This is a genomic window from Novosphingobium sp. MBES04, assembly GCF_000813185.1.
Taxonomy (GTDB): Bacteria; Pseudomonadota; Alphaproteobacteria; order Sphingomonadales; family Sphingomonadaceae; genus Novosphingobium; species Novosphingobium decolorationis.
Genome location: NZ_DF850489.1, coordinates 1,745,167 through 1,800,702 on the forward strand (window position 1 = coordinate 1,745,167; position 55,536 = coordinate 1,800,702).

Genomic DNA, 55,536 nt, shown 5'->3' on the forward strand with positions numbered 1-55,536 from the left:
AAATGTATCCATTTCAAGTTCTTAATTTCAATTTAAGATTTTCCAATCATCTGCGTCCGATGTTTTGGAGACAAGGCCTTGGCCACATTCTCGGACTAGCATCCTGGTCGGGCTTTGGCGCAAGCCTGACACTTGGAGCCGCGCTCCCGTGGCTATACGGCGAGCCGTGTTCGAGTGCGTCCACCTCCTATGCACAAGCCAAGCTGAAGATGTGCACTAGCCAGGAACTCGCCAGCGTCTTCGACGCCATCATGCTGGCCGGATCTGCCTTTCTCATCCTTGCCCTGCTCTGCAGGCTTGCGCGCAGCGCGGAACGTCGCCGCGAGGAAGCCATTCGCTTGCGTAAAATTCGTGTCCGAGAAAACCATACCGAGCGCCTGCGGGTGCATACCAATCGACGCTGGCCCGACGACACCTGAATCTTTGGACTGGAAGCCTGCGGCCACGCGCTTTAACGCTGGGCAGATCGGATCCCCGGCAACGACCGGCAAAGAGGTGACAGGCGCGCAATGTGTGGAATTATCGGCATCGTCGGCAAGGAAGAGGTGGCGGACCGTCTGGTCGATGGCCTGCGCCGGATGGAATACCGCGGCTATGACAGCGCCGGGATCTGCACGGTGGACGCTGGCCAGCTGGTAAGGCGCCGCGCGGAAGGCAAGCTGGCCAACCTCGTGCACGAACTCGCCGGTAATCCGGCCCCGGGCCTCATCGGCATCGCCCACACCCGCTGGGCCACTCATGGCGCCCCCACCGCGGCCAACGCCCACCCCCACGCAACCGATACGCTGGCACTGGTCCACAACGGGATCATCGAGAACTTCCGTCCTTTGCGCGAATCACTCGAATCGCGCGGACGCACGTTCGAAAGCCAGACCGACACCGAAGTCGTCGCCCATCTGGTATCCGAACAGGTCGAGGCCGGCCTCTCGCCGCAGGACGCGGTCAAGGCGGCCCTGCCCCAGCTGCGCGGTGCCTTCGCGCTGGCCATCGCCTTTCGCGAACATCCCGACATGCTGATCGGTGCGCGGCTCGGCTCTCCGCTTGTCGTGGGATACGGCGAGGGCGAAACCTACCTCGGCTCCGACGCGCTCGCCCTTGCTCCGCTGACCCAGCGCATCACCTACCTCGAAGAAGGCGACTGGGTCGTCATCACCCGCGACGGCGCGCAGATCTTCGATGCACAGAACCATCCTGTCGAGCGCGCGGTGGTCACCTCGGGCGCCTCGGCCGTGGCGATCGAGAAGGGCAACTACCGCCACTTCATGCAAAAGGAAATCTTCGAGCAGCCCACCGTCGTCGCCCAGACACTGTCGAGCTACATCCGCCAGGTCTCCCAGTCGGTCACCCTGCCGCAGATGGACTTTGACCTCGGCGGCATCAACCGCATCACCATCGTCGCCTGCGGCACGAGCTACTACGCAGGCATGGTCGCCAAGTACTGGATCGAGACCTTCGCGCGCATTCCCGTCGACATCGATGTCGCCTCCGAATTCCGCTACCGCGACCCGGTGCTCGAACCCGGCGGCCTTTCGCTGTTCATCTCGCAATCGGGCGAGACGGCCGACACGCTGGCCGCGCTACGCCATTGCAAGGCCGAAGGGCAGACCATCGCAGTCGTCGTCAACGTGCCCACCAGCACCATGGCGCGCGAGGCGGACCTGCTCCTGCCGACCTATGCCGGGCCCGAGATCGGCGTGGCCTCGACCAAGGCCTTCACCTGCCAGCTCTCCGTCCTCGCCGCGCTGGCTGCACGTCTCGCGGTCCTGCGCGGACGCATGGACAGGGACGAGGAAGCGCAGGTCGTCACCCACCTCGTGGAAGCGCCTGCCCGCCTCAACGCCGCGCTCGACCACGACGACGAGATCGCGCAGATGGCGCATCTCATCGCCCCTGCCCGCGATGTCCTCTACCTCGGCCGTGGTCCGGATTTTCCCCTGGCGCTCGAAGGCGCCCTGAAATTGAAGGAAATCAGCTACATTCACGCCGAAGGTTATGCATCGGGTGAAATGAAGCACGGCCCCATCGCGCTGATCGACGAGGCCGTTCCGGTCATTGTCCTTGCCCCGTCCGGACCGCTCTTCGAAAAGACGGTCAGCAACATGCAGGAAGTGCGCGCGCGCGGCGGCAAGGTCGTCCTGATCTCGGATGCCGAGGGCATTGCCGAGGCTGGCGAAGGCTGCATCGCCACGATCGAGATGCCCCGCGTTCACCCCCTGATTGCGCCGATCGTCTATGCGGTGCCGGTGCAGCTGCTCGCCTACCACGTGGCCTGCGCAAAGGGCACCGATGTCGACCAGCCCCGCAACCTCGCCAAGAGCGTCACGGTCGAATAACCAGGTCCCGCAAGCACCTCGGACAATCTGCCCAAGGCAATGGTTTGCAATCTTTTACCGCCTGCTAACCGGTTGTCCCTAGGGACACCTTCGTGACGAAGAAAAATTCCCATCAGACCCGCGCCCTTCCCAGCCGTCTGCCCACCCTCGCCATCCTTGGTCTGAGCGACCCCAAGGACGACGAGGGCGACTGGGAGCGGCTGCGCGGCCTCCAGTTCCAGGGGCTGCAGCAGGCCTCGACGATCCGGCGCGTCACCCAGATCACCGCAATGCTGGCCATCGTTGTGATCTGCTTCGGCAAGGTCCCACTCCTCCCCCTCGCAGGATGGTTCGCCGTCTCCGGATTCTCGCTGTGGCATAGCTACACCATGTTCAAGCGCCTCATCGGATCGGATCGGCGCGGCATTTCGCGCAGTGAGATCAACCGCCTGCTTCATGGCGTGGGCCTCAACGCGCTTGCCTGGACCGTGCCGCTGACCACTTTCGGAGGCCTTGGCGACCTCTCCCTGCGCTTCCAGATATGGGCGATCCTCGCCGTCATGCTCACCGCTTCGGCCCTGCTCATGCCGGCCGTGCCGATGGCGGCCCTCTTCTTCGGCGTTCTGATCGGCGGCTCCTCGGCGGTGTTCTTTCTCATCACCGGCTCCTTCGAGATGGCGCTCATCAGCCTTGCCATGGCCGCGATCACGATCTGGGGCGCTATCGAGAGCGCGACCCGCTACCTCAATGCCAAGGTGGCCGAGGCTGGCATCTCCGAGAAGGACGAAGTGGTCTCGATGCTCCTGCGCGAATACGAGGAGAACGAGGCCGACTGGCTGTGGCAGACCGACACCAAGCGCCGGGTCCGGGCGGTCTCGCCGCGCTTCGCCTTCGCGCTCGGCCGCGAGGCCAGCGAGATCGAGGGCATGCCCTTCGTCGAACTGATCGCAGGTGCCAGCTGGCAGGACGATGAGGTTCACCCCAGCCTTCGCGAACTGGCCGAGCGGATCAAGCGCCGGGAAAGCTTCTCCAACCTGCTTGTCCGCGTGACCGTCCAGGGCCGCCCGCGCTGGTGGGAACTGTCCGGCACGCCCAAGCTCGATTCGAACGGAATCTTCACCGGATTTCGCGGCGTCGGCTCGGACGAGACCGAAGCGCGCGAAAGTTCGGACAAGATCGCCTACCTCGCCCGCTACGACGCCCTCACCGGCCTCCCCAACCGGATGATGCTGACCGAAGCGCTGGACGAGGCCCTCACCTACTCGTCCACGTGGCGTACACGCTGTGCCTTCCTGATGATCGACCTCGATCGCTTCAAGGCGGTCAACGATACGCTGGGGCATCTCGTGGGCGACCAGCTCCTGGCCCGGGTCTCGGATCGCATCCGCGAGCAGATGGGTGAGAGCGAGATGTGCGGACGCCTGGGCGGTGACGAATTCGCCATCGTGATGCGCGATGTGTCCGATGCCGGCCGGGTCTCCATCCTCGCGCGCCGCGTGATCGACCGGCTTGCCCAGCCCTACGAGATCGACAACCACACCCTCTACGTCGGTGCCTCGATCGGATCGGCCTGTGGCCCCCAGGACGGCGCGGATGTCGAGACGCTGATGCGCAACGCCGACCTTGCACTTTACCGCGCCAAGGACCTGGGCGGCAACGTGCACCACCGCTACGAACCCGCGCTCCACGCCCATGCCGAGGAACGCCGCAAGCTCGAATCCGCCTTGCGTCATGCGCTTGAACGCAACGAATTCGTGCTGAACTTCCAGCCCGTCGTCGACGCCACCGACGAAAGCGTCGTGAGCTTCGAGGCCCTCGTGCGCTGGCACAGCCGCGAACACGGTTTCGTCAGCCCGGCCAAGTTCATTCCGCTTGCCGAAGACACCTGCCTCATCGTCCCCATCGGCGAATGGGTGCTGCGCGAGGCCTGTCGCCAGGCCGTGAACTGGCCCGAGAACGTACGCGTCGCCGTCAATGTCTCGGGCGAACAGCTGCTCGATTCGAACTTCGCGACAAGCGTGGTCAACGCGCTGGCCGAAAGCGGCCTCGCCCCGAACCGGCTCGAGATCGAGGTCACCGAAAGCATCTTCCTGCGCGACGGCACGACCGCAAACCACGTCCTCGAACGCATCATGGCGCTGGGCTGCGGGGTCGCGCTTGACGACTTCGGGACCGGCTATTCCTCGCTCGGATACCTTCGCAAGCTGCGCTTCTCGACGATCAAGGTCGACCGCTCCTTCGTGCAGAGCGCGGCCACCGGCAACGCCGAGAGCATCGCCATCATCCGCGCCGTGGTTGCCATGGCCGAGAGCCTCGACATGTCGACGACCGCCGAAGGTGCCGAGACCGAGCACGAAGTGCAGCTGATCCGCGAGCTGGGCTGCCGCAAGATCCAGGGCTACTTCTTCGGCCGCCCGATGAGCGCCGAGGATGCGCGCGCGCTCTTCCAGAACCCCCACTACCTTGAACGCCAGAGCGTCGCCTGACCAGGGGCGGCCCTGACCACAACGAAAAACCGCCCGGAAAGCAGAGCTTTCCGGGCGGTTTTTCGTGTCGTTCAGGAAGTCGCGGTCAGGCGCCGATGAGGCTCTTGATCGCGCTTTCGAACAGCGCGCGGCCATCGCTGCCGCCGTGGGTATCCTCGATCGCGCGCTCGGGGTGCGGCATCATGCCAAGGACGTTGCCCTTGGCGTTCAGGACACCCGCAATCGCGCGGGCCGAGCCGTTGATGTCCTCGGCGTAGCGGAAGGCCACCTGGCCTTCGCCCTCAAGACGGTCGAGGGTTGCATCGTCGGCGAAGTAGTTGCCGTCATGGTGCGCGACAGGGATCGAGATCTCCTGGCCTGCGCTGTAGCCCGAGGTGAACAGCGAGGTCGCGTTCTCGACCTTGAGCGTAACGTCACGGCACACGAAGCGGATCACCGAGTTGCGCAGCAGTGCGCCGGGCAGGAGGCCGCTTTCGGTCAGCACCTGGAAGCCGTTGCACACGCCCAGCACCGGCACGCCCTTGTCGGCAGCCGCAATGACCGCCTGCATGATCGGTGAACGCGAGGCGATCGCGCCGCAGCGCAGGTAATCACCGTAAGAGAAGCCACCGGGAAGCGCGATGAAATCGAGCCCTTCCGGCAGATCGGAATCCCCGTGCCACACGCGGGTGCACGCTTCTCCCGAGACCTTCTCCAGAGCCACCGCCATGTCGCGGTCGCAGTTGGAGCCCGGGAACGTGATGACGGCCGAGCGGAACGCCATCAGGCGGCCACCTTCTCGATGCGGTAGTTCTCGATCACCATGTTGGCGAGGAGCTTCTTGCACATGTCGTCGAGCGCTTCGTCGGAGACGCCCTCCTCGACATCGAGCTCGATCAGGCGACCGGCCCGCACGTCGTTGACGCCCGAGAAGCCGAGCCCTTCGAGCGAGTGGTGGATCGCGCGGCCCTGCGGATCGAGGACACCGGGCTTGAGGCTGACGTGGACGCGGACTTTCATCACGGGGGCCTTTCGCTGAATGCGGCAGATTCGGTAAAATGGGCCTATGGCCTCGCTTGCCCCCCGGGGCAAGGGCGCTTGCGCGCTTTTGATCGTTGAATGCGCGCGCGGTTGGTGCCATCCGGACCGGGCCCGTGCCATGCGGGTCCCTTGTGGAGGCCTTCGCGATGCCCATTTCCTTTGCCGACCAGGTTGCCATCGTCACCGGCGCCGGAACCGGCCTTGGTCGCGCCTACGCGCTGGAACTGGCGCGGCGCGGCGCGAAGGTGCTCGTGAACGACCTCGGCTCCTCGCCCGATGGGCGCGGCGGCTCGGACAGTGCGGCTCGCGTGGTCGAGGAGATCCGTGCGATGGGCGGCGAGGCGCTGGCCGATTCGGGCGATGTCTCCGACTTTGCCCAGATGGAAGCCATGGCTGCACGCGCGCAGGCAGCCTGGGGCGCGATCCATATCCTCATCAACAATGCGGGCACCTTGCGCGACCGCACCTTCCACAAGATGGACATGGCCGACTTCGAGGCGGTGGTGCGCGTGAACCTGCTGGGCAGCGCCTATGCCACCAAGGCGGTCTGGGCGACCATGCGCGAGCAGGCCTATGGCCGGGTGCTGATGACAACCTCCTCGACTGGGCTCGGCGGCAATTTCGGCCAGGCCAACTACGGCGCGGCCAAGGCCGGTGTGCTGGGCCTTGCCCGCACCTTGCGCCTTGAGGGTGCCAAGTACGACATCCGCGTCAATTCGATTGCGCCCACGGCCGGAACCCGCCTGACCGCCGATATCTTCCCGGATGAGGCTTATGACGCCTTCAGCCCCGAGACCGTGGTTCCGGCGGCCCTTTTCCTCGTCTCGCGCGATGCCCCGAGCGACGCGGTCATCGGCGCGAGCGGCGGCGTGTTCCAGAGCGCCTACGTCACCATGAACGAAGGCGTGCTGCTGTCACCCGAGGACTGCACGCCCGAAGCCATCACCGCGGCCTGGGACGAGATCGACACGCACCGGGGCCTGCGGGTGCTGGAAAACGGCATGGAGCAATCGCACCGCGCGCTCTCACGCCTCAGCCGTAAAGGTTAGTCGACGACCTTGAGCAGCTTGCGTTCCAGTGGGCTGAGGACGCCGGACAGTTCGTGCCCGCGCTTCAGTACCTGGCCCGATTCGCCAAAAAGCGTCCACATGCCCTGCTTGCCTCGCAGCGCAGGCCGCTTCTCGATCCGCGCCTGGGGCCGTTCGGCCGCGCGGCGAAACGCGGAGAAGTGCGCCGCATCCTTCTCGAAGTTCATCGCGTAGTCACGCCAGAACCCGGCCGCGACCATGCGGCCATAGAGGTTCAGGATCTTCTGCAGTTCGCAGCGGTCGAACGCGATCTGGAGAGGCCTGCGCCCGGGGAACGCGACGATACTGGCATCTGGAGTGTTCGAATTTCCAACAGGTCCCGACACGCGCGCGCTCAAACTCCCTTGCAGGCCGGTTCACTGGGCGTCTGGGCCGCACGCTCGAGCGCTTCGTGCGCCGCGCCCAGGGCCTGGGTCATCATCGCCACTTCCTTGCGCAGCGCCTCGATCTGCTCTTCCAGTTCATCCACGCGCTGGTTGGGCGCCGGCTCGCACGGTTCGCGGCAGGGCGTGCCATAAGGCATGAACTTCTTGGAGTAGGTTTCGGCCGTCACCAGTGTGGAGCGGGCCTTGACGCCGATCATGGTCGCGCCTTCGGGCACGCTCTCGGTCACCACCGCGCTCGCACCGATGCGCGCTCGCTTACCGATGGTAACAGGCCCGATGATCTGCGCGCCCGAACCGACGATGACATTGTCTTCCAGGGTCGGGTGGCGCTTGCCCCCCACACCGTTGGTCGGGTTCGAGCCGCCCAGCGTCACGCACTGGTAGATCGTGACGTTGTCGCCGATATGCGCGGTCTCCCCGATCACGGTAAAGCCGTGGTCGATGAAGAAGTTCTTGCCGATGGTCGCACCCGGATGGATGTCGATTGCGGTCATGAAGCGCGAAAAGTGGTTCACCGCGCGCGCGAGGAAGAAGAGCCGCGCGTTGAAAAGCCGGTGCGAGATCTTGTGGAAGAACAACGCCCAGACGCCCGGATAGAGCAGGACTTCCCAACGCGACCGCGGCGCAGGATCGCGCGCGACTACGGAATCGAGGTAACGGACGAGTTTTCCCAACATGGCCCGAATCTCCCATCAATCGGTGTGCGATGCAAGTTCCGGCCACGAAAGCCCCTGCACGCGGGTCTCAGGATCAGGTCTGGGCGCTCTTGCCGAACTCGGCCAGTGCCTCGCGCCAGATCGCCAGAGTGGGCGGTTGCTTACGCTCGAGACTGAGCCGGTCGATGGCCGCGACCAGACGTTCGGCACCCAGATGGCTACGCACGGCCCTGGGTACAAGATAGGCACTTGCCGAAGGGTCGAGAACGAGGTGGCGCATCTGCGCGTGAACGTCGATCAGCTCGGCGAGCATCTCGTCGTCCGGCTCCTCGATTTCCAGCTGGAGCGCCGCGCCCAGGCGCGAAGCGAGATCGGGCAGGCCGACGTGCCACAGCCCGTCGTTCTTCTTTGCCCGGGACCTTGCAGGCGCCTTGGGCTTGGCCGCAGCCTTGGCTTTCCCCTTCTTCTGGGGCGCACGCTTGCGGTTGGTGATGAGGAGCAGCGCCTGGCCGGTTTCCTGCGCGCGGTTCCAGGCGTGGAACAGCACATCCTCGTCCACCGTCTCGGCGTTGTCGATCACAACGCCGCCCCCGCCATCGGCAAACCAGTTGCCCAGCAGCGACTTGCCCGAACGTGGCGGGCCATAGAGAATCGCAGTGTGGAAGGGCCAGCGGCCCGGATCGGTCAGCGCGTCGATGGCGGCCGCGTTGGCCTCGCCCACCACGATACGCGGCGGGCTGTCGCTCGAGGCGGACAGCGGAAGGGCAATCTGCTTGGGCATATGGTGGACCTACCGCGAAATCCGGATGGTCGCGCCCGAACCGGACACCTGCCAACCCTGCGCCCGCAAGGCGCTGGCGAGGCGTTCCGAACCGCCCCGCACCGAGACCCGCATGACCGAGGTCCCCCCCGATCGCGAGGCTGACCGTGGCCGCGCCCTCGACGCCGGGCACACCGCGCACGGCGGCAAGGCCTGCATCGACCGCGGCGGCATCGGGCGTCACGAACTGGACATTGACCGTTTCCACCGGCGCTCCTGCAGGCTCCTCGGTCACGAGAGTCGGGGCCTGCGGCACGGCGGGCTCGGCGACGGGCATTTCAGGGACAGCACCGCCGGGCAGAAGCTTCTCGCGAAGCTGTGCGAACGCACGCTCCAGCGGCGCGTTGCCGCCCGTCAGGGTCGAATCGGGCTTGAGCTCGCCGCGGGCCAGCGCCTCGCGGTAGAGACCGTCCATACGCTCGACCGCCTGGTCCATCATGTCGGGCAGAGCCTGCTCGGACGGCGCTTCAAGGCTGAAACTGCAAGATAGGTGTTATCCGGGCCATAGCGCGCGGTGAAGGTGCCCTTGACCGGGCCACCCGGCCACTGCCGTTCCAGGCGCGCCATGGGCATCAGTACGTCCGAGGCGTCGAACTGCCCCAGAATCGTGCGCCACCACAGGCGACTGCGCCGACCAGGCTGCCCGGCCGTCAGGATGAGCGATTCGCCGCCGGCGCCCGAAGGACGGACATAGTCGACCGGAGTCGCGGCGGCCTGGAACTCGGCCCAGGCGCGCTGCCAGGGGCCGCGCACCTCGAAGACCTGCTGTACGCCGCCCGAATAGAGCACGGGAATCACCAGCAAGGGCGCCGAACGCGCGACGCTGCCCGCACCGCCGACGTACTGGCTCGATTTCGCCTTGTCGAAGATCACGCCCAGCGTCGCAATGTAGCGGTGCGGGCCGACCTGCTCCTTCTCGATCACGACCGAAGAGACCATCGCGTCAATCGATTCGGTGGGCATGTCGGGGCCGCCCAGCTTCTTCCAGGCGAGATTTTGCGCTTCCTTCCAGCCCTTCAGGCGCGCTTCCGCGCCGGTCTTGCCGGTGACGTCCACGGTGATTCCATCGACCTGGATATCCGCGGAGTTGGCGAGAGGCGGGATACCGCGATCGCCTTCGACCTGCGCGACAAGGCTGGAAACGCCCAGTCCGCCAAGGCCCAGCACGGCCGTGCCAGCCAGCACATAACCTAGCGTTTTGCGCGAGATAAAGCCCGCGCCCGTGCGGTCGGGCCGCGGTGAGAAGGAGGAAATCGATCGTGTCATTTTCAAAACCGTGGGCCTTTTGCCCAAACGGGAATGGAAATCCAAGTCACAAAGCATTATGCGGCCGCAATGTCCGACGATAACTCTCAGAAGAGCTACTCCTACGAGCAGGCCGGTGTGTCGATCGCCGCCGGCAATGCGCTCGTCAAAGCCATCGCACCGATGGCGCGTGCCACCGCCCGTCCGGGCGCCGATGCCGACCTGGGCGGCTTCGGAGGCTTCTTCGACCCCAAGGCAGCCGGGTACAAGGACCCGCTGCTGGTCGCCGCGAACGACGGCGTGGGTACGAAGGTCAAGCTGGCCATCGACCATGACCGCCACGACCACATCGGCATCGACCTTGTCGCCATGTGCGTGAACGACCTTATCGTCCAGGGCGCCGAGCCCCTCTTCTTCCTTGATTACTTCGCCACCGGAAAACTCGAGAACGGCGTTGCCGAGCGCGTCGTCGCGGGCATTGCCGAGGGCTGCAAGATTTCGGGTTGCGCGCTCATCGGCGGCGAAACCGCCGAGATGCCGGGCATGTACGCGGCCGGTGACTACGACCTCGCCGGCTTCTGCGTCGGTGCCGTGGAACGCGGCGAACAGCTGACCGGCGAGAAGGTCCAGGAAGGCGACGTCCTCCTCGGCCTGGCGTCCTCGGGCGTCCATTCGAACGGCTACTCGCTGGTGCGCCGCCTCGCCGAAGACAAGGGCTGGAAGCTCGACCGCCCGGCCCTGTTCGACCAGGAAACCCTGCTGATCGACGCGCTGATCGCGCCCACGCGCATCTACGTGAAGAGCCTGCTGCCGTTCATCCGTTCGGGCCGCATCCACGCGCTGGCGCACATCACCGGCGGTGGCCTCCTTGAAAACATCCCGCGCGTCCTGCCCAAGGGCCTTCATGCCCGCATCGATGCCGACGCCTGGACGCAGCCGCGCCTGATGGCCTTCCTCCAGGCCCAGGGTAACATCGAGCCCGCCGAGATGGCCCGCACCTTCAACTGCGGCATCGGCATGGTCCTGGCCGTCAGCGCCGACGAGGCTGCCTCGCTCAAGAGCGACCTCGAAGCCGCGGGCGAGACCGTCCACGTCATCGGCGCCATCGAGGCCGGCGAAAAGGGCTGCACCGTGCAAGGGTCGGCCGAAGCCTGGTCCGCGCGCGAGCCCTGGCAGGCCGTACACCTTGGCTGACACCCCCGGCGTTTCCGGCGCGCAGGCAGGCATCGAGAAGGCAAAGGTCGCCGTGCTCATATCGGGCAGCGGCACCAACATGGCCGCCCTTCTCTATGCCAGCCGCGCGGCGGACTGCCCTTACGAGATCGTGCTGGTCGCCTCGAACGATCCGGAGGCCAAGGGACTTGCCCTGGCCGCCGCCGAGGGCGTGGCGACCTTTGCCCATTCGCACAAGGGCATGAAGCGCGCCGAGCACGATGCCGTCATGGACAAGGCCATCCGCGACAGCGGGGCCGAATGGGTCGCGCTCGCGGGCTACATGCGTATCCTGACACCCGGCTTCGTGTCGGGCTGGGCGGACCGGATGGTCAACATCCACCCCTCGCTCCTGCCCAAGTACACGGGCCTTCACACCCATGAACGCGCGATCGAGGCGGGCGACAGCCATGGCGGCGTTACCGTCCACCTCGTCACCGCCGAACTCGACGACGGTCCGATCCTGGGCCAGACGCCGGTGGCCATCGTGCCCGGCGACACACCCGACACACTGGGCGCTCGCGTCCTCATCGCCGAGCACCAGCTCTATTCACGCTGCCTGGCGAAGCTCGTCAGCCGCGAGCGCGATCCTGCCTGGCTGCTCGAACGGGTCCGCGAACTGGCGCTCACGCTGCCCGAGGCGGAAGAACGCGAATCGCACGGCAGCCCGGGATGGCGCGTGGGCGGCAAGTACTTCGCCCACTTCAACGACCAACACCACGGCACTCCGCACATCGCCCTCCTCGCGCGCACCAGCGGCGTGGACGAGATCGAGACACTGACAGAGCGCAACCCCGAAGCCTATTTCAAGCCCGCCTATTACGGCGCGTCGGGCTGGGTCGGGGTCATCCTCAATCGTCCGGGCGTGGACTGGGACAGCGTGCGCGAATGGCTCGAACGCAGCTGGCGCAGCGCCGCTCCCAAGCGGCTGACGCGCCTGCAGGAAGCCGCCGAGGAATTCTAGGCACGGGGTTTTGCGGGGAGCGCTGCACGCGTCGCCCCGTGCCCACTTACGGCAGGATCGCGTGGTCCTGGTGGCTCCTTGCGGCCAGTTGCCGCTCTTGTACGGCCGCCCTCTGGCGGGCCTCTTCGTCGCCCTTGGCGTCAGCCTGCGCCAGGTGCGAAAAGGCGAACGAGGCCAGGAACGACAGCAAACCTACACTCACGAACGTCTTTACGTGCATCGATGCCCCATCCGGCCCGCACTCACAGGCCACCTGCTTGTCTCCCCCTTTTGCATCTCAGCCCGCGCGCACGACGCGAAGTGAAAACTTGTTCACCCGCCCGCGCGACCCACGCCCACGAAAAAGGGGCCACCCTTGCGGGCAGCCCCCTTTGCAGCCGTCATCAGACGGGTCGGAACGCTGGCTGAAAACCTGCGTCCCTGACCAATCAGCCGACGATTTCTTCGGGCTTGAAGAAGTAGGCGATCTCGATCGCCGCGTTCTCGTCCGAGTCCGAACCGTGGGCCGAGTTGGCTTCGATCGATTCGGCGAAGGTCTTGCGGATGGTGCCTTCGGCAGCGTCGGCCGGGTTCGTGGCGCCCATCACGTCGCGGTTGGCCTTGACGGCGTCTTCGCCCTCGAGAACTTGCACGACCACGGGACCCGAGATCATGAACGAGACGAGGTCGTTGAAGAACGGACGCTCAGCGTGGACCGCGTAGAAGCCCTCGGCCTGTTCCTTGGTCATCTGGATGCGCTTCGAAGCAACGACGCGCAGGCCGGCATCTTCGAGCATCTTGGTGATCGCGCCGGTGAGGTTGCGGCGGGTAGCGTCGGGCTTGATGATCGAGAACGTGCGGGTAACCGCCATGGGATCTGTCCTTGAAAAGTGAACGGGGGAACTGTTGCGCGCGCCACTAGCCCGCTTCGCGGCGCTTCGCAAGAACAGGTTCACGCACGCGCCCTATTCACGAGCGGTCTACTTGGGCAGCACAGCTGCGATCGCAGAGCTCAGTCGGCGTCCAGCCACCGTCCTCGCGCCGCCCGGATCCCGCTGCCCGCGCCTGCCCGGAGAGGAGATTGGAGGGAAAATCGGGCGAGAGGCTGCGCTCCAGCTTGCGGCACAGCACCGCATGTTCCAGCAGCGCGCTGGATACCCCGCGCAACCAGCCTTCGTGCAGCGCCATCTCTCCGGTGAGCAGACGGCCCACGCTGCGTTCCGAGCACCCCAGGATCTGCGCCACGGCACGCACGCCGCCAAGCGCCTCGACCGCGCGGGTAAAGAGGGTAAGCTGTTCCTGGGAAGTCATGAAATTCAGGCCCTTGTCGCCGCGCCGGGATATCCGCCGCGCTGGCATGTTCGCCGCGCGGGGAGTTGGACCCGAAGGCCAGCCAAGCGCAGGGCAGCCTGTGGGCACCGGCTGCGCCAATGTCAATCGGCGGGCGTGCCGCTATCCTGATCGGCGTCGCCTTCCCCCGCCTTGCCAAGCTTTGCACCGCCCGCACCGAGCATCAGCCCGAGAAGAAGGCCCAGCGCGATATTGTCGAAGATCACGCCGACGACGAGACCGCCCACGACGCCCAGCGAGAAACGGGTCGATGCTTTCCTGATCATGGCGATTGCCCCCTGCCCATCCAGTTGGGGGCAACAGAGCGGACACGTGCGCCTGCGTCAAGACAGGCGCGCGCCCGGCCAGCCTATTCGGACGCCTTCTTCGCCCAGCGTCCGTCTTCCTGTGCCCAGTATTCCTTCGTCACGCCGTCGCGGCCCCGCAGGTCCTTCCAGACCTGCCGGGCCTCCTGAAGCGTGTCATTGTCGAACAGATAGAAGACACGCTCGAAAGGAGCCTCCCCTTCGCCTTCGCGCCAGTGCCCGTCGGCCAGGAACAGGAAGCGTGCGCCGTTGGCAGGGGCAACCTCGCCCGACAGGAGAATGGGCTGGCGCTCGGCGTGCGGATCACTCGCCTCTCCGTTGGCGAGGAAGCTTTGCGGGGAGAGCGTCCACAGGCCGCGCGAGATTTCCGCGCGCTGGCGTTCCTCCCCCGAGACGACGAGAACGCGCGCCCCCGCCTCCAGCGACTTCTTCGCCAGAAGCGGGACCACGGCGTGGGCGGGGTCACGGCTGAGCTGGTAGAACATCACGCGCATCGGCCGTGCCCTTCGCCCTTCGCTCAGCCTTCCGCGGTATCGCGGATGAGGCGGTCGAGCAGGCGCACGCCGTAGCCGGTCGCGCCCTTGCCCCAGGTGGCGCCGGGCTTGTCGGCCCAGGCCATCCCTGCGATGTCGAGGTGCGCCCAGGGACGACCCTTGTCGATGAAGCGCAGCAGGTACTGCGCGGCGGTGATCGAACCGCCAAAGCGCGTGCCCACGTTCTTCATGTCGGCAATCGCGCTGTCGAGCTGCTTGTCGTAAGCCGCGCCCATCGGCATGCGCCACACCTTGTCGCCCGATGCGTTGCCCGCCGCATCAAGATCGGCGGCGAGATCATCGTCATTGGTGAACAGGCCCGCGTATTCGTGCGCCAGCGAGATCAGGATCGCGCCGGTCAGAGTCGCCACGTCGAGAATGCGGACCGGGTCGTAGGTCTGCTGCGCGTAGGTCAGGACATCGCACATGACCAGGCGGCCCTCGGCGTCGGTGTTGATGACCTCGACGGTCTGCCCCGACATCGTGGTGACCACGTCACCGGGACGCTGCGCGTTGCCGTCGGGCATGTTCTCGACCAGGCCGCACAGACCGACCACGTTGGCCTTGGCCTTGCGCTTGGCGAGCGCGAGCATGGCACCCGCGACCGCACCGGCGCCGCCCATGTCCCACTTCATGTCTTCCATGCCGCCGGGCTGCTTGAGGCTGATGCCTCCCGTATCGAAGGTCACGCCCTTGCCCACGAAGGCCACCGGCTTGTCGCCCTCGGCGCCGCCATTCCACTCCATGACGAGCAGGCGCGCGGGACGCACCGAGCCCTGCGCGACGCCCAGAAGCGCGCCCATGCCCAGCTCGGCCATTTCAGCATCGTCCAAAACGCGGATGACGAGGCCGCTGCCCTCCATGCGCGCCTGGCAACGCTCGACAAAGCTCTCGGGGTAGATCGTGTTGGCCGGTTCGGTCACCAGTTCGCGGGTAAAGGCGACGCCCTCGGCCACGCCCTTTTCCACGGCCCAGAGCGATTCAGTGCCCTCAGGCGCGCCGACGAGGTCGAGCGAGGTGAGGCTGACCTTCTGCTCGTCCTTGAGAGTGGTGCGGTACTTCGTCCAGGTCCACGAACGCAGCTCGGCACCCGTCAGGGCCGCCACGGCATCCTCAGCCGAGAAACCGGCGCCGGTCAGATCAAAGGCGATGGCTTCCTCGCCCGAAGTCAGGAACCTCGCCGTCACGGCCGCCGCGGCACGCTCGATGGCAGCGCTGCGGTCGGCCGCATCGGGACCACCGATCCCGGCCAGGACCGCGCGCACGGTTGCCCCGCCCCGCTCCACGAACCCGTCGAAGACCTGGCCCGTCTTGCCTGCGAAGCGCGAAAGCTTCGCACCTTCGGCCAGCACCGGCTCGAGATCGGCGGGCACTGCGTCCTGGTTTACGAAGCGGACGACGAGACGCGCGCTGGAGGGGGACGCCGCGTCAAGAAACTGGATCTTCATGAATTCTCCTGAACTCTCACCTTTTTGCAGGTGTACCGCACCGCCCGGGCGCCGGATGAGCGGCAGGGCTGTGCGCTTCACCGCAAGCATGGATTGCAGTTAGGCACAGGCGGTGCGATAGGCAAGCCATGCTCCCAGCCGCATCGTCTCCCCTGCAAGCCATTTTTTCCCGCTTGCGACCTGTTTCGCTGAACGCTCTCACGCTTGCCCTCGCCACGGGGGGAGCCGCTGCGCTTCTGCCTGCAAGCGCCGCAGCGCAGGACTTGACCCGCACACCGGGAACGGCCCCGATCACCGAGGCGCCTCCCGAACCCGCGCCCGCGACCGAAGAGGCCGTCCCGGTCGCCTTCGAAGCCGATGTTGTGGAATACGACGAGAACGGCGAGAGCGTGACCGCCAGCGGCAACGTCGTGCTGCGCCGCGACGGGCAATCGGTGCGCGCCGATTCGGTCACCTGGAACCGCACCAGCGGCAAGATCCTGGCGAACGGCAACGTGCGCCTCGTCGACGAACGCGGCAACCAGGTCTTCAGCGACGAGGTCGAACTCACGGACGAATTGAAGACCGGCATGCTGGAAAACCTGCTGCTGGTCCTGCGCGAAGGTGGACGCCTCGCGGCAAAGGACGGCCAGCGCCTGGGCAACGGCGATGTCATCCTGAACCATGCCGCCTACACCGGCTGCTCGGTCGTGGGCCGCGGCGAATGCCCCAAGGAGCCGACCTGGAAGGTCGTCGCCAAGAGCGTGACCTATTCCGAGGCCGAGCAGCGCGTGCGCTTCAGCGACGCGCGCCTTGAACTGTTCGGAGCCCTGCAACTGCCCCTGCTGGGTCTGACCATCAGCACCGACGGCGATGCGGTCTCGGGCTTCCTCATCCCGGACCTGCGCTCCTCGCCCTCGAACGGCATCGAAGTCGGCATTCCTTACTATTGGAAGATCGACAAGAACCGCGACATCACGGGCACGCTGCACCTCTTCACCGAATCCGCCCCGATGGGCTCGGTCGAATACCGCGCGCTGACCGACAAGGGCGCCTACCAGATCACCGGCTACGCGACCTCGAGCGAGCGCATCCCGATCTATGGGGCCACCGGCAGCCCGACCGGCAGCAGCGCCTTTCGCGGCTATGTCGAGGCCAACGGCAAGTTCCAGCTGAGCGAGCACTGGAGCGTGACCGGGTTCCTGCGCCGCGCGACCGACCGCACGTTCCTGCGCCGCTACGACATCAGCCGCGATGACCGCTTGCGCTCGCTCGTCGAGCTCGAACGGATCGACGCGAAGAGCTACCTCTCGATTGCGGGCTATGCCACGCAGACCATGCAGTCGACCCGCGACCAGGGCCAGATCCCGATTGCCCTGCCCGCCATCGACTACCGCCGCCGATTCAAGGACCCGGTGGCAGGCGGGCGCATCGAGACCCAGCTCAACGCCCTCGCGCTCACCCGCACCGATGGCCAGGACACCCAGCGCGCCTTTGCCAGCGCACAGTGGTCGCGCCGCGAAGTCACCGGAATGGGCCAGATCGTCACCGCAACCGCCCTCGTGCGCGGCGACATCTACCATTCCGACGAGAACTACGGGACGAACACCTTCCTCTACCGCGGCCAGCCGGGATGGCAGACGCGCGGCGTGGCCCTTGCCGCGCTCGATGTCGAATGGCCGATGGTGGGCGAAGTCTTCGGCGGGCAACAGGTCCTGACCCCGCGCGTCCAGTTCGTCGCCGCGCCTGATACGCCCAATCTCTCGATCCCCAACGAGGATGCGCGCGCGATCGAGCTGGAGACGAGCAACCTCTTCGCGCTCAACCGCTTCCCCGGCTACGACCGGATCGAGGACGGCACGCGCATGACCTATGGCCTGGACTGGCGCTTCGAGCGTTCGCGCTGGCGCATCACCTCGCAGATTGGCCAGAGCATCCGCATGTCGGGCGATGACAACATCGCCCCCGACGGCACCGGCTTTACCGGCACGTTTTCGGACATCGTGGGCCGTACCGAGCTGCGCTATCGCAACTTCGTACGCCTGATCCACCGCTTCCGCCTCGACAAGTCCAGCCTGGCGGTGCGCCGCAACGAGATCGACGCGGTGATCGGCAATTCCAAGACCTACATCGAAGTCGGCTACACCGACCTCAACCGCAACATCTACACCGTCGACCTGCCCGACGATTCCGAACTCGGCCGCGTGGAAGACCTTCGCGACCGGCAGGAGCTTCGCGCTGCGGGCCGCGTGGCCTTCGCCCGTCACTGGTCGGTGTTCGGCTCGGCCGTCATCAACCTGACCGATGCCAGTGAGGATCCGGTTACGAGGTCGGACGGTTTTCAGCCGCTGCGCACCCGCTTCGGCGCCTCCTACGAGGACGACTGCTTGCGTGTCGGCTTCACCTGGCGGCGCGATTATATCTCGAACGGCGACGCACGCAGCGGCAACTCGTTCCTGATCAGCTTCAGCCTCAAGAACATTGGCCTGCATTGAGGGGCCTGCATTGAGGGGCCTGCATTGAAGGACCCCGCATTCAACGGCCCTGCACGGACTGCCTGCCACGCCCGGCGTTGGCAGCAGTCCACAAAGCCGCTATCGGGTGAGCGCATTTTCCGATAAGCCCCGCCGCGACAGCTTGCGTTAAGCCGTTCTGCGGCAGGTTGGCGCATCCATGTCCGCACTTAGCAGGCGGACGACACATTTTTCCGCCTCGGGCGGAGCCACCCTTCGGGGGTGGCCGAATACGGGATTGAAATCACGGTGGTAGCAGTCAATCGCAACAGGTTCCTGAAGCGCACTCTGGCCGGCGTTGCCTCGCTCGCCGTCCTTGCGGGCGTGCTGGGCACGGGCGCTGCGAGCGCGCAGTCCGCCCCCCAGGGCGCGATCGTCATCCCCGACGACGTCAAGATCTTCGGCAACGACAACCCCAACGTGCGCAAGGCAACCGCAGTGGTGAACGGTGACGTCATCACCGGCACCGACGTTGACCAACGCCTCGCGCTGATCCTCGCGGCCAACCAGAACGAGCTGAGCGAAGAAGACCAGAAGCGCCTGCGCCTCCAGGTCCTGCGCAACCTCATCGACGAAACGCTCCAGATCCAGGAAGCGGAGGCCAACGAGGTCGAGGTCGCCCAGGCCGAGATCGACCAGTCCTATGCCCGCGTCGCAGCCCAGAACTTCGACCAGGACACCTCGGCGATGGACGCCTACCTCAAGCGCATCGGCTCCTCGGCCGAATCGCTCAAGCGCCAGATCCGTGGCGAGATGTCCTGGCAGCGCCTTCTCCAGCGCAACATCGCCCCCTTCATCAACGTTTCCGAGGACGAGGTGAACGAGACGATCCAGCGCCTCGAAGCCTCCAAGGGCACCGAGGAATACCGCATCGGCGAGATCTACCTTGCCGCCCCCGCCGAAGCGCGCGAGCAGGTCTACAACAACGCCTCGCAGATCGTGCAGCAGATCCGCGAAGGCGGCAGCTTCGTTGCCTATGCGCGCCAGTACTCGCAAGCCTCGACCGCCGCGGTCGGCGGCGATCTTGGCTGGATTCGCCTCGCACAGCTTCCCACCGAGCTTGCCACGGTCGCGCGCGAGATGCAGCCCGGCCAGCTCGTTGGCCCGGTCGAAGTCCCCGGCGGCTTCGACATCCTCTACCTCATCGACAAGCGCCAGGTCCTGACCGCCGATCCGCGCGATGCGATCCTCTCGCTCAAGCAGATCTCGATCACCTTCCCCAAGGGCACGACCGAGGCCCAGGCCGGGCAGCGCGCCGAGGATTTCGCCAAGACGATCCAGAGCGCCAAGGGCTGCGGCAACGTCGAGGAAGTCGCCGCCACCATCGGCGCGCAGGTCGTCACCAACGACCAGGTCAAGGCGCGCGACCTGCCCGCCCAGATCCAGTCGGCGATCCTCCAGCTCTCGCCGGGTGAAAGCCTGCCCCCGTTTGGCTCGCTCGAAGACGGCGTGCGCATGCTCATGCTGTGCGGCCGCGACGATCCGCAGTCGAGCAGCGGCCCCAACTTCGACCAGCTCATGGCGCAGATGGAAGACGAACGCATCAACAAGCGCGCGCAGATGTACCTGCGCGACCTTCGTCGCGATGCCGTCATCGAGTACAACTGACGCAAGGCCGAAACGCTGAGCCGATGGACAGCCCTGCCCCCGCTCCGACCGTGACTCCGACTGGGACGAGGCCAAGCGCCGCGCCCGTCGCGGTCTCGCTCGGCGATCCGGCGGGGATCGCCCCCGAGCTGATCGCCGAAGCCTGGCTGCAGCGCCGCGCGGCGGGACTCTCGCCCTTCTTCACGGTCGGCGGAGCCCTGACGCTGGGCATGGCCGCCGCCTCGCGCGGACATACCCTGCCCGTGCGCCAGATCGAGCGTCCGGCCCAGGCACTCGAGATCTTCGAGGAGGCATTGCCTGTTCTGGGCGAAGCCGACTGCGCGCCGCAGTTCGGAGCGCCCGACGAGGCGGGCGCGCGCCTTGCCCTTCATTCGCTGACCGAGGCAACCGACCTTGCGCGCACCGGCGCGGCAGGCGCGGTCGTGACGGGCCCGATTGCCAAGGCGCGGCTTGCGACCGTCGGTTTCGCCCATCCGGGACAGACCGAGTTTCTGGCCGAGGCCTGCGCGCTGGGCCCCGACGATGCCGTGATGATGCTCGCCGGACCCAACTTGCGCACCGTGCCGCTGACCGTGCATGAACCGCTTGCCCGTGTTCCCGGACTGATCACGCCGGAACTCATCACCCACAAGGCCCGCATCGTTGCCCGCGCGCTGGTGCGTGACTTTGGCCTTGTGACCCCGCGTATCGCGATCACTGGCCTCAACCCGCACGCGGGCGAGGACGGGCGCATGGGCGAGGAGGAAATCCACGTCATCGCGCCCGCCATTGCCCAGCTCCAGGCCGAGGGGCTGGCCGTCACCGGCCCGCACCCGGCCGACGCGCTGTTCGCCGCGCACGAGCGTTCAGGATACGACGTGGCCTTGTGCATGTACCACGACCAGGCGCTGATCCCGATCAAGACGCTCGACTTCGACGCCGGCGTCAACGTGACGCTCGGCCTTCCCATCATCCGCACTTCGCCCGACCATGGCACCGCCTTTGGCATCGCGGGCCGCAACATCGCGAGCCCCGGCGCCATGATCGCGGCGCTGCGCATGGCCGGCGAATGCGCCGCCCGCCGCGCTGCGGGCCTTCTTCCATGAGCGATCCCCTGCCATGAGCACGCTTCCCCCCTTGCGCGAGGTTATCGCCCGCCACGGCCTCTCCGCCTCGAAGGCGCTGGGCCAGAACTTCCTCTTCGACGAGCAGCTGCTCGACCGCATTGCCGCCATTCCCGGATCGCTCGCGGGTGAGAAGGTGCTCGAGGTCGGCCCCGGTCCTGGCGGCCTCACCCGCGCGCTCCTGCGCGCAGGGGCCGAGGTTACCGCGATCGAGATGGACCGGCGCTGCCTCCCCGCCCTCGCCGAAGTGGAAGCCGCCTTTCCCGGCAAGCTCAAGGTGATCGAGGGCGATGCGATGAAGATCGCGCCCGCCACGCTCTTCGACGGGCCCTACCACATCGTCGCGAACCTGCCCTACAACGTGGGCACCGCGCTGTTCACGGGCTGGCTTTCGGGCGAGGAATGGCCGCCGCAGTGGCGCTCGCTCACGCTCATGTTCCAGGAAGAGGTCGCCCGGCGCATCGTCGCCGAGACGAACACCTCAGCCTACGGGCGCCTTGCCGTGCTTGCGCAATGGCGCGCCAAGGCAAAGCTGGCGCTCAAGGTCCACCGCAGCGCCTTCACCCCGCCGCCCAAGGTCATGTCCGCCATCGTGCACGTGGTACCCGGCGAAGCCCCCGAAGGCGTCTCGATGCGCCTGCTCGAGCGCGTAACAGAGGCCGCTTTCGGACAGCGCCGCAAGATGCTGCGTCAGAGCCTCAAGAGCGTGCCCGGCGCGCTCGCCGCGCTCGAGGAGATCGGCATCGATCCGCAGCGCCGCGCGGAAACGCTCTCGGTCGCCGAGTTCGTGGCGATTGCCCGCACATTGGGTCAGTCAAGGAGCGCGTAAAGCGTCGTCGGTACGCCCATCCCGGGCGGCGCGCTCAGGCGCGAAATCGCGAGCAGCGTGCAGAGTAGCGCAAGGACCAACAGCGCCCCATTGAGCACGCGGCCCGATGGCGGCCCCTCGTGGATGATCGTTCGCAGGATACCGCGAGGCCCCCTATAGCTGTCACCGCGATGGGCCATCGGCGGCGGCCCCGCGGGTAGCAACCGGCCCACTTGCAGCGCCGTAACGTCAATCGTCTCGCGAAACGCGATACCGCAGCGATCCGCCCCGCGCCAGCGCACCTGACCATCAAGATGACGACCGGCCACCCTCAGGGAAACCGCCGTTCCGCGTGGTGGCGGCGTATCGAGGAGAGCCAGAACGCCTCCCGACGCGGCATTCAGCAGGGTCACGGGGCAGTCGCGATCACCGACCTCGAGAATGGCCTCCAGATCCAGATCGATCCGCTCTTCGCGACGCTGTTTGTGGAACGGCATGGCAAGACCCTTTTGCGTAACGCGCCAGCTGCGTCTGCCCATCAATCTACCAGAAAATGCTATCCTGCAGATTAAAAAACGGAAACCTGCGCAAGACCTGAACTATCGGATCATTCCAACCGGTACGAATTTCTGCACCCTGCGCCCGGTTCCAACCTCGGTTGTATAGACATTGCCGCGGCTATCGACCGCCACGGAATGAAGCCAGAAGAACTGGCCAGGATAGCGCCCGACGCGTCCGAAATTCCCGATCACCTCGCCGCTCTCGCGCCCCAGGATCCAGACCTTCGCATTGGCCATATCGGCGACGTACATATAGGTCCCGTCGGGCGAAAAGGCGACGTCCGAGGCCGAGCGCAGTCCTCCGGTCCCCGGCGCGATGACAATGTCGCGGACAAACTCCAGCCCACCCGAGGCCTCCCCATCGCCCTGGGTTTCGCGAAAGACTTGGATGCGGTTGTTGCGCCGATCGCAGACGTAGATGAGCCCCTCCGGCCCCCGCTCCACGCAGTGCACGATGTCACCGAAGGAGCGCGAGGCAGGATCCGCGCCGCCATCGCCGGTGCTGGCGGCCTGGCTCTGGTCGAATGGCTGCGCGCGCGTTCCACCTCCGGGCCTGGCACCATACGCCCCCCAGAACCGCAGGAACGACAGGTCCTTCTCCCTCAACTGCACGATCCGCTTGTTGATATAGCCATCGGAGACCAGCACGCTGTCCCCGTCGGCGAAGACATCGGACGGATTGCCGAGATAGCGCGCACTCTCGTTACCTTCGCTTTTCCCGCGCTGGCCGAACTGGCGCAGAAACCGGCCATCGGCAGTGAACTGAAGGACGACGTGATCGTCCTTCCCATTCCCGCCGACCCAGACCGTGCCATCGCGCGCGGCAAAGAGGCCGTGGACATTGTCCGGCCATTGCGAAGTCCCCCCGATCTCGGGAGCGTGGCTTTTCCCGCCCCAAGCGCGGCGCAGCGTGCCATCTGGCGCGAAATTGATGACGTGGGGCGCGGGACGGCAGCAGCTGAGCGTCGTGGGGGGATCGGCGGCCAGCCCCGCCTCGTGCACGTCAAGCGAATTGGGCCGCTGGACGATCCACACGCTGTCGTCGGGCCCGACCGAGAGCCCCGGGATCTGTCCCAGGATCGTGTCGGCCGGAAGTCGTGGCCAGTTCGCATCCGCCTTGAAGCGCGGCATCGGGACGGCAGGAGCCAGGTGCTCGCTCTCGACCGCAACCAGCGCGGCCTCAGGATCACCCTGTCCTGAAACCGCAGCGCCTGTGCAAAGCGCCACGCTGCCCAGCAGCACGCCAAGCGACAGACGAAGAGAGCGTCGTAGAGCCATGAAAAATCCTCCCGGCAGCAGCCCTTGGCGGGCCTTGTGCACGGGAGGATACCTTTCAGGCGGCGGCGCGCCTAGCCCTGCCCTGCGAGCAGGACCAGACGGCCACAGAGATCAGGCCGCGAGGACCAGCGACTTCTTCTTGAGGCGCCAGGCGTGCAGCAGGGGCTCGGTGTACCCGCTCGGCTGCTCGACACCCTTGAATACAAGGTCGCACGCCGCCTGGAAGGCAAGGCTGCGCTCCCAGTTGCCGTCCATCGGTTCGTAGAGGGGATCGCCTGCATTCTGCGCATCGACCTTGGCCGCCATACGCTGCAGCGAATCCTGGACCTGTTCGCGGGTACACACCCCGTGCAGCAGCCAGTTGGCCATGTGCTGGCTGGAGATGCGCAAGGTCGCGCGGTCTTCCATCAGGCCCACATCGTTGATGTCGGGAACCTTGGAGCAGCCGACACCCTGGTCGATCCAGCGCACGACATAGCCCAGCAGCCCTTGCGCGTTGTTGTCCAGCTCCTCGCGGATCTCCTCGGGCGACCAGTTGGCCCCGTTGGCGAGCGGGATCTGGAGCAACTGGTCGAGCCCAGGGATCGCCTCCTGCGCAATTTCCTCGCGCAGGCCGAAGACGTCGACCTGGTGGTAATGCATGGCGTGGAGCGTCGCGGCCGTGGGCGACGGAACCCAGGCGGTGTTGGCGCCGGTGCGCGGGTGGCCGATCTTCTGCGCGAGCATGTCGTGCATCCTGTCGGGCGCGGCCCACATGCCCTTGCCGATCTGCGCGATACCGGACAGGCCGTGCTTGAGGCCGATCGCGACGTTGCGCGTCTCGTAGGCGGCAATCCAGGTCGAGCCCTTGATGTCGGCCTTGCGGATCATCGGCCCGGCCCGCATCGAGGTGTGGATCTCGTCGCCGGTGCGGTCGAGGAAGCCGGTGTTGATGAAGACGACACGCTCCTTCACCGCTGCGATGCAGGCGGCCAGGTTCGCCGAGGTGCGGCGCTCCTCATCCATGACGCCAACCTTGATGGTGTGACGATCAAGACCGAGAAGATCCTCAACCGCGTTGAACAGATCGTCGGTGAAGGCGCATTCCTCGGGCCCGTGCATCTTGGGCTTCACGATATAGATGGAGCCCTGGCGGCTGTTGCCGTACCGCGTCAGCCCCTTCACGTCCTGCGTCGAGATGGCGCTGGTGACGACGGCATCGAGAATACCCTCGGGGATCTCGCTCCCATCGGGCAGCAGGACCGCCGGGTTGGTCATCAGGTGACCGACATTGCGGACGAACAGCAGCGAGCGGCCGGGAAGCGCGGTGCGCTCACCTTCACGCGTCACCATCTGCGTGTCGGGCGCGAGCGTGCGGGTCTGAGTCTTTCCGCCCTTCTCGAAGGTGTCGGACAGATCCCCGCGGATGACGCCCAGCCAGTTCGCATAGGCCGCGATCTTGTCCTCGGCATCGACCGCGGCAACCGAATCCTCCAGATCGACGATCGTCGTGAGTGCAGCTTCGAGCACGATGTCGGACAGGCCCATACGATCCCCCTGCCCAACCGGGCTTTGGGGATCGAAGACAAGCTCGATGGTGAGGCCGTTGTTGGTGAAGACCAGGCCCTTTTCCGTCTCGCCCAGGTACTGGGTCTCGTCGGCAAGTTCGCGCTCCGCAACATCGCTGAGGTCGGCCCAGGAGCCGTGTGCCAGCGGGATCGCGCGGTCCAGGAAATCACGTCCGGCCGCGATGACAGCACTCCCGCGCTGCGGATCGTAGCCCGGCCCCTGCGCGGGCGGCGCGTCGAGCGCATCGGTGCCATAGAAGGCATCGTAAAGGCTGCCGCGGCGCGCATTGGCCGCGTTGAGGAGGAAGCGCGCGTTGAGAACGGGCACGACCAGCTGCGGCCCGGCCATCGTCGCGATCTCGGGATCGACGTTCTTCGTGGCGATGGTGAAGTCCCCCGGCTCGGGGACGAGGTAGCCGATCTCGCGCAGGAAGGCCTCGTAGGCCTGCGCGTCAAGCGGCTGGCCAGCGCGCTCGCCGTGCCAGACATCGATGCGCGCCTGCAGATCCTCGCGCGTTTGCAGCAGCGCGCGGTTACGCGGCGCGTATTCGCCCACAAGTGTGGCAAAGCCATTCCAGAACGCATCCGCGTCCTGGCCGATCGGGGGCAGAACCTCGTTCTCGATGAACTGCGCGAGAGCTGCATCGACGCGAAGGCCGCAGCGTTCGATCCTCTTGGTCATAAATCCTCACACCATGATGCGCGCGAGCTCGATCCGAGTCGGGCGCACTTCAGACAGTACCATGTATGTCCTGGGGAGGATTGAGCGCCCTATGCCGCAAATTCGCGCGATGCGCAAGTCTCGGCAAGGCGCAAGGCGCGCACGTTCCATCGGAAACGGTGTAGCCTCGTATTACACCGGGCGTCGGCATGCCTTACAAGTAAGGAGCTGTTAGTGATCGAGTCCCCCGGGATCGCGGTACTGGCACGCCCCTTGCTTGACAGGAGGGGCGCCAAGAGGATGGAAATGCTTCGAAAAGTCGCCCGCCTGTTCGTTATCAAGACCCATTGGGAAGCGTACATGATCATCTACGCTCTGGCGACGGGCGCCGTGCAGCGTGGACAGGCCTATCTCGTGCAGTTTCCCGGGACCGGGGGCAAGCTCCTCTTCCTCGCCTGCACGGGCGCGGTCTTCATGGCCGGCGCCAAGATCCTCGACTGCATCAAGTATGAGAAGGCCGCGCTTCTCGCCCGGCCTAGGTACGGCACGCCCAATGTCGCGACCATCCGCCACAGCGCGCCGCAGGACGATGCCCTTACCGCAGGACGCGAAGCGGCCTGACGCCGCGCGGCGGCGCGGTATCGCAAACCATCTCGAAATGTCGGAAACGGTGGGGTGATTCTGTTGCCAGGCTCACCCCGGGCCCCTGGAATCCGCTTCTGTTGCCCGGTGGGTCCAACCGCGCTTTAGCTTTGTAACTTCAGGGCGTTAGCCCCTAGAATTACGCGGCGAGAGCGAGTGCTTCGTTGTCGTTGGCACTTATGAGTTTTGAGCCTTTAACGGGTTACTCAGCCCGGACGAAAACACCGCTTTTCAACACACGTCGATCCTAGTTCGGCCCCGTCAACACCCCTGCGACAACAGGGTTGTCCCGCCCTTCCAAGGAAGCTGCGGGACGGGTGATGGTGGAGCCGCCGGGTACCGCCCCCGGGTCCGCTGTGCCTATTGCACGGTACACTTTATCGTCATAGTCGGCCGAAACCGACAGCTGCCCATATAGGGCGTTTTCCCGGAATGTGAAGGGCGTGTGTCACGCCATCGGAGGCGCTTTCCCCGACTTGCGCAGTTCCTCCAGAATTTCGCGCAGCGTGTCGAGCTGGGGATCGGTGGGAACAGCGGGTGCCTCCGCGGTGACCTCGGCCTCCTTCTTCTTGGCTTCCATCTCGTCGATCACCTTGTTGATCGTGCGCACCAGCATGAAGAGGACCGCAGCGATGATGAGGAAGTTGATGATCTGCGTGATGAACACGCCATACCCGATCATCGCGACGCCCGCCGCCTTGAGCGCGGTGTAGTCGGTAAGCGAGCCGGTATAATCTGCCGGGATCTCGCCCAGCAGGATGAAGTACTTGGAGAAGTCGAGATCGCCCATCAGGGCCCCGATGACGGGCATGATCACGTTCTCGGTGAGCGAGGTCACGATCTTGCCGAACGCGGCGCCAATCATCACGCCGACCGCCAGGTCGAGCACGTTGCCGCGCGAAATGAACTTCTTGAATTCTTCGAAGACTGTCATGCCTTTGCCCCATGGTGAACACGATGGCGGAACTATGCACAGCCAGCCCCAGCACACAAAGGTTTGTTGACGCCCGCCAACGCGGGAGCGTGCGTTTTGTTGCCCGCAGCATGACCCGCTGCGGTTGAACCGTCATCCCCGGACGCTATCTAGGCTATATCGTGGAGAGTCTTCGCCTTCCCGTGCGAGGACTTCAAGTGGAGGACATACCCCAATGACCCTGTCGAACGCGGCCCGCAAGGGACGTATCCTGCTCGTCGGCCTCGCGGCGCTCTCGCTTGCGGCCTGCGGCTTCAACTCGGTGCCCACCAAGCAGGAAGCGGCCAAGGCCAAGTGGGCGGACGTCGAAGCCAACTTCCAGCGCCGCGCGAACCTTGTCCCCAACCTCGCCGCCGTCGCCAAGGGCGCGGCCGAGCAGGAGAAGGAAATCCTCACCGGCGTCACCGAGGCCCGCGCCAAGGCGACCTCGATCCAGATCACCGGCGATGACCTCGGCGATCCGGCCAAGATGGAGCAGTTCTCGCAGGCGCAGAGCCAGCTCTCGGCCGGTCTGGGCCGCCTGATGGCCAGCTTCGAGGCTATCCCAACATCACGTCGAACGAGAATTACCGCATGCTGCAAAGCCAGCTGGAAGGTACTGAAAACCGCATCGCGGTCTCGATCCGCGACTACAATGCGGCCGTCCAGGACTACAACACCGAGGTGCGCACCTTCCCCTCGATGATCGGCGCGCAGCTGCGCGGTGCGGATCCGCTGGTCCCCTACAAGGCGACCACGCCCAACGCGGACGTAGCCCCTTCCCTCGAAGGCAAGCTCTGATCCGGTGACCCGTCTCCGGCAGGTTTTCGCCGCTCTCGCGCTGGCCCTGTGCTCCCTGCTCTTCGTGCAAGGGGCTCAGGCCGCGCCGCAGTTTCCCAAGCTTACGGGCCGCGTGGTCGACCAGGCCGGGATCATTCCCGACGCCGAGGAAGCGCGTCTGACCCAGCAGCTCGCCGCGCTGGAAAAGCAGTCCGGCCGCCAGCTCGTGGTGGCCACGATCCCCGATCTCCAAGGCTACGACATTTCCGACTACGGCTACCAGCTGGGCCGTGCCTGGGGGATCGGCCAGAAGGAGACGAACAACGGCGCGCTTCTGATCGTCGCGCCCAACGCGCGCAAGGTCCGGATCGAGGTCGGCTATGGCCTGGAGCCGATCCTGACCGACGGCATGAGCCGTCTCATCATCGACGAAAACATCCTGCCCGCCTTCAAGAAAGGCGACTACCCCGGCGGCATCGCGGCCGGAACAGCCGCCATTGCCAAGCTCATCATGCTCCCGCCCGAAGAGGCGCGCAAACTGGCCGAGCAGGCCGACCAACAGGCGCGCGAGGGCGGCAGCGGCATCTCGGCCGGCACCGTATTCTTCATCCTTCTCGTTCTCTTCTTCGTCGTCGCCCCCATGGTCAACGAGGCCCGGGGCGGGCGCGGACGGCGCCGTTCGAGCGGTCCCGGTTTCATCTGGATCCCTGGCGGTGGCTGGGGCGATGATGACGACCACTGGGGCGGCGGAGGCGGCTTCGGTGGCGGGGGCGGCTTTGGCGGCGGCGGATTTTCCGGCGGCGGCGGCAGCTTCGGCGGTGGCGGCGCGAGCGGCAGCTGGTAGGAGAGACGAGAATGAAACCTGCTCCCACCTATCTTACCGAGGCCGATCACGCGCAGATCAGCGCGGCGGTTGCGAAGGCCGAACTGCAGAGCGCGGGCGAGATCGTCACGATCCTCGCGGACCGTTCGGACGGCTACACCGATGTCGCGCTGACCTGGTGCGCGGGCGTGGCGCTGCTGGCCCTCGCCGCGCTCAGCCTTTTCCCCGAGTTCTACATGGGGCTTTACGACTGGGCGCTCGCCGACTGGGGCCACGAATGGACACCGCGCGCGATCGTGGGTCTGGCCGCAGGCTTTGCCACGCTCAAGTTCGCGGGCGCCTACCTGCTGCAGCTGTGGACGCCGCTCAAGTTCGCCGTGATTCCGGGCCCTGTGAAGACCGCCCGCGTCCACGAGCGCGCCGTGCGCGCCTTCCGCATCGGCGCCGAGCAGCGCACCGTGGGGCGTACCGGCGTCCTCATCTACCTCTCCATGCGCGAACACCGCGCCGAGATCGTCGCCGACCAGGCTATCGCCACCAAGGTGGACCCCGAGGTCTGGGGCGATGCCATGCAGGCGATGCTGGGCCACGTGCGCGAAGGACGCGTCGCGGACGGCATGTGTGCGGCTGTTCTCAAGGTGGGCACCATCGTCGCGCCGCACTTCCCGCGCGCGGACGATGACATCAACGAACTTCCCGACAGGCTGATCGAAGTATGACCCTTCCCCCCGACGCCGATGCTCCCGAGGAAATCCGCTGGGAGGGACGTTTCATCACCGCCAAGACCCGGGGGCGCTGGGAGTTCGTCGGCCGCGCCCGCGGCATCAAGCTGCGGTGATCCTCGCCATAGACGAGGAGGACAACGTGATCCTTGTCGACCAGTACCGCGTGCCGCTCCAGCGCCGGTGCCTCGAACTTCCCGCAGGCCTTGTCGGCGATGAAAGCGACATGGCGGACGAAGACCCGGCCAATGCCGCCATCCGCGAGCTGGAGGAAGAGACCGGCTACCGGGCCGGGACCATGGAGAACATGGGTGAGTTCTTCTCCTCGCCGGGCATGGTGAGCGAGAGCTTCACGCTCTTTCGTGCCCGCGATCTCGTCAAGGTCGGCGAGGGTGGCGGAGTGGACGATGAAGACATCGTGGTGCACCGCGTGCCCCTGTCCCGGATCGGCGAGGTCATCGCGGACTTTCGCGCGAAGGACTATGCGATGGATGTGAAGATGCTCGCGCTGCTCGGCCCCGCGCTCCTGCGCTGACACGCCAGCCATGCGCACCCGGCCAGGCATCTGCCAGCGCAAGAAGCGCTTTGTGAATGAGGAAGAGGCCCTGCGCGTGGCCGAAAAGGCGCCCTTCCCTTTGCGCCCCTATCGCTGCGAACTGTGCGGGAACATCCACCTGACTGGGCGGACAAAGGGCATGAAGCTACCCGCCTTCGAGTTGGCCCGGCGGCGTGCTGCGAAGGCGGCCCGCGAGGATGCCGCGCGCTAGAGCGTCGTCAGGATCGCGCCGAAGTCCTTGCCCCCGCCACCGCTTTCGACAAACGCCTCGTAGATCGCCTTGGCGTGCTCGCCCAGAGGAACACTGGCGCCTGCCCCTTCGGCTCCTGCCATCGCCAGCTTCAGGTCCTTGAGCATGAGCGCGGCGGCGAAACCACCCGCATAATCGTTGTCGGCCGGGCTCGCCGCCCCCACCCCCGCCATCGGCGTATAATCGTTGAGCGACCAGCAATAGCCGGTCGATTTCGACGAGATGTCGTAGAAGATCTGCGGATCGAGCCCGGCCTTGTCGGCCAGCTTGAGCGCCTCGCAGGTGCCGATCATGTGTACCGCCAGCAGCATGTTGTTGCACATCTTTGCGATCTGTCCGGCGCCGCTTTCGCCCGCACGGATCACGGCCTTGGCCATGGGTTCAAGGACCGGCTCGGCGCGCGCAAAGGCCTCATCCGAGCCGCCAACCATGAAGGTCAGCGTCCCCGCGCTTGCCGCCGCGATCCCGCCCGAAACGGGCGCATCGACCATCGGGTGGCCCGCCTCCCGCGCCAGCAGGGTGACCTCGCGCGCGGTCTCCAGATCAATGGTCGAGCAGTCGATCAGCACCGCGCCTTTCGGTGCCACGCCGAGCACCTCCTGCGTGAGCACTGCCTTCACGATGGCGCCGTTGGGGAGCATCGAGAGGACCGCTTCGGCCCCCGCGACAGCCTCTTCCACGCTCGCGCACGGCGTGCAGCCCTGCTCGGCGGCGCGGGCCAGCGCCTCGGCCGAGAGGTCGAAGGCACGGACCGCGTGGCCCGCCTTGACCAGGTTCGCGGCCATGCCGCCGCCCATGTTGCCAAGTCCGATGAAGGCGATGTTCATTGCACAACTCTCCCGTCTTCGGGGGCGACGTCTTCGCCGTCCCCCCGGTGATCTTCCCAAGCTATCCCGCGCGGTAACCCGCGGTTACTTGCCCTTCCAGACGCCCGGACGCTTCTCGACGAAGGCCGCCATGCCCTCGGTCTTGTCCTCGGTGCCCGCGATGACCTGGAAGATGCGGCGCTCCATCAGGAGCCCGGCATCGAGCGTGGTTTCAAAGGCGACGTTCACCGCTTCCTTGTTCGCCTTGACCGCGAGCGGGGGCAGCGAAGCGATCTTCTCGGCGGCCTTCATCGCCTCGTCGAGAAGCTGATCGGCGGGCACGATGCGCGCGACAAGGCCCGCACGCTCGGCTTCTTCGGCATCCATCATGCGCCCCGTCAGGCACAGGTCCATGGCCTTGGACTTGCCCACTGCGCGGGCAAGGCGCTGCGAGCCGCCCATGCCCGGAATGACGCCGAGCGTGATCTCGGGCTGGCCGAACTTCGCGTTCTCCGAGGCGATGATGAAGTCGGCCATCATCGCGACCTCGCAGCCACCGCCCAGCGCAAAGCCGTTGACGGCCGCGATCCAGGGCTTTCGGGTCGCCTTGACGACCTTGCTCGTCCACTCGGAGAAGAAGTCCTCCGAGAAGAATTCCGCGCCCGACTTGGTTGCCATCTCCTTGATGTCCGCGCCTGCGGCAAAGGCCTTTTCGCCAGCCCCCGTCACCACCGCGCAGCCCTGCGTGGGGTCTGCCTCGAACGCGGCCATGGCAGCCACCATCTCGGTCATCACGGTCGAATTGAGCGCGTTCAGCGCCTTGGGACGGTTGAGCGTGATAAGCGTGACAGCGCCCCGGGTCTCGACCAGGAGGGTTTCGTAGGTGGGCTCGGTCATAGGGGATTCCATTCCTCGGTTGGGGCAAGCGGCGCGAAGATGGCCGCGATGGCCGCATCTGTCACGCCCTCGGGCGTCGCCGGGTTCCAGGCCGGCGCATTGTCCTTGTCAACGATGACCGCGCGCACGCCCTCGGCAAAATCGGGCAGGACCAGCACGCGTGCCGCGATCCGGTATTCCATCGCCATCTCGTCGGCGAAGCTCTCCAGCGTCAGGGACTGGGCGAGTTCGTGCAACGCGACCTTGCAGGCCTGCGGGCTCTTGGTGCGCAGCGTGGCCAGTTCCTTCGCGGCCCATTCGCTGTCGTCGGCTTCGAGCGAGGCGATGATTTCTTCCAGTGTATCGAAGGCGAAGTGCCGCGCGATCCGCGCTTCATTGGCCGCGACCTTGGCCTGCGAGGGACGCTCCGAGAGTTCCGAAAGAACAGTCTCGATCCCCTCCCCCTCGCCGATCCGGCGCTTGGCCTCATCCTGCGCCGAAACAGGCAGATAATGCGTGGCAAGACCAGTGTAGAGGCATTCTGCCCCGTCAAACCGCGCGCCGGTCAGCGCCAGGAAATGGCCGATCCGCCCCGACAGGCGCGAGAGGTACCACCCCCCGCCCACATCCGGGAACAGACCGATGCCGGTTTCGGGCATGGCAAAGCGCGTGTTCTCGGTCGCTACACGGTAGGTCGCGGGCTGGGCGATACCCACGCCCCCGCCCATCGTGATCCCGTCCATGAAGGCCACGACCGGCTTGGCGTACGTGAACAGCAGGTGGTTGAGACGGTATTCGTGCAGGAAGAAGCGGCGGCCCGAAATGCCGCCGTCCTCCAGCGCCGAGCGGCGCAGGAGGTTGATGTCGCCCCCCGCACAGAAACCCCGTCCTTGCGCGTGCTCGATAATGACAACGCCCACGCTGTCGTCCTGGGCAAAAGCCTGGAGGGCCTCGATCATCGCCTCGCACATGGCCGTTGTCAGGGCGTGGATCGCCTTGGGACGGTTGAGCGATATAATGGCGGCAACACCCTCGCGCCGGGTCAGCACTTCATCAGTCATTTCATCACCCTAACGCCTAGTTCAGGAGGTCGCGACCGATAATCATGCGCATGACCTCGTTCGTGCCCTCGAGGATGCGATGGACGCGCAGATCCCGCCAGAAGCGCTCGATGGGGTAATCACGCAGGTAACCGTAGCCACCGAAAAGCTGGAGCGCGCGGTCGACCACCGAGGAGCCGGTGTCGGTCGCCATCATCTTGGCCATGGCGGCAAAGCGGGTCTTGTCAGGCGCCCCGGCCGTGACCTTGGCCGCCGCCAGATAAAGAAGCGCGCGCGCGGCCTCGAGTTCGGTCGCCATCTCGGCAAGCTGGAACTGCGTGTTCTGGAACGCGGCGAGCGGCTGGTCGAACTGCTTGCGGTCCTTCACGTAGGCAATCGCCTCATCGAGACAGCGCTGCGCACCGCCAAGCGAACAGGCCCCGATGTTGAGACGCCCACCGTCGAGCCCGGCCATCGCGAACTTGAAGCCATCGCCTTCCGCGCCCACGCGGTTGGCGGCGGGGACCCGGCAATCCTCGAGGATCACTTGGGCGGTGGGCGAGGCGTTCCAGCCCAGCTTCTTCTCGGGCGCGCCGAAGGAGAGGCCCTCCATGCCTTTTTCCAGGAGGAAGCAGGAGATCCCGCGCGTTTTGTGCTCTCCCGTGCGCGCCATGACGAGGTAGATATCGTTCACCCCGCCGCCGGAGATGAACTGCTTGGTGCCGTTGAGAACATAGTCGTCGCCCTCACGCCGCGCGGTGGTCTTGAGCGCGGCCGCGTCCGAGCCGGAGGAGGGTTCGGTGAGGCAATACGACGCAATCGTCTCCATCGCGACAAGACCGGGGAGATAACGCTCTTTCAGCGCGGCATCGCCAAAGCTGTCGAGCATCCAGGTCGCCATGTTGTGGATGGAGATATAGGCGCTCGTCGCCGGGCACCCATAGGCCATCGCCTCCATGATGAGCGCGGCCTCCAGCCGGCCAAGCCCGATGCCCCCGCCCTCTTCCGAGACATAGATCGCCCCGAAGCCGAGTTCACCCGCCGCCTTCCAGACATCGACGGGGTAATGGGCGCTCTCATCCCATTCGGCCGCGAACGGGGTGATCTTCTCGGCGGTGAACTTCGCGGCCATGTCGCGGATCGCGACCTGGTCCTCGCTGAAGGCAAAGGGATCGGTCATCTTCGTTCAGGGCTCTCTCATCGAATTGCGGCCTCTTACGGGCACTTGGTGTAGGTCAGCGGCTCAGGCGCGGCGTCCGCGCCCTTGTCGGTGCGCACGAGGGTGGCGCCCCCGTCGGGCGAACGCAAGGTGACATCGAGGTCCCAGGTCTGCCCCTCCCCTTCGAAGGCGAAGGCACCTGTCACCGCGTTCTCGGCAATGGACTCGATCTCGCCCAGATCCGCCATCGATTCGTAGAATTCCAGATCCTTCGCACCGACCGTCATCAACCCCTTGGCCGCGGCCGGATCGCCCGTGCAATCCAGCTTCACCAGCCCCCAGCGTCCACGCAGCATCGGCGGGATCGAGGTGGTGTCGGCGAGGTCGGTTGCCGAGGCCGTGGGTTCGGGCAGTGCCGGTTCGCTCATCCCGCCCGCCCCGGCCGCCGCAGTTTCGCTGGCGGCTCCCTGCGGTTCAGGTTCGGAGGAGCAGGCCGCAAGCAGCGCGACGAGAGGAAAGGCGAGAACGAGGCCGCGAGGTATCATGGAGCACTCCTGCAAGGCTGGACCGGCCGGCGCGGCCGACGAGAAGACATGCGACAAGAACCCCCGTTCCCCCGTTCGTGTTCCTTCTTGCTGCGCGGGCAGCGACTTTCCAAGTTCAGGCCTCAGGCCATCGTCGGGATGATGAAGGCGCTGTCGCCTGCCCCGCCGCCATCGGGCCAGCGCTGGGTGACGAGCTTGGTCTTCGTCCAGAACCGCAACCCTTCCATCCCGTACTGGTTGTGATCGCCGAAGGCCGAGCGCTTCCAGCCCCCGAAGCTGTGGTAGGAGACCGGCACCGGGATGGGCACGTTGATGCCGACCATGCCCACCTCGACACGGGCGGCAAATTCGCGCGCGGCATGACCGTTGCGCGTAAAGATGGCCACACCGTTGCCGTACTGATGGCGCGAGGGAAGCGCGAGCGCCTCCTCGAAGCTCTCCGCCCGGACAATCTGGAGCACCGGCCCGAAGATCTCCTCCTTGTAGGCCGACATCTCGGGCGTCACCCGGTCGAACAGCGTAGGGCCAAGGAAATAGCCCTCCTCAAAGCCCTGGAGCGTGAAGCCGCGTCCGTCCGTGACCAGCTCGGCGCCTTCCTTGACGCCGGTTGCAATCCAGTCCTCGATCCGCGCCTTGTGCTGCGCGGTGACGACGGGCCCGTACTGCGCCTCGGGATCGGTCGAGATACCGACCTTGAGCCCTTCAATGGCGCGAACGAGCCGGGCGCGCAGAGCCTCGGCGGTATCCTCGCCCACGGGCACGACGACAGGGAGCGCCATGCAGCGTTCGCCCGCCGAACCGAAGGCCGCGCCGACAAGGTCCTCGACGGTGCGATCCAGGTCGGCATCGGGCATGACGATGGCGTGGTTCTTCGCCCCGCCCATCGCCTGGACGCGCTTTCCGGCCGCACTGCCCCGGCTGTAGACATAGTGCGCGATGTCCGAAGACCCGACGAAGCTGACCGCCGCGATATCAGGGTGATCGAGGATCGCATCGACCATGACCTTGTCGCCGTGGACCACCTGCAGCACGCCTTCCGGCGCGCCCGCCTCGCGGAACAGTTCGCACAGACGGTTGGGCACCGAAGGGTCGCGCTCGGAAGGCTTGAGAATGAAGGTATTGCCGCAGGCGATGGCGGGCGCGAACATCCACATGGGGATCATCGCGGGAAAGTTGAACGGAGTGATCCCCGCGCCCACGCCGAGCGGCTGGCGCATCGAATAGACATCGATGCCCGGCCCTGCGCCAAGGCTGTAGTCACCCTTCAACGCCTGTGGGATGCCGCAGCAGAATTCAACCACCTCAAGCCCGCGCTGGATATCGCCCTTGGCATCCTCGACCACCTTGCCGTGCTCGCTGGAGAGGAGCTCGGCCAGCTCCTGCATGTTCGCCTCGATCAGCTGCTTGAAGGCGAACAGCACGCGCGCCCGCTTTTGCGGGTTGAGCGCGGCCCAGGCGGGCTGGGCTTCCTTCGCGGCCGCGACGGCGCGGTCCAGGACGGCATCCTCTCCCAGGACGACTTCTGCCTGAACCACACCGCGATTGGGATCGTACACTGGTGCAGTCCGGGGCGCTCCGAAGCCGCCGCCCGCACCGCCTGCGATCCTGTGTTCGATCCGTCGCATCCTCTCTCCTCTCATCGTCGCCATGGGTAGCGCCCAAAGGCGCTCCCACATGCGCTGTGCCGCATCTTTTCAAGTTTGGCTGCAACCGGGATAGGACCCGCCGAATTTGCAGGCAAGGTGCAGTTTTGTAATACTGGATTGCAAATTTGCAGTCACGATCATACCCGCGAACGCAAGGTGTCTCATGCCCATTTCCGACGCCGACTGGAGCGACTTCCAGGCCTTCCTTGCCATCGCCCGCAGCGGCCAGCTGGCCCGTGCGGCCCGGCGCCTCGGCGTCAACCCGACCACGATGGGCCGCCGCCTGCGCCGTCTCGAAGCGGCGCTAGGCACCACCCTCTTCGAGCAGACCCGCACCGGGCAGGTCCTCACCGAAGCGGGCGAGGCGCTGCTCGCCGCGGTCGAGCAGATGGACCGCGCCGCAGCCGGTATCACGGGTTCTGACGAAGGCGAGGACGGGCTGACCGGCACCTTGCGGATCGGTACGCCGGAAGCTTCGCCACCGACTTTCTCAGCCCCCGCCTCGCGCAGTTCCAGTCACGTCACCCCGGCCTTGCGATCGACCTTGTCTCCGCGCCCGGCGAGGCGCTCAGTCCCGGGCGGCGCGAGGCCGACGTCGCCATTGTCCTCGCCCGACCGCGCAAGGGCCCGCTCGTTGCGCACAAGCTCGCCGACTATGCGCTCGGCCTCTACGCTTCGGCGGATTACCTTGCCGCGCACGGCGTTCCCCGGGCGCCCGCTGACCTCCTCGAAGGGCACCGCCTCGTGGGGTACATTCCCGACCGGCTCCACGCGCCCGAACTGCGCTATCTCGACGAGGTCCATCCCGCCCTGAAAGCCAGCCTGCGCGCGCCCAGCATCACCGCGCAGCACAGCCTCATTGCCAACGGCGCCGGTGTCGGGGTGCTCCCAGCCTTCATGGCCCACACCGATCCCCGCCTCGTCCCGGTGCTGTCCGAGGTTCGGTTAGAGCGCGCCTTCTGGTTCGTCACACACGAGGATATCCGCCGTTTGCCGCGCATCCGCGCCTTCCGGCAATGGCTTGACGAAACGGTCCGTGCGGGCGAGGAGGTCCTCATGCCGCGAGGCGCACGCGCCGCGCCCGAAAACGCACGTAAAAAGGAACTCCCATCTTGACGACAACCACGATCGATCCGGCCGAATTCCGCAAGGTCCTCGGCAGCTACCCGACGGGTGTGTGCGTCATCACCGCGCTGGACGGCGAGAAGCCGGCCGGCATGGTCGTCGGCTCGTTCACCTCGGTCTCGCTCGATCCGCCGCTTGTCGGCTTCTTCCCGGACAAGTCCTCCTCGTCCTGGCCGCTGATCGAGAAGCACGGCCACTTCTGCGTCAACGTCATGGGCTCGGACCAGCAGGACGTGTGCCGCTCGGTCGCGGCCAAGGGCGCCGAGAAGTTCGTCGGCGTCGACTACGTCCTCTCGGACAACAAGCTGCCGGTCATCGCCAACTCGATCGCCAGCATCGAGTGCGAGCTCTACTCGGTCACCGAGGCGGGCGACCACTGGTTCGTACTGGGCCAGGTGCTGAAGATGGAGACCGTGCGCAACGAGGATCCCATGCTCTTCCACCGCGGCCGTTACGGCGGTTTTGCAGAGCGCATGTAAGCGCTGCCTACAACGCGGAACCGAAAAGGCCGCGCCCCCGGATGGGAGGCGCGGCCTTTTTCATGGGGCCTGCCGATCCGCCTCAGGTGCCGGGCGTCGGTGCCGGATCGGTCTTGGGCAGCCGGTGCGTCTTGTGTCGTTTGAGCCCGATCAGCGGGCGCAGCGGCCCGACCTCGCGCCCGACGAGGTAGAACAGCCAGGACCCTATCGCGACAGAGCCGCACAGGATCGCGAACTCGGGAAGCGCGGTCAGCCCCCAGTCGCGGATCGGGTACATGACCAGGACCATGATCGTCTGGTGCGCGATGTAGACCGGGAACACCGCCTCGGACAGCGTCTGGCGCCAGGGGTGGTTGAAGTTCCAGAAGCGGTCCGCGATCCCGAACAGGGCGATGACCGCCGCCCAGCTCTCCACCGACTTGGCCAGGATCAGCGCGTGGCGCCATTCCTGGGGCGTCGCGATCCGGCCCGGGTAGAGCCAGGAATCACCCGCGACCCAGAAGAACCCGGCCATCGCGAGTACCGCGGCGATCGGCCACTGGCGCGCAATCGAGGCGCGAAGCGCCGACGAGCCGCGCAGGAGGAAGCCGAACAGGAACATGCCCCCATAATGGAGGTGTGCCGCACGGTCATTCAGCAAGTTGTGCATGTCCGTCCAGCCATAGGGCACGTAGTTGCGCACCAGGTAGACCAGCAGAATGCCCGCCGGGATCAGCAGTGGTCCGGCAAACAACCGCTCGAAACCAAGGCGCAGCGCCGCCTGCCAGGACGCGGGCAGCACCAGCATGATCCCGCACATCGCCAGCGTGTAGGCCAGCAGGTGGATCACGAACCACAGGTGCATGATGCGCGGCACGTATTCGTAGCGGATCTTCTGGAAGCTGAAGGCGTCGTGGAGGAAGTAGTAGAGGTAGCCGTGCTCGTATCCGCTGTTGACGAGACCCATGTAAGGCTGGGGCGGAACCACCACGATCAGCCCGAAGGCGAGCGGAATGCCCAGGCGCTTGATCCGGCTCCAGCCGAACTCGGATACCTGCCCCTTGTCGCGCGCCAGCAGCGCCGCGCTGGCATAGCCCGAGATCGCGAAGAGGAGCGCGAGGCGCCAGGCGCTCATGCCCAGAAGCGGGATCTCGGCCCACCACACCACGCCGCGCGTGGGCGTCTGGTAGCCCCACGCGGTGAAGGAATAGCCCACGTGGTAGAAGATCAGGAGGATGAACGCACCGATGCGCAGCCAGTCCATTCCGTAGTGACGCTGTGAAGGGGCGGGAGTCATCGAGGTACCATCTCAGAGCCGCTCGGGCGGCAGGAAGGTTGGTCCTTTAGGCGGGTTCGTCAGGCGGCGCAATTGCCGCCTCCCCGCGCGTGAGGCCGCAGTCGGAGGAACGAACCTCTCCGTTTCGGATCGAACACCCTTGGCCAGCGCTGTCAGGACCGGGCACCAGTGTCTGTATGGCCAAGTCCGACCCCACTTCTGCCACGCCGCCATCCGAAACCGGAGACACGGGTGAGGCCGCCGCGCCCACCCATCTCACCGTGGCGGAACTGGCCGGTCTCGCGGGCGTCTCGGCCCAGACAATCCGGCGCTTCTTCAAGGACCCAACCTTGCTGGGCACGCGCATGCGCACACGTGTCGCGGCCGTGCTGGGCGAAATCGGGCTCGCAGGTCCGCAGCAGGAAGAGAGAGCCGTCCAGGCACCTGAGCCGGAGCCGGAGCCGGAGCCAGAGCCAGAGCCAGAGCCAGAGCCAGAGCCAGAGCCAGAGCCAGAGCCAGAGCCAGAGCCAGAGCCAGAGCCAGAGCCAGAGCCAGCCGAAGCGCCGCCCAACGTGGCGGTCAAGGACGATGACCCGCATTTATCGGACGCGCCGCCATCCGCCCCGCCTCCCGCCGAGCTGGACGAACCCACCCCGCGTCCCCCGGTAAAGGATCCCGCGCCGGATATCCTGCCCGCACCAGACACCATGGCGGACGACGGGCGCCTCACCATCAACGACATTGCCCGGCTCGCCAGCGTCTCGACCAAGACGGTCAGCCGCTATCTCAACGACAGCCCGCTCCTCAGCGATACGATGCGCGCCCGCGTGCGCCGCGTGATCGAGGAGACAGGCTTTGTCCCCAACGCGCAGGCGCGCGCGCTGGCGCTGCGGCGCAACTTTCTCCTCGCGCTGGTCCACACCGGGGACGAGCGTGCCCGCGTCGAGCAGGTGGAGGACGGGATGCTCGCCGCCATGGCCGGAGGCGAACTTGCGCTTCTCATCCAGCCACTCGAAGGCCCCGCCAGCCGCCGCCCGGCGCAGCTCCACACATTCCTGACCCGGCACAACCCGAGCGGCGTCGTCCTGCTCCCTCCCCTGGCAGAAGACGACAGGATCATAGAGGCCTGCAGGCACGCGGGAACACCCTGCATTCGCCTCGGCCCCACGCCCGATGGCGCAGGGCTTTGCAGCGCGGACCGGGCCGCGATGGCGCAGGCTGTCGCCTGGCTTGTCGGACTTGGTCATAGCCGCATCGGGCTGGTCGCTGGCCCCGAAGGCGCACGTCTCGCCCAGGCACGCGAACTGGGCTATCTCGATGCCATGGCCGACCACGGCCTCGACCGGGGCGCGGCCCTGATCGAGCCGGGCGACAACTCCTTCACCTCGGGGCTCGCGGCGGGCCGGGTGCTCCTCGAAGTCAGCCCGCGCCCCAGCGCCATCATCGCCTGCAACGATGCCATGGCCGCCGGGATTCTTCACGCGGCCGCCGAAGCGCGGATCACGGTTCCCGATGACCTCTCCGTGATCGGCTTCGATGACACCCCTCTCGCCCAGATGACCTGTCCGCCGCTCACCTCGATGCAGATCCCGTGGGCGGCACTCGGCGCAGAGGCTGTTCGCCGCCTGCAGGATGACCCACGTCAGGTCACGGACGATGCCGCGCCCCCACATTTCGGTGCCCGCCTCATCGAACGCGGATCGGTGGCCCCTCGCAAGGGGGCGCAGGAGGACAGCCGGGCCTCGCTTTCCGCAACCTGAGTGCGCCTTACCGTCCAATTTTTACCGTTTGTTGCTGCAATTGAAACGGGCCGTTCGCACCCTAGATTCAAGGGCACGAAGTTTCACGAAACACAAGGAGTTGATGAAGCCGTGAACGGTTTGAAGACAGTCATGCTGCTGTCGGCGCTGACCGCGCTTTTCATGGGGCTGGGCTACCTCTTCGGGGGAGCCGGCGGCGCCATGCTGGCGCTGCTCGTGGCCGCGGGCATGAACCTGTTCACCTTCTGGAACGCGGACCGCATCGTCCTTCGCATGCACAACGCGCGCGAGGTCGACGCCAGCAGCGCGCCGCAGTTCTACCGCATGATCGAGCGGCTCGCCCGCAACGCCGAACTCCCGATGCCGCGCGTCTACATCGTGGACACCCCTGCCCCCAACGCCTTTGCCACCGGCCGCAATCCCCAGAACGCGGCCGTCGCGGCGACCACCGGCCTTCTCGACATGCTGGACGACGACGAAGTCGCCGCCGTCATGGCCCATGAACTGGGCCACGTGCGCAACCGCGACACGCTCATCATGACGATGGTTGCCACGATTGCAGGCGCCATCTCGATGCTGGCCAATTTCGGCCTGTTCTTCGGGCATGGCGGTGGTGGGGGCGAGGATCGGCCCAACCCGGTCGCGGCGATTGCCGCCGTGTTCATGGCCCCTTTCGCCGCGATGATCGTGCAGATGGCGATCAGCCGCACCCGCGAGTACGGGGCCGACAAGGCTGGCGCGGAGATCTGCGGCGACCCGCAGGCGCTCGCCTCGGCGCTCTCCAAGATCGCCGGGCCGGCCGCGCACACCCGAAACCCCGCCGTGGAGCGCAACCCGGCGACGGCGCAGCTCTATATCGTGCCCTCCAGTGTTTCAGATCTCTTCTCCACCCACCCCGCCACGGAAAAACGCATCGCAGCATTGATGGCGATGGAGGGCGGGAGCCGGATCGTGCGCCACGCTTCGGGCGAACACCTTGAGGCGCCGTCGCGAAATTCGGCGCCCACCTCGACGAACACGGCGGGAAGCCGGCCTTCGGTTCCCTCGTCGCGCAAGAGCTCACCCGGGCGCTCCGCGCTCGATCCCAACCGCAGGCCCTGACCGCACTCTTCTCCCTGCCCCTGCGCCCTGTTGATCGCTTGCCAAACTCTCACCTTGGCAAGCTCGCCCCGCAGACTAGAAATCGGACGTCCAGCGCCTTCGCCGCGCGGGGCCAGGTTTTCTCGGCCACGCGGGTACCTGATGGCGCCCACATCGCCATGAGGGTACGCGTGAAGGATGAAGTCCGCGTCAGCCTTTTTGACGCCGCAACGCGTGCGCCCCTTCCCTCCTTCGCGGAGGGCAAGGATCCGGATGTCGATTGGCGGCACCGGGCCGGAAAGGATCGCCTGCTCGTCTCGCTCAGCCAATCCGTTCCCTTTTACGATACCTATAACGCAAGCGATGTTCTCCATGGCGATCCGGACAGGCGGTTCCTGCTGATGAGCCGCCTCGCCACCGCCTACCACGCCCCTTGGTCCTGCGTTTCGAGGACGTATCTCCGGCCAACCAGATCGCCCGGCTGACCCGGCCCATCCTCGTTTCCCATGGCAAGAAAGAAGGATGGCCGTGCCCCCTACAGCCAGTTCTACCTGCTCAAGAAGGCCGCCAAACAGGCGACCATCGCGATGCAGAGGCTGATCTTCGAGGATGAAGGCCACGGTTTCTCAGAAGCCCAGAACGAGGCCAGCTGGTACGAAACGCTCGGCGCGTTCCTCGTCAGGCACAACCCGGCGGACAAGCCTTCGCAAAGGCTCGCCCGCGCGCGTTGAAAAAGCTCAGTTCTCGCCCGTGATGCCGTGGCGTTCGAGGAAGTCGAAGATCGTGTTCCAGACATGAACGCTGATCTTGGGACCACCGACCGAGTGGGTGTGGCCGGGGTAGAACATCATCTCGAAGGGCTTCGCCTCGTTCTGGAGCTTTGCGGCCAGCGCGGTCGAGTTCTCGAAGACGACGTTGTCATCGGCCATGCCGTGGATCAGCAGCAGCGGATCGGCGATCTTGGGCGCGTCCTCGATGGCGGCTGACGCGGCGTAGGCCTCGGGTACCTGGCGCGGATCGCCCATGTAGCGTTCGGTATAGTGGGTGTCGTAAAGCTCCCACTTGGTCACCGGCGCGCCGGAGATACCGGCGGCGTAGAGCCCCTGGTCGGCTTCGAGCATCTTGAGCGTCATGTAGCCGCCATAGGACCAGCCGTAGGTCACGATCTTGTCGGGATCGACGAAATCGAGCGTCTTGAGATACTGCGCGCCTGCCTTCTGGTCGGCCACCTCGACGGTGCCCATGGCCTCGCGGATCTGCTTTTCGAACTCCACGCCGCGATGCGCGCTGCCCCGGTTGTCGAGGCGGAAGTAGATGAAGCCCTTGTCGACGATGGCCTGTGGGCGCGCGCCCAGCCAGTCCTTCGACACGGTCTGGACGTGCGGGCCGCCGTAGTGCTCGAAGAACACCGGGTAGGTCTTGCCCGGCTTCAGTTCGGGCGTGATCATCATCCAGTGCAGGTCCGAACCGTCCTCGGCCTTCACCGTCCCGAAGCTGGGCTCGCGGTGGCTGGCGAGATAGGGCGTATAGGGGTGCTCGGCGTCGAGCTTGTTCTCTTCCACCCAGGCGAGACGCGCGCCGGTGCCGTCCGCGATATAGCTCTGCGTCGGCTGATCGGGCGAGGACCGCGAGATGACCAGCGTCGAGGCGTCCTGGCTGGCGACCGCCGAATTGGCCCATTCCAGCTCGGTCAGGCGCTCGGGCGCGCCGGGATTTTCGAGGTCAATCGCATAGACCTGGGACGCCAGTACATCGTCGCGCGTGCCGGTGAAAATGACGCGGCCCTTGGCCTCGTCCACGCCGACAAGGCTGGAGACTTCCCAGTTCCCGCTGGTGAGCGCCGTCCAGGCCCCGTCCTTGAAGCGGTAGAGGTGGCCAAAGCCGCTGCGCTCGGACCACCAGACAAGGCTGCCGTCCTTGAGGAAGCGGTAACTGTCGGACAGGTTGGTCCAGCCTCCCTCTGCCGCAGTCTCGGTGAAGAGCACCTGCGAGGCGCCGGTCGCGGGGTCGACCGCCAGCATGTCGAGCCGGTCCTGCGCGCGGTTCTGGCGCTGGACGTAGAGCGTCTTGCCATCGCGCGACCAGTTGACGCGCGCGATGTAGATGTCCGGGTCCGCGCCCAGGTCCACCTCGACGCGGCCCGAACCATCGGGCTTCATCACATGGAGCGAGACGAGCACGTTCGGGGTACCCGCTGCGGGATAGCGCTGCGCGTAAATCTTGGTGCCTTCGGCGCCAATGGCGGCACGCTGGACCACGCCCACCGGGGCCTCGTCGTAACGCTCGACCGCGATGTGCGCCTCGTCGGGCGCCCACCAATAGCCAGTAAGGCGCGCCATTTCCTCCTGGGCGACGAACTCGGCCTCGCCCCAGTGGACCGTCTCGGATGTCTCTTGCGGCGTCACCGCCTTCTGCCCGCGGCCCGTCTTGCCCACAAGGAGGCGGCCGTCGCGGACATAGGAGACATAAGTGCCCGAGGGGCTCAGCGCGGGGTTCAGTTCATCGCCCTCATCATCGGTCAGGCGAGTAACCTTGCCATCGAGCCCGGCGAGAAAGAGGTCGCCATCGAGTGGCACGAGCAGCGAGGCCGAATCCTCGTTCCAGGCGTAGTCGACGATCCCCTTGAGGTCGCCGATGCGCTGGCGTTCGCGCTGCATCTTCTCGGCTTCGCTGAGCTCGCGGCCGGTCCCCAGCGACAGCGAATCGACCAGCATGCGCCATTCGCCGCCCTTGCGGTCATAGCCCCACAGGTCATAGCGCTCGCGGTCATCCGGGCGGTTGCGCAGCAACGTCAGGTACCGGCCATGGGGCGAAATGCGCACCTGGCGCGGGCTCGGGCCATTGAGCGCGGGGCTGGCAAAGACACGCGTGAAATCGAGCGTGGCAGCGGAAGTCGGATCGGGCATGGACGTCTTTCCGGCGGTATCCGCCTTGGCGAAGGACAGGGTCGGCAGGGCAACCGGCAGGGCGGCAACAAGGCCGGCCATCAGCAGATGTCGTGTTTTCATGGCAAGGGGGATAGCAGACTGGTCGGGCGATGCCAGATGCCCGCGCGCCTCAATCCGCAGCGGTCAGCGCCGCCACCAGGTCCTTGACCTTCTTCTGGCGCCATTGCGGGCGCGGGGCGAGCAGCCAGTAGGCCCGCCGACAGGGCTTGGCCTTGGCTTCCAGTTCCTGCGCGCTCCAGTTGGCAAGGCCTTGCGCCAAAAGCGCGGGCACGCGCACGCGGCCCATGCCCGCGTTCGCCGCGGCCACCGCCTGTCCGGCATCGCTCACGATGATCGGGGGCTTGTTCTCTTCGCTGTCCTCGCCCTGGCCGCAAGGATCGGGATCGCCCGGCCAGCCGATCCAGTCGCCCTCGCCGATCTCGACCCAGTCCGCGGCGCCCAGCTGCACCCCTTCCAGATCGCCGGGACCATCGGTCCAGCGCACGGCGAGATCGAGATTGGCCTCGGTGAAATCGGTCATCTCGCCATCGACAAGCGCATAGCGCACCTGCGGGTTGGCCTTGCGGAACGCGGCAAGGCGCGGCGCAAGCCAGGCCGCGAAGAATTCGCGCGGAGCGGCAATGGTGTAGACAAGGCTCGACTGGCCCGCCTGCATCGACTGCACCGCGTCCTCGAACTGGAGAAACCCGCTGCGCAGCGCGGCAAGCCCCGCACCCGCCTCATCGGTGAGCTCCAGTCCCTTGCTGGTGCGGCGGAACAGGACAACGCCCAGAACATCCTCGAGCGCGCGGATCTGCTGGCCGACGGCCGCAGGCGTCACCGCCAGTTCGTCCGCCGCGCGGGTGAAGGAGAGGTGTCGGGCCGCCGCGTCGAAAACGCGCAGGGCATTCAAGGGCAGGTGCGAACGCTTCATGGCGCTTTTCTAGGCCCGCGCGCGGCTACGGGCAAGCCGCTCCGCACCGCTTTGGCCTTCCTGTAACGTGCGGAAAAATCAGCCTGCCGTCGCGGGTGCGGCGAGCGGGAAGAAGGGGATCTGTGTCTGCAGCTCCGAACCATCGTCGCAGCGGAAGATGTAGTGGCCTTCCATGCTGCCCTGGGGCGTGGGCAGAGGGCACCCGGACACATAGTCGTGCGAGGCACCGGGCGCGAGGACCGGCTGTTCGCCAACAACCCCGTCGCCATCCACCACACTGACTTCGCCATTGCCATCGGTGATGCGCCAGTGGCGGCTCATCAGCTTGATGGTGCCTTCCGTCCCGTTCTCGATACGGATATGGTACACCCAGAACCATTTGCCCGCTTCGATCCGCGATTGCTCAGGAAGGAAGTTCACCGCGACGCGAACCGTCACGCCTTCGGAAATGGCGGCATGCTGAAACAGTTCTTTCATGGGTATAGAGTAGCGACAAAAGCCCGCCGGGACAACCTTGTTACCCACGTTCCGAACCCTTGTGCACGCTAGTCGAGTTCGGCCGCCCGGCATTCGAGTTGCCAGCAGAAACCGGCGATATCGTACGAGGTCACAACGTCTGCACTGAGTTTGACCCGCGGCACGTCAACGATGATGCGCGTGCCAAAGCCCTTGTGCTGCGGCGCCTCTACCGCCGGCCCGCCCCGCTCGCACCAGCGGATGCGGAAGATCGCATCGTCCTCTTCGCCCGTGGATGCCGGTTCGCGCGTCCAGGAGATGGTCACCCGTCCGCCCGGGTCGGAGAGCGCGCCGTACTTGAGCGCGTTCGTACCCATCTCGTGCAGCGCCATGGCAAGCGCCTCGGCCGCGCCCGGCGAGAGCATGACGTCCGGCCCCTCGCACGAAACCTGCGCGCGCTGCTCACCGAGCGAGCGCAACTGCGCCTCGATCATCTCCATCACCGGGATGTCCGACCAGGCCCGGCGCACGAGCACGTCCTGGTTGGCGGCCAGCCCGCGGATGCGCTGCTCCAGGCGTTCGATGAAATCGGGGCGGCTGGCATCGCTGCGCCGCGCCAGCGACTGGATGATCGCCAGCATGTTCTTCGAGCGGTGGTTGACCTCCTGAAGGAGCAGTTCGATGCGCTGTTCGGCATCGCGCATCTCGGTCACGTCGGTGTTGGTGCCGAACCAGAACACGATCGCCCCATCCGCGTCCCGGATAGGCTTGGCGCGGGAAAGGAACCAGCGCCATTCCCCTTTGGCCGAGCGCAGGGGAAAGGTGTCTTCCCAGTCCGCGCCAGAGCGGTAGCAGGCGCTGATCCGCGCGACCACGCCCTCGACGTAGTCCGGGTGGTGCACATTCCTCCAGCCCCAGCCCCGCATCTCATCCAGGGTCGTTCCGGTGTAGTCGAACCAGCGCTTGTTGTACCAGAAGATTACCCCCTCGCTGTCCGCGATCCAGGCCAACTGGCTCATGTTGTCGGCCAGAAGCCGGAAGCGCTGCTCGCTCTCGGCAAGCTGACGCTGGGTAGCCTTCTGGCCCGAAATGTCGCGCGCGATCTTGCTGGCCGCGACGACCTTCCCTTCGCGGTCGAGCAACGGCGAGACGGTCACCGCGACATCGACAAGACTGCCGTCCTTGCGCAGGCGCACGGTCTCGAAGGTCGGCATGCGCAGGCCCTGCCGGATCCGCGCGATGATCGCATCCTCCTCGTCCTGCCGGTCCTCGGGGATCAGCGTGCGGATGTTGCGCCCGACGATCTCATCATGCGGCCAGCCGAAAACCCGCTCGGCGGCCGCATTCCAGCTGAGGATCGTGCCGTCGAGCGTCTTGCCGACAATGGCATCGTCGCTCGACTCCACGATGGCGGCAAGAAGCGCCGCCGGGTCGGTTCCGTGGGCGAGCGTGCTCAGAGCCCCGCCCGGTTCAGCGCCTGGTCGATGTCCTCGATCAGATCGTCGATGTCTTCGAGGCCGACGTTGAAGCGCAGCATGCCTTCCGAGATGCCCATCGCCTCACGGCCCTCAGGCCCCATGTTGTGGTGGGTGGTCGAGGCCGGATGGCACATCAGCGACCGCGCATCGCCGATGTTGTTCGAGATGTCGACCAGTTCGAGTGCATCGAGAAGCGCGTGCGCCTTCTCGCGCCCGCCTTCGACTTCGAAGGCGAAAATCGGGCCGCAGGCGTCCATCTGCTTTTGCGCCAGGTCCTTCTGCGGGTGGCTGTCGAGCCAGGGGTGCAGCACACGCTTGACGCGGCCTTCGATGAACTGGCCCATCTTGAGCGCGTTCTCGCTCTGACGCTTGGCGCGAAGGTCCAGCGTTTCCAGGCCGTGCATCACCACCCAGGCGTTGAAGGGCGAAAGGTTGGGCCCGGTGTTGCGCTGGAAGGGCAGCAGCTTGTCGTTGATGAATTCTTCCGAGCCACATACCGCACCGGCGAGGACCCGGCCCTGCCCGTCCATCATCTTGGTTGCCGAATAGGCCACCACGTCGATGCCGTATTCGAGCGGACGCTGCAGCACCGGCGTGCAGAAGGCGTTGTCGACGACGGTGGTGATACCGTGCGCCTTGGCGATCTCGGCGATGGCGGCGAGATCCGCCACGTCCATTGTCGGGTTCGCCGGGGTCTCGAAGAAGAAGACCTTGGTGTTGGGGCGGATCGCCTCTTCCCAGGCCTTGGTGTCGCGCGCGTCGACGACGGTCACGTCGATGCCGAAGCGCGGCAGCAGGCTGTCACCCAGCCAGCGGCACGAACCGAAGGCGGCGCGCGCGGACACCATGTGATCGCCAGCCGAAAGCTGGCACAGGAGCGCCGTGGTCATGGCCGACATGCCCGAGGCCTGGGTGCGGCACGCCTCGGCCCCTTCCATGAGCGCGATGCGTTCTTCCAGCATCTGTACGGTCGGGTTCTGCAGGCGCGAGTAGGTCATGCCGTCGTCCTCGCCCATGAAGCGGGCGGCGGCGGTGCCGGCGTTGTCGTAGCTGTACCCCGATGTCAGGAACAGCGCCTCGCTGGTTTCGCCCATTTCGGAGCGCCAGGTGCCTCCGCGAATGGCCTTGGTTGCGGGGCGCCAGAGGCGGGTCTTGCTGCGGTCCTGTCCAGTCGTGCGTTTCATGGTGCAACGCTCTAGGAGGCCAGACGAGTCGGCGCAAGCGACTGCAATGCAACACGCACGCGCTTGCGCGCGCCCCGGCCAGCGCCTATCCCGCTCAACCGATGCCGCTCAACACCCGTCCCGACCGCGATCCCCTGCTGTGGTGCACCGCGATCACCTTCGCATTCCTGGCGCTGCTGCTCTGGCGCATCACCTTCCCCGTCGAGTTCTACTTCGACGAGATCCATTACGTGCCCGCCGCGCGCAAGCTGCTGGACCTGGTACCCGCGAACCGCGAACACCCCATGTTCGGCAAGGAAGTGATCGCAGGCTTCATCTGGCTGCTGGGCGACACCCCGCTGACCTGGCGGTTGGGGCCGGTGCTGACAGGTGCACTGGGTCTGTTCGGTTTCGGGCGCTTCTTGTGGCATGTCTCGCACAAGCGCCGCGCGACGATCCTGGGCATGGTCCTTCTTGCGACCAACTTCATGTGGTTCGTACAGAGCCGCATTGCCATGCTCGACATGATCGAGGCGGGACTTTGCATGGTGGGCCTGTGGCAATTCGCCGCCGCGCTCAGAGCTTCGAGTACAAGGAGCGCGCGTGCCCACCTGCTCGCCGCCGGACTGGCCATGGGGCTTTCGCTCGGTGCCAAATGGTCGAGCGCGCCTGCCCTGATGGTCCCGGGCCTTGCCTTTCTCGCCCTGCGGCTTGCCGAAGGCGGCCCCTTCTTCTGGGGGCGCAAGGGCGGTGCGGGCACGATCCCGGGGATCTCGCTCCTCGAGGCGGCCTTGTGGCTCGGACTCTTCCCGCTCGCCATCTACTGGCTGACCTACCTGCCTGCGATGTTCTACGCAGACCGGCCGATCTGGTTCACCGGCTTCATCGAGCAGCACGAGTACATGATCCGCCTGCAGGACAGCGTGAAGAAGCCCCACCCCTACCGCTCGTACTGGTACATGTGGGCCACCGACTGGCGCGATATCTGGTACCTTTTCAAGGTGATCGAGGGATCGCAGCGCGGTATCGTGATGCTGGGCAACCCGCTTTCGATGCTGACGGGGCTTGGCGCGCTGGTCTGGGGCCTGTGGGCGGTCCTGTTCCGGCGCCGCTGGGACGTGGCGCTGCTCCTTGCGCTCTACACGCTGTGCCTCGGCGTCTGGGCGATCAACGGCAAGCCGGTGCAGTTCTACTACCACTACCTGCTGCCGGGCGCCTTCCTGATGGGCATTCTGGCCTTTGCGCTCGAACCGCTGCTGGCCCGGCGCGACCGCTGGCGCTGGCTGGGCGTTGGCATTCCAGCTCTCTCGGTGCTGCTGTTCCTGGGCTTCTTCCCGATCCTCTCGGGACTGCCCTTGCCGACGCGCCAGTTCTACAATGTCTGGATGTGGCTGCCGAGCTGGCGCTGAGGCTGCCGGGGGCTCACGCGGAGCCCCTGCGGTTGCCGGATCAGTACTTGCCCCAGACAAACTTGGACGACAGCGCGAAGTTCCACACAGCGCCCAGGATAATGCCGACAAGAACGGCCACGAAATCGTGGAAGCCGATGGACTTGAGCACAGCCGCCGCGCCGACGTTGGTAAGCAGGCCGAGCGAGCAGGTCAGCGCGAACTGGGCCCAGCCGCGCAGCAGCGCACTGAAACCGCGCAGGCGCTTGTCGGAATAGGTCAATTCGTTGTTGAGGACGAAGTTGAACGTCATCGCAACCACGGCCGCCAGCGTGTTGGCGGTGTTGAAAACCGCGCTCTCCGACCAGTTGCCGTAGACGAAGCGCTCCCCGAAGACGACGTGGAGGAGCACCCAGAGCGCCGCGAACTGGACGATGACGCCCAGAGCGCCGACAGTCCCGAACAGCGCGAAACGCGTCGGGATGATCCGGCCAAGCCACTTGTCGTAGAGGCCTACGAGAAATTCGAACACTACGGTCTGGTCCAGTTTGCTTTCGCCCTCGGCGCGGGCCGCGAAGTTGAGCGGAAATTCCTTGACGCGCAAGGGCGTTTCGGAGGTCGCCAGGATGTCGAGCAGGATCTTGAAGCCCACGCCCGAGAGGCGGTGCGCATCGGCGCGCAGGAATGCGGTGGGCAGCATGAAGAAGCCGCTCATCGGGTCGGTCAGTTCGACACCTGTCACCTTGTTGGCGATGCGGTTGGCAAGCCCGGAGACCTTCACGCGGTCGGGGCGGCCCCAGGCCTCGGTGCTCGCCCCTTCGGCAAAGCGCGAGGCGTAGGCCAGATCGTAGTCGCCGCCCTTGAGCGCGGCGAGCATACCCACAAGCAGCGCGGGATCGTGCTGGTGATCCGCGTCCATCACCGCGACGTAAGGCGCAGAGGTGGAGCACATGCCCTCGATCGCTGCACTGGCAAGGCCGCGCCGCCCGATGCGCTGGATGCAGCGCACCCTGGGATCGGTCTGCGCGATCATGCGGACCTCGTCGGAGGTGCCGTCCGGGCTGTTGTCATCGACATAGATGACTTCCCAGGCGATGCCCTGAAGCTCGCGGTCGATCCGCTCCACCATCGTCGCGATGTTACGACGCTCGTTATAGGTGGGCAGGACAATCGCGAGTTCGAGCGGCCGTGTGGCGACAGCTGCATCGGACGGGGCGGACATGTGCGAGACGGTATCGTTCATGGAAACGGGGCTGAAATCGGAGGAGGACAAGGGAAAACCGCAGCCTTACAGGTGCGCGAGAACCGCGTCACCGATTTCCACGGTGCCGGCCGTTCCGCCCAGGTCCCCACCCTTGATGCCCTCGGCAAGCGCGGCGGCCACCGCGTCCTCGATGCGCACCGCCTCGGCCTCCAGGCCGAAGGAGTGGCGCAGCATCATGGCGGCGGAAAGGATCGTCGCCATCGGATTGGCCAGGCCCTTGCCCGCGATGTCGGGCGCCGAACCGTGGATCGGCTCGTAAAGGCCGAAGCTGCCCTCCGCGAGGCTGGCCGAAGCCAGAAGGCCAATCGAGCCCACGCACATGCTCGCCTGGTCGGAAAGAATGTCGCCGAACAGGTTGCCGGTCACGACCACGTCGAACTGGCCGGGGTTCTTCACGAGCTGCATCGCCGCGTTATCGACGTACATGTGGGTGAGTTCGACCTCGGGGTAGTCCTTGGACACCTCGATCACGACGTCGCGCCACAGCTGCGAGGTTTCGAGAACATTCGCCTTGTCGACCGAGCACAGCTTCTTGCCGCGGGTCATCGCGGCCTTGAAACCAGCATGCGCGATGCGGCGCACCTCGTCCTCGGCGTAGGACATCATGTCCCAGCCCTGACGGCGGCCGTCTTCGAGCGTGCGCATGCCCTTTTCGCCGAAGTAGACGTCGCCGTTAAGCTCACGCACGATCAGGAGGTCGATTTCCTGCGCGACTTCCGGGCGCAGCGAGGTCAGACCCTCGAGCCCCTTGAACACGCGCGCCGGGCGCAGGTTGGCGAACAGGCCCAGCTCCTTGCGCAGGCCGAGAACTGCCTGCTCGGGGCGCAGGTGGCGCTCAAGGTGGTCGAGATCGAAGTCGCCGACCGCGCCGAACAGGATGGCATCGGCCGAACGGGCGATCTCCAGCGTGGCTTCGGGAAGCGGGTGGCCATGCTTGCGGTAGGCCGCGCCGCCGACGTCGCCCTCCACCAGTTCGAGGTCCGGCAGGCCCAGCTTCTCGAGAACGCGCACGGCCTCACCCGTGACTTCCGGACCGATCCCGTCGCCTGCAAAAACCGCGATGCGCATGCCTGTTTCCCTAGCTGCTGTCTTAGTCAGAAATTCGCCCCAGCCGCTCGCGCAGCTGGGTGCGGGCCGCCATAACGTCTTTGCGCCGTTCGGCAAGCGGATAGCGATCCAGTTCGCGCCCGATCCTGTCGAAAGTCCGCAGAATCGCGTCCCAGTCCCGGTCATCCGGACGCGGCACGGGCACGCCGTAGCCCAGTTCGCGCAGCAGCAGGACCTCGTAGGAGAGGAGCGGCAGCGCCCATCCGCGCGCGGACGGTGCCACACAGATCGCCTCGAGCAGACCACCCAGCGCCTGATGGAGCGCGGGGTAGGCATGCCGCTCGGGCAGGCTCGCGGCGGTGAGCGAGGTCAGCCAGGAAAAGGCTGCGGCGGGCAAGGGCTCGGACAGCCAGGGGCCGCGCGAGCGCACGAGTTCGACACGCGCGAAGGGCAGCTGCCCTTCCGAACGCGCACGGATATCAACGGCAACGATGTTTCCGGGAATGAGCACGGGCCGCAAGGTGCGGCCTCGCGCTCCGGCAACATAGGCCGCGACGACGCCCTCTTCGTGGGTCAGGAAGCGAACGATGGCCGCCGCCTCGCCGTGCGAGCGCACGGCGCAGACGATCGCCTCGGTACGCAGCTCCATCATGACACGCACCCACGCGTCATGCGCGAGAGGTCCCGCATCCCGAGCCCGGCACCGCCTCGATTCCTTCGGGTGTCACCCCGCGAGGGATCAGCCGTTGCGCAGCTGCTTGGCTTCGATCTCGTCAAGACGGGCCTTGAGGGCTTCGCATTCCGCGCGGGCGGTCGCGGCCATTTCCTTGACCGCCTCGAATTCCTCGCGGCTCACGAAGTCCATGTCGCCCATGAACTCCTTGGCGCGCTCGCGCATGTTGTCACGCGCTTCGCGGGTCATGCCGGCAAACGTGCCGGCAGCGCTGTTCATCATCTTGACGAAATCGGCGACGAAAGGGTTTTCGCTTTGCATGGAAGCCTAAATGGTACAGCCCGCCCCCCTGCGCAAGAGGGTTCGATGGCGTTGGTGGAGGAGAATCGCGCGCTCGCCGAGAAGATCACGGCAAAGGCCCGCCCAGCTCAGATCTCGTAGCGGATCTCAGCGCCCGAGGGCGCCTTGCCGTCAAGGTCGCGATTGATCTGGAGGAAGGCGTAGTTGAGGTACGTCGCGAAGAGAATCCAGGCGAGATAGGGCACAAGCAGCAGCCCCGCCTTGACGCGGATGCGCCAGAACAGCGCGATCGTGACGAGCACGAGGACATCGAGCACGGCGATGACCACCAGCGCGCCCGTGATGCGGTGCATCCCGAAGAAGACCGGCGACCAGGCGAGATTGACCAGGAACTGGAGCGCGAAGATGCCGCAGGCCAGGCCACGCCCGGCTGCTCCGCGCGCGGCCAGGATCAGCGCGAGGGCAAAGCCCATCATGGCATAAAGGATGGTCCAGACGATCCCGAAGGCGGCGGGCGGCGGATAGACGGCGGGCTTGGCCAGTGCGGCGAACCAGACGTTCTGCGGCCCGCTCTGCGCGAGCGCTCCTGAAAGGAACCCGCACAGCACGAGCGCGGGAACACAGACCAGCGACCAGCGCAGGAAACTCGCGCGCAACTGACCGGAAGAGGCAAGCAGATTCATACCCGGATCATCTCTCAAAACGGGGAGCCGTCACAGCCGCCCAACCCTAACCGATGGTTCGTATTACGTTACTTGCGGGAATCTGGCGCACAAGGAAAGCCCCGCGCCGCTCAGGCCCCGCGCGCGATCTCGCCTGCGACCTCGCATCCGCGCGCCGCCGAGACGAGGAATTCGACATTGCCTTCGGGCCCCGTGATCGGGCTTTCGACGATACCCTGGATGGTCCAGCCGCCCTCTTCCAGCCAGAGGCGCACTTCCTCGCAGACACGCGCATGGAGCGCGGGATCGCGCACGACGCCGCCCTTGCCCACCTCGCCGCGCCCGACCTCGAACTGCGGTTGATGAGCGCGACGAGGCGGCAATCCGGTCCGGCCAGGTTCAGGGGCACTTCCAGCACCTTGGCAAGGCCGATGAAACTCGCATCGCAGACCACCCAGTTGCAGCCTTGCGTGATGTGCTCGCCTGTCAGGATGCGGGCGCTGGTCTGCTCCAGCACCGTGACGCGCGGGTCCTGGCGCAGCTTCCAGGCGAGCTGGTTGGTGCCCGAATCGACCGCAAAGACGTGGCTCGCGCCCTTGGTGAGGAGCACGTCCGTAAAGCCCCCCGTGGAGGAGCCGACATCGATCGCCACCGCACCCGCCGGATCGAGCCCGAAGTGCTCGATGGCATGGGCAAGCTTGATCCCCCCACGCGAAACCCAGGGGTGGTCGCGTCCGCGCACTTCAAGCGGCGCGTCGGCCTTGAGCGTTTGCCCCGCCTTGGCGATCTTGGTTTCCCCGGAAAAAAACGTGCCCCGCCATGATCAGCGCCTGCGCACGCGTGCGGCTCTCGGCAAGGCCACGGTCGACAAGCATCTGGTCAACGCG

The 55,536-nt window shown here is 66.1% G+C and carries 52 protein-coding genes, 1 other RNA gene and 6 pseudogenes; 24 read left to right on the forward strand and 35 right to left on the reverse strand.

All coding sequences use genetic code 11. From position 1 onward, the window contains the following. The 3 genes from MBENS4_RS25975 to MBENS4_RS21620 all read left to right on the forward strand — a co-directional run. A partial coding sequence (locus tag MBENS4_RS25975; RefSeq protein WP_159108117.1) for a hypothetical protein occupies positions 1 to 419 on the forward strand: 419 nt, incomplete at its 5' end. Positions 420 to 509: 90 nt separating this feature from the next. After that, positions 510 to 2,333 carry a glutamine--fructose-6-phosphate transaminase (isomerizing) gene (glmS, locus tag MBENS4_RS21615; protein ID WP_039394671.1) on the forward strand — a complete coding sequence of 608 codons (1,824 nt, stop codon included), beginning with the start codon at positions 510 to 512 and terminating at the stop codon, positions 2,331 to 2,333. A 92-nt stretch (positions 2,334 to 2,425) separates the two neighbouring features. Continuing rightward, positions 2,426 to 4,798 carry a putative bifunctional diguanylate cyclase/phosphodiesterase gene (locus MBENS4_RS21620; protein ID WP_039394674.1) on the forward strand — a complete coding sequence of 791 codons (2,373 nt, stop codon included), beginning with the start codon at positions 2,426 to 2,428 and terminating at the stop codon, positions 4,796 to 4,798. Between the two features lie 85 nt (positions 4,799 to 4,883). On the opposite strand, the gene purQ is transcribed toward MBENS4_RS21620, so the two are convergent. Then, positions 4,884 to 5,561 carry a phosphoribosylformylglycinamidine synthase subunit PurQ gene (gene purQ / locus MBENS4_RS21625; RefSeq protein ID WP_039394678.1) on the reverse strand — a complete coding sequence of 226 codons (678 nt, stop codon included), beginning with the start codon at positions 5,559 to 5,561 and terminating at the stop codon, positions 4,884 to 4,886. Beyond that, entirely contained in the window at positions 5,561 to 5,797 is a 237-nt protein-coding gene (purS, locus tag MBENS4_RS21630) for a phosphoribosylformylglycinamidine synthase subunit PurS (RefSeq protein ID WP_039394680.1), read from the reverse strand. The genes purQ and purS overlap by 1 nt, the downstream gene beginning before the upstream one ends. Positions 5,798 to 5,964: 167 nt before the next feature. On the opposite strand from purS, the gene MBENS4_RS21635 reads away from it, so the two are divergent. Then, entirely contained in the window at positions 5,965 to 6,867 is a 903-nt protein-coding gene (locus MBENS4_RS21635) for an SDR family NAD(P)-dependent oxidoreductase (protein ID WP_039395836.1), read from the forward strand. On the opposite strand, the gene MBENS4_RS21640 is transcribed toward MBENS4_RS21635, so the two are convergent. From MBENS4_RS21640 to MBENS4_RS27690, 4 genes and pseudogenes are all read right to left on the reverse strand, one after another. After that, entirely contained in the window at positions 6,864 to 7,232 is a 369-nt protein-coding gene (locus MBENS4_RS21640) for a DUF2794 domain-containing protein (protein ID WP_242405043.1), read from the reverse strand. The two genes, MBENS4_RS21635 and MBENS4_RS21640, sit on opposite strands and share 4 nt — an antisense overlap. Positions 7,233 to 7,240: 8 nt before the next feature. After that, the gene (epsC, locus tag MBENS4_RS21645; RefSeq protein ID WP_039394683.1) at positions 7,241 to 7,969 is read right to left on the reverse strand and encodes a serine O-acetyltransferase EpsC; all 729 of its coding nucleotides are present in this window, start codon (positions 7,967 to 7,969) and stop codon (positions 7,241 to 7,243) included. 73 nt (positions 7,970 to 8,042) lie between these two features. Then, positions 8,043 to 8,729: an ATPase gene (locus MBENS4_RS21650; RefSeq protein ID WP_039394686.1), complete on the reverse strand. Its 687-nt coding sequence runs from the start codon at positions 8,727 to 8,729 to the stop codon at positions 8,043 to 8,045. 9 nt (positions 8,730 to 8,738) lie between these two features. Beyond that, positions 8,739 to 10,034 (reverse strand): annotated as a pseudogene (locus MBENS4_RS27690) (heavy-metal-associated domain-containing protein). A gap of 69 nt (positions 10,035 to 10,103) precedes the next feature. Here MBENS4_RS27690 and purM point away from each other — a divergent pair. Then, on the forward strand, positions 10,104 to 11,207 hold the full coding sequence (purM, locus tag MBENS4_RS21660) for a phosphoribosylformylglycinamidine cyclo-ligase (protein ID WP_039394689.1): 1,104 nt from the start codon (positions 10,104 to 10,106) through the stop codon (positions 11,205 to 11,207). Further along, entirely contained in the window at positions 11,200 to 12,189 is a 990-nt protein-coding gene (purN, locus tag MBENS4_RS21665; RefSeq protein WP_255352689.1) for a phosphoribosylglycinamide formyltransferase, read from the forward strand. Before purM ends, purN begins: the two co-directional genes overlap by 8 nt. Before the next feature lie 46 nt (positions 12,190 to 12,235). Here purN and MBENS4_RS25980 read toward each other — a convergent pair whose 3' ends face one another. The 6 genes from MBENS4_RS25980 to MBENS4_RS21690 form a co-directional block, all read right to left on the reverse strand. Beyond that, complete coding sequence (locus MBENS4_RS25980; protein WP_206778147.1) at positions 12,236 to 12,409, reverse strand: hypothetical protein; 174 nt, start codon at positions 12,407 to 12,409, stop codon at positions 12,236 to 12,238. 208 nt (positions 12,410 to 12,617) lie between these two features. Beyond that, positions 12,618 to 13,040 carry a nucleoside-diphosphate kinase gene (gene ndk / locus MBENS4_RS21670; protein ID WP_039394692.1) on the reverse strand — a complete coding sequence of 141 codons (423 nt, stop codon included), beginning with the start codon at positions 13,038 to 13,040 and terminating at the stop codon, positions 12,618 to 12,620. Between the two features lie 97 nt (positions 13,041 to 13,137). Then, positions 13,138 to 13,479, reverse strand: coding sequence for a hypothetical protein (locus MBENS4_RS24420; protein WP_052322603.1), 342 nt, complete (start codon positions 13,477 to 13,479; stop codon positions 13,138 to 13,140). Between the two features lie 122 nt (positions 13,480 to 13,601). After that, a complete protein-coding gene (locus MBENS4_RS21680; protein ID WP_039394695.1) occupies positions 13,602 to 13,784 on the reverse strand; it encodes a hypothetical protein in 183 nt (60 codons plus the stop codon). A gap of 83 nt (positions 13,785 to 13,867) precedes the next feature. Then, positions 13,868 to 14,317 (reverse strand): DNA polymerase III subunit chi, encoded by a 450-nt coding sequence (locus MBENS4_RS21685; protein WP_039394698.1) that lies wholly within the window; start codon positions 14,315 to 14,317, stop codon positions 13,868 to 13,870. Between the two features lie 23 nt (positions 14,318 to 14,340). After that, the gene (locus tag MBENS4_RS21690; RefSeq protein WP_039394701.1) at positions 14,341 to 15,804 is read right to left on the reverse strand and encodes a leucyl aminopeptidase; all 1,464 of its coding nucleotides are present in this window, start codon (positions 15,802 to 15,804) and stop codon (positions 14,341 to 14,343) included. Between the two features lie 128 nt (positions 15,805 to 15,932). Here MBENS4_RS21690 and MBENS4_RS21695 point away from each other — a divergent pair, with 128 nt between their 5' ends. The 4 genes from MBENS4_RS21695 (at position 15,933) to rsmA (ending at position 21,836) form a co-directional block, all read left to right on the forward strand. After that, positions 15,933 to 18,278: an LPS-assembly protein LptD gene (locus MBENS4_RS21695; RefSeq protein WP_039394704.1), complete on the forward strand. Its 2,346-nt coding sequence runs from the start codon at positions 15,933 to 15,935 to the stop codon at positions 18,276 to 18,278. Positions 18,279 to 18,545: 267 nt separating this feature from the next. After that, complete coding sequence (locus tag MBENS4_RS21700; protein WP_039395850.1) at positions 18,546 to 19,904, forward strand: peptidylprolyl isomerase; 1,359 nt, start codon at positions 18,546 to 18,548, stop codon at positions 19,902 to 19,904. A gap of 23 nt (positions 19,905 to 19,927) precedes the next feature. Continuing rightward, positions 19,928 to 20,989 carry a 4-hydroxythreonine-4-phosphate dehydrogenase PdxA gene (pdxA, locus tag MBENS4_RS21705; RefSeq protein ID WP_052322604.1) on the forward strand — a complete coding sequence of 354 codons (1,062 nt, stop codon included), beginning with the start codon at positions 19,928 to 19,930 and terminating at the stop codon, positions 20,987 to 20,989. A gap of 13 nt (positions 20,990 to 21,002) precedes the next feature. Then, a complete protein-coding gene (rsmA, locus tag MBENS4_RS21710) occupies positions 21,003 to 21,836 on the forward strand; it encodes a 16S rRNA (adenine(1518)-N(6)/adenine(1519)-N(6))-dimethyltransferase RsmA (RefSeq protein ID WP_039394707.1) in 834 nt (277 codons plus the stop codon). Here rsmA and MBENS4_RS24425 read toward each other — a convergent pair. The 3 genes from MBENS4_RS24425 to MBENS4_RS21725 form a co-directional block, all read right to left on the reverse strand. Next, the gene (locus MBENS4_RS24425; RefSeq protein WP_052322605.1) at positions 21,818 to 22,312 is read right to left on the reverse strand and encodes a PilZ domain-containing protein; all 495 of its coding nucleotides are present in this window, start codon (positions 22,310 to 22,312) and stop codon (positions 21,818 to 21,820) included. The two genes, rsmA and MBENS4_RS24425, sit on opposite strands and share 19 nt — an antisense overlap. A 102-nt stretch (positions 22,313 to 22,414) precedes the next feature. Further along, positions 22,415 to 23,653 carry a hypothetical protein gene (locus tag MBENS4_RS21720; RefSeq protein WP_039394709.1) on the reverse strand — a complete coding sequence of 413 codons (1,239 nt, stop codon included), beginning with the start codon at positions 23,651 to 23,653 and terminating at the stop codon, positions 22,415 to 22,417. A gap of 111 nt (positions 23,654 to 23,764) precedes the next feature. Next, positions 23,765 to 25,882 (reverse strand): malate synthase G, encoded by a 2,118-nt coding sequence (locus MBENS4_RS21725; RefSeq protein ID WP_039394712.1) that lies wholly within the window; start codon positions 25,880 to 25,882, stop codon positions 23,765 to 23,767. 285 nt (positions 25,883 to 26,167) lie between these two features. Here MBENS4_RS21725 and MBENS4_RS21730 point away from each other — a divergent pair, with 285 nt between their 5' ends. After that, positions 26,168 to 26,482, forward strand: a complete 315-nt coding sequence (locus MBENS4_RS21730; RefSeq protein ID WP_242405046.1) for a hypothetical protein — start codon at positions 26,168 to 26,170, stop codon at positions 26,480 to 26,482. Positions 26,483 to 26,569: 87 nt separating this feature from the next. On the opposite strand, the gene ssrA is transcribed toward MBENS4_RS21730, so the two are convergent. Beyond that, positions 26,570 to 26,946: a transfer-messenger RNA gene (gene ssrA / locus MBENS4_RS24975) on the reverse strand. A 5-nt stretch (positions 26,947 to 26,951) separates the two neighbouring features. Next, on the reverse strand, positions 26,952 to 27,437 hold the full coding sequence (mscL, locus tag MBENS4_RS21735; protein WP_039394715.1) for a large conductance mechanosensitive channel protein MscL: 486 nt from the start codon (positions 27,435 to 27,437) through the stop codon (positions 26,952 to 26,954). A gap of 214 nt (positions 27,438 to 27,651) precedes the next feature. Here mscL and MBENS4_RS21740 point away from each other — a divergent pair. From MBENS4_RS21740 to MBENS4_RS21760, 5 genes and pseudogenes are all read left to right on the forward strand, one after another. After that, positions 27,652 to 28,256, forward strand: a pseudogene (locus MBENS4_RS21740) (LemA family protein). Between the two features lie 4 nt (positions 28,257 to 28,260). Then, positions 28,261 to 29,079, forward strand: coding sequence for a TPM domain-containing protein (locus MBENS4_RS21745; RefSeq protein WP_039394718.1), 819 nt, complete (start codon positions 28,261 to 28,263; stop codon positions 29,077 to 29,079). An 11-nt stretch (positions 29,080 to 29,090) separates the two neighbouring features. Then, positions 29,091 to 29,777 carry a TPM domain-containing protein gene (locus MBENS4_RS21750; protein ID WP_039394721.1) on the forward strand — a complete coding sequence of 229 codons (687 nt, stop codon included), beginning with the start codon at positions 29,091 to 29,093 and terminating at the stop codon, positions 29,775 to 29,777. Beyond that, a pseudogene (locus MBENS4_RS21755) lies at positions 29,774 to 30,315 on the forward strand (NUDIX hydrolase). Before MBENS4_RS21750 ends, MBENS4_RS21755 begins: the two are co-directional and overlap by 4 nt. A 10-nt stretch (positions 30,316 to 30,325) precedes the next feature. Then, the gene (locus tag MBENS4_RS21760; RefSeq protein WP_039394724.1) at positions 30,326 to 30,547 is read left to right on the forward strand and encodes a hypothetical protein; all 222 of its coding nucleotides are present in this window, start codon (positions 30,326 to 30,328) and stop codon (positions 30,545 to 30,547) included. Here the strand turns inward: MBENS4_RS21760 and mmsB are convergent. The 6 genes from mmsB to MBENS4_RS21790 form a co-directional block, all read right to left on the reverse strand. Further along, entirely contained in the window at positions 30,544 to 31,473 is a 930-nt protein-coding gene (mmsB, locus tag MBENS4_RS21765; protein ID WP_255352690.1) for a 3-hydroxyisobutyrate dehydrogenase, read from the reverse strand. The two genes, MBENS4_RS21760 and mmsB, sit on opposite strands and share 4 nt — an antisense overlap. A 24-nt stretch (positions 31,474 to 31,497) precedes the next feature. Next, complete coding sequence (locus MBENS4_RS21770) at positions 31,498 to 32,289, reverse strand: enoyl-CoA hydratase-related protein (RefSeq protein WP_039394733.1); 792 nt, start codon at positions 32,287 to 32,289, stop codon at positions 31,498 to 31,500. Beyond that, entirely contained in the window at positions 32,286 to 33,329 is a 1,044-nt protein-coding gene (locus MBENS4_RS21775) for an enoyl-CoA hydratase/isomerase family protein (protein WP_039394738.1), read from the reverse strand. The genes MBENS4_RS21770 and MBENS4_RS21775 overlap by 4 nt, the downstream gene beginning before the upstream one ends. Before the next feature lie 16 nt (positions 33,330 to 33,345). Next, entirely contained in the window at positions 33,346 to 34,488 is a 1,143-nt protein-coding gene (locus MBENS4_RS21780) for an acyl-CoA dehydrogenase family protein (protein ID WP_039394741.1), read from the reverse strand. A 35-nt stretch (positions 34,489 to 34,523) separates the two neighbouring features. Then, positions 34,524 to 35,012: a hypothetical protein gene (locus tag MBENS4_RS21785; protein WP_039394743.1), complete on the reverse strand. Its 489-nt coding sequence runs from the start codon at positions 35,010 to 35,012 to the stop codon at positions 34,524 to 34,526. A 122-nt stretch (positions 35,013 to 35,134) separates the two neighbouring features. Continuing rightward, the gene (locus MBENS4_RS21790) at positions 35,135 to 36,637 is read right to left on the reverse strand and encodes a CoA-acylating methylmalonate-semialdehyde dehydrogenase (protein WP_039394746.1); all 1,503 of its coding nucleotides are present in this window, start codon (positions 36,635 to 36,637) and stop codon (positions 35,135 to 35,137) included. A gap of 184 nt (positions 36,638 to 36,821) precedes the next feature. Here MBENS4_RS21790 and MBENS4_RS27495 point away from each other — a divergent pair. The 3 genes and pseudogenes from MBENS4_RS27495 to MBENS4_RS21800 form a co-directional block, all read left to right on the forward strand. Beyond that, positions 36,822 to 36,962 (forward strand): annotated as a pseudogene (locus MBENS4_RS27495) (helix-turn-helix domain-containing protein); the annotation flags it as partial. Positions 36,963 to 37,186: 224 nt separating this feature from the next. After that, positions 37,187 to 37,774, forward strand: a pseudogene (locus MBENS4_RS27500) (LysR substrate-binding domain-containing protein); the annotation flags it as partial. Beyond that, on the forward strand, positions 37,771 to 38,262 hold the full coding sequence (locus tag MBENS4_RS21800; protein ID WP_039394749.1) for a flavin reductase family protein: 492 nt from the start codon (positions 37,771 to 37,773) through the stop codon (positions 38,260 to 38,262). The pseudogene MBENS4_RS27500 and the gene MBENS4_RS21800, both read left to right, overlap by 4 nt. Before the next feature lie 82 nt (positions 38,263 to 38,344). Here the strand turns inward: MBENS4_RS21800 and MBENS4_RS21805 are convergent, their stop codons facing one another. After that, the gene (locus MBENS4_RS21805) at positions 38,345 to 39,538 is read right to left on the reverse strand and encodes an acyltransferase family protein (protein WP_039394752.1); all 1,194 of its coding nucleotides are present in this window, start codon (positions 39,536 to 39,538) and stop codon (positions 38,345 to 38,347) included. Positions 39,539 to 39,714: 176 nt separating this feature from the next. Here MBENS4_RS21805 and MBENS4_RS21810 point away from each other — a divergent pair, with 176 nt between their 5' ends. The 4 genes from MBENS4_RS21810 (at position 39,715) to MBENS4_RS21825 (ending at position 43,088) form a co-directional block, all read left to right on the forward strand. Further along, positions 39,715 to 41,277, forward strand: a complete 1,563-nt coding sequence (locus tag MBENS4_RS21810) for a substrate-binding domain-containing protein (RefSeq protein ID WP_199904439.1) — start codon at positions 39,715 to 39,717, stop codon at positions 41,275 to 41,277. Between the two features lie 111 nt (positions 41,278 to 41,388). Beyond that, positions 41,389 to 42,378, forward strand: a complete 990-nt coding sequence (gene htpX, locus MBENS4_RS21815; protein ID WP_052322608.1) for a zinc metalloprotease HtpX — start codon at positions 41,389 to 41,391, stop codon at positions 42,376 to 42,378. A gap of 170 nt (positions 42,379 to 42,548) precedes the next feature. Continuing rightward, positions 42,549 to 42,842 (forward strand): hypothetical protein, encoded by a 294-nt coding sequence (locus MBENS4_RS21820; RefSeq protein ID WP_039394755.1) that lies wholly within the window; start codon positions 42,549 to 42,551, stop codon positions 42,840 to 42,842. 21 nt (positions 42,843 to 42,863) lie between these two features. Continuing rightward, positions 42,864 to 43,088 (forward strand): prolyl oligopeptidase family serine peptidase, encoded by a 225-nt coding sequence (locus MBENS4_RS21825; protein WP_039394758.1) that lies wholly within the window; start codon positions 42,864 to 42,866, stop codon positions 43,086 to 43,088. 6 nt (positions 43,089 to 43,094) lie between these two features. Here the strand turns inward: MBENS4_RS21825 and MBENS4_RS21830 are convergent, their stop codons facing one another. The 5 genes from MBENS4_RS21830 to metZ form a co-directional block, all read right to left on the reverse strand. Beyond that, on the reverse strand, positions 43,095 to 45,344 hold the full coding sequence (locus MBENS4_RS21830; RefSeq protein ID WP_242405047.1) for a S9 family peptidase: 2,250 nt from the start codon (positions 45,342 to 45,344) through the stop codon (positions 43,095 to 43,097). A 70-nt stretch (positions 45,345 to 45,414) separates the two neighbouring features. After that, entirely contained in the window at positions 45,415 to 46,218 is an 804-nt protein-coding gene (locus MBENS4_RS21835) for a LysR family transcriptional regulator (protein ID WP_039394763.1), read from the reverse strand. A 78-nt stretch (positions 46,219 to 46,296) separates the two neighbouring features. Continuing rightward, positions 46,297 to 46,695, reverse strand: coding sequence for a Co2+/Mg2+ efflux protein ApaG (gene apaG / locus MBENS4_RS21840; protein ID WP_039394765.1), 399 nt, complete (start codon positions 46,693 to 46,695; stop codon positions 46,297 to 46,299). A gap of 68 nt (positions 46,696 to 46,763) precedes the next feature. After that, positions 46,764 to 48,131, reverse strand: a complete 1,368-nt coding sequence (locus MBENS4_RS21845; protein ID WP_255352695.1) for a PAS domain S-box protein — start codon at positions 48,129 to 48,131, stop codon at positions 46,764 to 46,766. Continuing rightward, entirely contained in the window at positions 48,128 to 49,336 is a 1,209-nt protein-coding gene (gene metZ / locus MBENS4_RS21850; protein WP_039394771.1) for an O-succinylhomoserine sulfhydrylase, read from the reverse strand. Before metZ ends, MBENS4_RS21845 begins: the two co-directional genes overlap by 4 nt. 101 nt (positions 49,337 to 49,437) lie before the next feature. On the opposite strand from metZ, the gene MBENS4_RS21855 reads away from it, so the two are divergent. Then, a complete protein-coding gene (locus MBENS4_RS21855) occupies positions 49,438 to 50,724 on the forward strand; it encodes a phospholipid carrier-dependent glycosyltransferase (RefSeq protein WP_039394774.1) in 1,287 nt (428 codons plus the stop codon). Between the two features lie 40 nt (positions 50,725 to 50,764). Here MBENS4_RS21855 and MBENS4_RS21860 read toward each other — a convergent pair whose 3' ends face one another. The 6 genes and pseudogenes from MBENS4_RS21860 to MBENS4_RS21885 form a co-directional block, all read right to left on the reverse strand. Further along, positions 50,765 to 51,946 carry a glycosyltransferase gene (locus MBENS4_RS21860; RefSeq protein ID WP_039395862.1) on the reverse strand — a complete coding sequence of 394 codons (1,182 nt, stop codon included), beginning with the start codon at positions 51,944 to 51,946 and terminating at the stop codon, positions 50,765 to 50,767. A 45-nt stretch (positions 51,947 to 51,991) separates the two neighbouring features. After that, complete coding sequence (gene leuB / locus MBENS4_RS21865) at positions 51,992 to 53,035, reverse strand: 3-isopropylmalate dehydrogenase (RefSeq protein WP_039394777.1); 1,044 nt, start codon at positions 53,033 to 53,035, stop codon at positions 51,992 to 51,994. A 22-nt stretch (positions 53,036 to 53,057) separates the two neighbouring features. Then, positions 53,058 to 53,663 (reverse strand): DNA repair protein RecO, encoded by a 606-nt coding sequence (gene recO, locus MBENS4_RS21870; RefSeq protein ID WP_039395864.1) that lies wholly within the window; start codon positions 53,661 to 53,663, stop codon positions 53,058 to 53,060. A 90-nt stretch (positions 53,664 to 53,753) separates the two neighbouring features. Continuing rightward, positions 53,754 to 54,008 carry an accessory factor UbiK family protein gene (locus MBENS4_RS21875; RefSeq protein WP_039394780.1) on the reverse strand — a complete coding sequence of 85 codons (255 nt, stop codon included), beginning with the start codon at positions 54,006 to 54,008 and terminating at the stop codon, positions 53,754 to 53,756. A 107-nt stretch (positions 54,009 to 54,115) separates the two neighbouring features. Continuing rightward, positions 54,116 to 54,670 carry a TspO/MBR family protein gene (locus tag MBENS4_RS21880; RefSeq protein WP_039394783.1) on the reverse strand — a complete coding sequence of 185 codons (555 nt, stop codon included), beginning with the start codon at positions 54,668 to 54,670 and terminating at the stop codon, positions 54,116 to 54,118. Between the two features lie 110 nt (positions 54,671 to 54,780). Beyond that, positions 54,781 to 55,524: pseudogene (locus MBENS4_RS21885) on the reverse strand (TlyA family RNA methyltransferase). Between the last annotated feature and the right edge of the window lie 12 nt (positions 55,525 to 55,536).

Excerpts from the sequence above, each read along its gene's own strand:
- glmS (WP_039394671.1), top strand. The coding sequence starts at position 510 with ATGTGTGGAATTATCGGCATCGTCGGCAAGGAAGAGGTGGCGGACCGT.
- purQ (WP_039394678.1), bottom strand. The coding sequence starts at position 5,561 with ATGGCGTTCCGCTCGGCCGTCATCACGTTCCCGGGCTCCAACTGCGAC.
- purS (WP_039394680.1), bottom strand. The coding sequence starts at position 5,797 with ATGAAAGTCCGCGTCCACGTCAGCCTCAAGCCCGGTGTCCTCGATCCG.
- MBENS4_RS21635 (WP_039395836.1), top strand. The coding sequence starts at position 5,965 with ATGCCCATTTCCTTTGCCGACCAGGTTGCCATCGTCACCGGCGCCGGA.
- epsC (WP_039394683.1), bottom strand. The coding sequence starts at position 7,969 with ATGTTGGGAAAACTCGTCCGTTACCTCGATTCCGTAGTCGCGCGCGAT.
- MBENS4_RS21650 (WP_039394686.1), bottom strand. The coding sequence starts at position 8,729 with ATGCCCAAGCAGATTGCCCTTCCGCTGTCCGCCTCGAGCGACAGCCCG.
- purM (WP_039394689.1), top strand. The coding sequence starts at position 10,104 with ATGTCCGACGATAACTCTCAGAAGAGCTACTCCTACGAGCAGGCCGGT.
- MBENS4_RS25980 (WP_206778147.1), bottom strand. The coding sequence starts at position 12,409 with ATGCACGTAAAGACGTTCGTGAGTGTAGGTTTGCTGTCGTTCCTGGCC.
- ndk (WP_039394692.1), bottom strand. The coding sequence starts at position 13,040 with ATGGCGGTTACCCGCACGTTCTCGATCATCAAGCCCGACGCTACCCGC.
- MBENS4_RS24420 (WP_052322603.1), bottom strand. The coding sequence starts at position 13,479 with ATGACTTCCCAGGAACAGCTTACCCTCTTTACCCGCGCGGTCGAGGCG.
- MBENS4_RS21680 (WP_039394695.1), bottom strand. The coding sequence starts at position 13,784 with ATGATCAGGAAAGCATCGACCCGTTTCTCGCTGGGCGTCGTGGGCGGT.
- MBENS4_RS21685 (WP_039394698.1), bottom strand. The coding sequence starts at position 14,317 with ATGCGCGTGATGTTCTACCAGCTCAGCCGTGACCCCGCCCACGCCGTG.
- MBENS4_RS21690 (WP_039394701.1), bottom strand. The coding sequence starts at position 15,804 with ATGAAGATCCAGTTTCTTGACGCGGCGTCCCCCTCCAGCGCGCGTCTC.
- MBENS4_RS21695 (WP_039394704.1), top strand. The coding sequence starts at position 15,933 with ATGCTCCCAGCCGCATCGTCTCCCCTGCAAGCCATTTTTTCCCGCTTG.
- pdxA (WP_052322604.1), top strand. The coding sequence starts at position 19,928 with ATGGACAGCCCTGCCCCCGCTCCGACCGTGACTCCGACTGGGACGAGG.
- rsmA (WP_039394707.1), top strand. The coding sequence starts at position 21,003 with ATGAGCACGCTTCCCCCCTTGCGCGAGGTTATCGCCCGCCACGGCCTC.
- MBENS4_RS24425 (WP_052322605.1), bottom strand. The coding sequence starts at position 22,312 with ATGCCGTTCCACAAACAGCGTCGCGAAGAGCGGATCGATCTGGATCTG.
- MBENS4_RS21720 (WP_039394709.1), bottom strand. The coding sequence starts at position 23,653 with ATGGCTCTACGACGCTCTCTTCGTCTGTCGCTTGGCGTGCTGCTGGGC.
- MBENS4_RS21725 (WP_039394712.1), bottom strand. The coding sequence starts at position 25,882 with ATGACCAAGAGGATCGAACGCTGCGGCCTTCGCGTCGATGCAGCTCTC.
- MBENS4_RS21730 (WP_242405046.1), top strand. The coding sequence starts at position 26,168 with ATGCTTCGAAAAGTCGCCCGCCTGTTCGTTATCAAGACCCATTGGGAA.
- mscL (WP_039394715.1), bottom strand. The coding sequence starts at position 27,437 with ATGACAGTCTTCGAAGAATTCAAGAAGTTCATTTCGCGCGGCAACGTG.
- MBENS4_RS21750 (WP_039394721.1), top strand. The coding sequence starts at position 29,091 with ATGAAACCTGCTCCCACCTATCTTACCGAGGCCGATCACGCGCAGATC.
- MBENS4_RS21760 (WP_039394724.1), top strand. The coding sequence starts at position 30,326 with ATGCGCACCCGGCCAGGCATCTGCCAGCGCAAGAAGCGCTTTGTGAAT.
- MBENS4_RS21770 (WP_039394733.1), bottom strand. The coding sequence starts at position 32,289 with ATGACCGAGCCCACCTACGAAACCCTCCTGGTCGAGACCCGGGGCGCT.
- MBENS4_RS21775 (WP_039394738.1), bottom strand. The coding sequence starts at position 33,329 with ATGACTGATGAAGTGCTGACCCGGCGCGAGGGTGTTGCCGCCATTATA.
- MBENS4_RS21780 (WP_039394741.1), bottom strand. The coding sequence starts at position 34,488 with ATGACCGATCCCTTTGCCTTCAGCGAGGACCAGGTCGCGATCCGCGAC.
- MBENS4_RS21785 (WP_039394743.1), bottom strand. The coding sequence starts at position 35,012 with ATGATACCTCGCGGCCTCGTTCTCGCCTTTCCTCTCGTCGCGCTGCTT.
- MBENS4_RS21790 (WP_039394746.1), bottom strand. The coding sequence starts at position 36,637 with ATGCGACGGATCGAACACAGGATCGCAGGCGGTGCGGGCGGCGGCTTC.
- MBENS4_RS21805 (WP_039394752.1), bottom strand. The coding sequence starts at position 39,538 with ATGACTCCCGCCCCTTCACAGCGTCACTACGGAATGGACTGGCTGCGC.
- MBENS4_RS21810 (WP_199904439.1), top strand. The coding sequence starts at position 39,715 with ATGGCCAAGTCCGACCCCACTTCTGCCACGCCGCCATCCGAAACCGGA.
- MBENS4_RS21825 (WP_039394758.1), top strand. The coding sequence starts at position 42,864 with ATGGCAAGAAAGAAGGATGGCCGTGCCCCCTACAGCCAGTTCTACCTG.
- MBENS4_RS21830 (WP_242405047.1), bottom strand. The coding sequence starts at position 45,344 with ATGGCCGGCCTTGTTGCCGCCCTGCCGGTTGCCCTGCCGACCCTGTCC.
- MBENS4_RS21835 (WP_039394763.1), bottom strand. The coding sequence starts at position 46,218 with ATGAAGCGTTCGCACCTGCCCTTGAATGCCCTGCGCGTTTTCGACGCG.
- apaG (WP_039394765.1), bottom strand. The coding sequence starts at position 46,695 with ATGAAAGAACTGTTTCAGCATGCCGCCATTTCCGAAGGCGTGACGGTT.
- metZ (WP_039394771.1), bottom strand. The coding sequence starts at position 49,336 with ATGAAACGCACGACTGGACAGGACCGCAGCAAGACCCGCCTCTGGCGC.
- MBENS4_RS21855 (WP_039394774.1), top strand. The coding sequence starts at position 49,438 with ATGCCGCTCAACACCCGTCCCGACCGCGATCCCCTGCTGTGGTGCACC.
- MBENS4_RS21860 (WP_039395862.1), bottom strand. The coding sequence starts at position 51,946 with ATGAACGATACCGTCTCGCACATGTCCGCCCCGTCCGATGCAGCTGTC.
- leuB (WP_039394777.1), bottom strand. The coding sequence starts at position 53,035 with ATGCGCATCGCGGTTTTTGCAGGCGACGGGATCGGTCCGGAAGTCACG.
- recO (WP_039395864.1), bottom strand. The coding sequence starts at position 53,663 with ATGGAGCTGCGTACCGAGGCGATCGTCTGCGCCGTGCGCTCGCACGGC.
- MBENS4_RS21875 (WP_039394780.1), bottom strand. The coding sequence starts at position 54,008 with ATGCAAAGCGAAAACCCTTTCGTCGCCGATTTCGTCAAGATGATGAAC.
- MBENS4_RS21880 (WP_039394783.1), bottom strand. The coding sequence starts at position 54,670 with ATGAATCTGCTTGCCTCTTCCGGTCAGTTGCGCGCGAGTTTCCTGCGC.